This window comes from Parasphingorhabdus sp. (assembly GCF_036963705.1).
Lineage (GTDB): Bacteria > Pseudomonadota > Alphaproteobacteria > Sphingomonadales > Sphingomonadaceae > Parasphingorhabdus.
The window spans coordinates 1-57,671 of sequence record NZ_JBALUT010000002.1 but is presented as its reverse complement, the minus strand read 5'-3'; the positions used below and the strand labels follow the sequence as shown (position 1 = coordinate 57,671).

43 protein-coding genes and 1 tRNA gene (1 of these 44 running past the window's edge) are annotated in these 57,671 nt (G+C 55.6%); 25 read left to right on the top strand and 19 right to left on the bottom strand.

The window, feature by feature from the left end; genetic code table 11:
- Together trpE and V7680_RS00810 are read right to left on the bottom strand one after the other, a co-directional pair.
- Nucleotides 1–221, bottom strand: partial view of an anthranilate synthase component I gene (trpE, locus tag V7680_RS00815; RefSeq protein ID WP_335651384.1) — the 5' portion only. 1,330 nt of this gene lie to the left of the window's left edge; the window shows 221 of its 1,551 coding nt (coding positions 1–221); the start codon lies at nucleotides 219–221; its stop codon lies off the left edge, out of view.
- 7 nt (nucleotides 222–228) lie between these two features.
- Nucleotides 229–2,172, bottom strand: a complete 1,944-nt coding sequence (locus tag V7680_RS00810; RefSeq protein WP_335651383.1) for a peptidylprolyl isomerase — start codon at nucleotides 2,170–2,172, stop codon at nucleotides 229–231.
- A 152-nt stretch (nucleotides 2,173–2,324) separates the two neighbouring features.
- On the opposite strand from V7680_RS00810, the gene tpiA reads away from it, so the two are divergent.
- The 4 genes from tpiA (at nucleotide 2,325) to V7680_RS00790 (ending at nucleotide 6,366) form a co-directional block, all read left to right on the top strand.
- Nucleotides 2,325–3,071 (top strand): triose-phosphate isomerase, encoded by a 747-nt coding sequence (gene tpiA / locus V7680_RS00805; RefSeq protein ID WP_335651382.1) that lies wholly within the window; start codon nucleotides 2,325–2,327, stop codon nucleotides 3,069–3,071.
- Between the two features lie 259 nt (nucleotides 3,072–3,330).
- Nucleotides 3,331–3,729: a preprotein translocase subunit SecG gene (secG, locus tag V7680_RS00800; protein ID WP_335651381.1), complete on the top strand. Its 399-nt coding sequence runs from the start codon at nucleotides 3,331–3,333 to the stop codon at nucleotides 3,727–3,729.
- Nucleotides 3,730–3,906: 177 nt separating this feature from the next.
- Entirely contained in the window at nucleotides 3,907–5,538 is a 1,632-nt protein-coding gene (locus tag V7680_RS00795; protein WP_335651380.1) for a CTP synthase, read from the top strand.
- 141 nt (nucleotides 5,539–5,679) lie between these two features.
- A complete protein-coding gene (locus V7680_RS00790; RefSeq protein WP_335651379.1) occupies nucleotides 5,680–6,366 on the top strand; it encodes a Crp/Fnr family transcriptional regulator in 687 nt (228 codons plus the stop codon).
- 167 nt (nucleotides 6,367–6,533) lie between these two features.
- On the opposite strand, the gene V7680_RS00785 is transcribed toward V7680_RS00790, so the two are convergent.
- The gene (locus V7680_RS00785) at nucleotides 6,534–7,010 is read right to left on the bottom strand and encodes an Hsp20 family protein (RefSeq protein WP_335651378.1); all 477 of its coding nucleotides are present in this window, start codon (nucleotides 7,008–7,010) and stop codon (nucleotides 6,534–6,536) included.
- Nucleotides 7,011–7,519: 509 nt separating this feature from the next.
- Here V7680_RS00785 and V7680_RS00780 point away from each other — a divergent pair.
- The 5 genes from V7680_RS00780 (at nucleotide 7,520) to V7680_RS00760 (ending at nucleotide 15,296) form a co-directional block, all read left to right on the top strand.
- Entirely contained in the window at nucleotides 7,520–8,770 is a 1,251-nt protein-coding gene (locus V7680_RS00780; protein WP_335651377.1) for a lipoprotein-releasing ABC transporter permease subunit, read from the top strand.
- Nucleotides 8,771–8,774: 4 nt separating this feature from the next.
- Nucleotides 8,775–9,449, top strand: coding sequence for an ABC transporter ATP-binding protein (locus tag V7680_RS00775; RefSeq protein WP_335651376.1), 675 nt, complete (start codon nucleotides 8,775–8,777; stop codon nucleotides 9,447–9,449).
- Nucleotides 9,450–9,548: 99 nt separating this feature from the next.
- Entirely contained in the window at nucleotides 9,549–10,022 is a 474-nt protein-coding gene (locus V7680_RS00770; protein ID WP_335651375.1) for a glutathione peroxidase, read from the top strand.
- A 112-nt stretch (nucleotides 10,023–10,134) separates the two neighbouring features.
- Nucleotides 10,135–13,638 (top strand): DNA polymerase III subunit alpha, encoded by a 3,504-nt coding sequence (gene dnaE, locus V7680_RS00765; RefSeq protein WP_335651374.1) that lies wholly within the window; start codon nucleotides 10,135–10,137, stop codon nucleotides 13,636–13,638.
- 50 nt (nucleotides 13,639–13,688) lie between these two features.
- The gene (locus V7680_RS00760; RefSeq protein ID WP_335651373.1) at nucleotides 13,689–15,296 is read left to right on the top strand and encodes a long-chain fatty acid--CoA ligase; all 1,608 of its coding nucleotides are present in this window, start codon (nucleotides 13,689–13,691) and stop codon (nucleotides 15,294–15,296) included.
- Here V7680_RS00760 and V7680_RS00755 read toward each other — a convergent pair.
- Both V7680_RS00755 and moaB read right to left on the bottom strand, forming a co-directional pair.
- Nucleotides 15,293–16,390, bottom strand: a complete 1,098-nt coding sequence (locus V7680_RS00755) for a PA0069 family radical SAM protein (RefSeq protein ID WP_335651372.1) — start codon at nucleotides 16,388–16,390, stop codon at nucleotides 15,293–15,295. The two genes, V7680_RS00760 and V7680_RS00755, sit on opposite strands and share 4 nt — an antisense overlap.
- A gap of 47 nt (nucleotides 16,391–16,437) precedes the next feature.
- Nucleotides 16,438–16,965: a molybdenum cofactor biosynthesis protein B gene (gene moaB / locus V7680_RS00750; protein ID WP_335651428.1), complete on the bottom strand. Its 528-nt coding sequence runs from the start codon at nucleotides 16,963–16,965 to the stop codon at nucleotides 16,438–16,440.
- Between the two features lie 112 nt (nucleotides 16,966–17,077).
- On the opposite strand from moaB, the gene V7680_RS00745 reads away from it, so the two are divergent.
- The 7 genes from V7680_RS00745 to trxA all read left to right on the top strand — a co-directional run bounded on the left by V7680_RS00745 (nucleotide 17,078) and on the right by trxA (nucleotide 28,415).
- Nucleotides 17,078–19,429, top strand: coding sequence for a sensor histidine kinase (locus V7680_RS00745; RefSeq protein ID WP_335651371.1), 2,352 nt, complete (start codon nucleotides 17,078–17,080; stop codon nucleotides 19,427–19,429).
- 4 nt (nucleotides 19,430–19,433) lie between these two features.
- A complete protein-coding gene (gene tsaE, locus V7680_RS00740; RefSeq protein WP_335651370.1) occupies nucleotides 19,434–19,880 on the top strand; it encodes a tRNA (adenosine(37)-N6)-threonylcarbamoyltransferase complex ATPase subunit type 1 TsaE in 447 nt (148 codons plus the stop codon).
- The gene (locus tag V7680_RS00735; protein ID WP_442954951.1) at nucleotides 19,877–20,863 is read left to right on the top strand and encodes an aminoglycoside phosphotransferase family protein; all 987 of its coding nucleotides are present in this window, start codon (nucleotides 19,877–19,879) and stop codon (nucleotides 20,861–20,863) included. The genes tsaE and V7680_RS00735 overlap by 4 nt, the downstream gene beginning before the upstream one ends.
- Nucleotides 20,860–21,576: a nucleotidyltransferase family protein gene (locus V7680_RS00730; RefSeq protein WP_335651368.1), complete on the top strand. Its 717-nt coding sequence runs from the start codon at nucleotides 20,860–20,862 to the stop codon at nucleotides 21,574–21,576. Before V7680_RS00735 ends, V7680_RS00730 begins: the two co-directional genes overlap by 4 nt.
- The gene (gene addB / locus V7680_RS00725) at nucleotides 21,569–24,568 is read left to right on the top strand and encodes a double-strand break repair protein AddB (protein WP_335651367.1); all 3,000 of its coding nucleotides are present in this window, start codon (nucleotides 21,569–21,571) and stop codon (nucleotides 24,566–24,568) included. The genes V7680_RS00730 and addB overlap by 8 nt, the downstream gene beginning before the upstream one ends.
- Nucleotides 24,561–28,013, top strand: coding sequence for a double-strand break repair helicase AddA (gene addA, locus V7680_RS00720; protein WP_335651366.1), 3,453 nt, complete (start codon nucleotides 24,561–24,563; stop codon nucleotides 28,011–28,013). The genes addB and addA overlap by 8 nt, the downstream gene beginning before the upstream one ends.
- A 75-nt stretch (nucleotides 28,014–28,088) precedes the next feature.
- Nucleotides 28,089–28,415 carry a thioredoxin TrxA gene (gene trxA / locus V7680_RS00715; protein WP_335651365.1) on the top strand — a complete coding sequence of 109 codons (327 nt, stop codon included), beginning with the start codon at nucleotides 28,089–28,091 and terminating at the stop codon, nucleotides 28,413–28,415.
- On the opposite strand, the gene V7680_RS00710 is transcribed toward trxA, so the two are convergent.
- Both V7680_RS00710 and argJ read right to left on the bottom strand, forming a co-directional pair.
- Nucleotides 28,412–29,218, bottom strand: coding sequence for an inositol monophosphatase family protein (locus V7680_RS00710; RefSeq protein WP_335651364.1), 807 nt, complete (start codon nucleotides 29,216–29,218; stop codon nucleotides 28,412–28,414). The genes trxA and V7680_RS00710 overlap by 4 nt on opposite strands.
- Before the next feature lie 4 nt (nucleotides 29,219–29,222).
- On the bottom strand, nucleotides 29,223–30,452 hold the full coding sequence (gene argJ / locus V7680_RS00705; RefSeq protein WP_335651363.1) for a bifunctional glutamate N-acetyltransferase/amino-acid acetyltransferase ArgJ: 1,230 nt from the start codon (nucleotides 30,450–30,452) through the stop codon (nucleotides 29,223–29,225).
- A 59-nt stretch (nucleotides 30,453–30,511) separates the two neighbouring features.
- On the opposite strand from argJ, the gene V7680_RS00700 reads away from it, so the two are divergent.
- The 4 genes from V7680_RS00700 to V7680_RS00685 all read left to right on the top strand — a co-directional run bounded on the left by V7680_RS00700 (nucleotide 30,512) and on the right by V7680_RS00685 (nucleotide 36,519).
- Nucleotides 30,512–30,838, top strand: coding sequence for a hypothetical protein (locus V7680_RS00700; RefSeq protein WP_335651362.1), 327 nt, complete (start codon nucleotides 30,512–30,514; stop codon nucleotides 30,836–30,838).
- 104 nt (nucleotides 30,839–30,942) lie between these two features.
- The gene (gene secA / locus V7680_RS00695; protein WP_335651361.1) at nucleotides 30,943–33,684 is read left to right on the top strand and encodes a preprotein translocase subunit SecA; all 2,742 of its coding nucleotides are present in this window, start codon (nucleotides 30,943–30,945) and stop codon (nucleotides 33,682–33,684) included.
- Between the two features lie 32 nt (nucleotides 33,685–33,716).
- The gene (locus V7680_RS00690) at nucleotides 33,717–34,484 is read left to right on the top strand and encodes a sulfite exporter TauE/SafE family protein (RefSeq protein ID WP_335651360.1); all 768 of its coding nucleotides are present in this window, start codon (nucleotides 33,717–33,719) and stop codon (nucleotides 34,482–34,484) included.
- Between the two features lie 238 nt (nucleotides 34,485–34,722).
- The gene (locus V7680_RS00685; RefSeq protein ID WP_335651359.1) at nucleotides 34,723–36,519 is read left to right on the top strand and encodes a DUF885 domain-containing protein; all 1,797 of its coding nucleotides are present in this window, start codon (nucleotides 34,723–34,725) and stop codon (nucleotides 36,517–36,519) included.
- A 369-nt stretch (nucleotides 36,520–36,888) separates the two neighbouring features.
- Here the strand turns inward: V7680_RS00685 and V7680_RS00680 are convergent.
- The 3 genes from V7680_RS00680 to moaA all read right to left on the bottom strand — a co-directional run bounded on the left by V7680_RS00680 (nucleotide 36,889) and on the right by moaA (nucleotide 38,794).
- Nucleotides 36,889–36,963 (bottom strand) — tRNA-Asn (locus V7680_RS00680).
- A 74-nt stretch (nucleotides 36,964–37,037) separates the two neighbouring features.
- Nucleotides 37,038–37,811, bottom strand: a complete 774-nt coding sequence (locus V7680_RS00675; RefSeq protein ID WP_335651358.1) for an NAD kinase — start codon at nucleotides 37,809–37,811, stop codon at nucleotides 37,038–37,040.
- Nucleotides 37,808–38,794, bottom strand: coding sequence for a GTP 3',8-cyclase MoaA (gene moaA, locus V7680_RS00670; RefSeq protein WP_335651357.1), 987 nt, complete (start codon nucleotides 38,792–38,794; stop codon nucleotides 37,808–37,810). Before moaA ends, V7680_RS00675 begins: the two co-directional genes overlap by 4 nt.
- A 316-nt stretch (nucleotides 38,795–39,110) precedes the next feature.
- Here moaA and V7680_RS00665 point away from each other — a divergent pair, with 316 nt between their 5' ends.
- Nucleotides 39,111–40,976, top strand: a complete 1,866-nt coding sequence (locus tag V7680_RS00665) for a putative bifunctional diguanylate cyclase/phosphodiesterase (protein WP_335651356.1) — start codon at nucleotides 39,111–39,113, stop codon at nucleotides 40,974–40,976.
- Here the strand turns inward: V7680_RS00665 and mfd are convergent.
- Together mfd and V7680_RS00655 are read right to left on the bottom strand one after the other, a co-directional pair.
- Nucleotides 40,973–44,443 carry a transcription-repair coupling factor gene (gene mfd / locus V7680_RS00660; protein ID WP_335651355.1) on the bottom strand — a complete coding sequence of 1,157 codons (3,471 nt, stop codon included), beginning with the start codon at nucleotides 44,441–44,443 and terminating at the stop codon, nucleotides 40,973–40,975. The genes V7680_RS00665 and mfd overlap by 4 nt on opposite strands.
- A gap of 33 nt (nucleotides 44,444–44,476) precedes the next feature.
- Nucleotides 44,477–44,743 carry an FAD assembly factor SdhE gene (locus V7680_RS00655; protein WP_335651354.1) on the bottom strand — a complete coding sequence of 89 codons (267 nt, stop codon included), beginning with the start codon at nucleotides 44,741–44,743 and terminating at the stop codon, nucleotides 44,477–44,479.
- A gap of 59 nt (nucleotides 44,744–44,802) precedes the next feature.
- Here V7680_RS00655 and recG point away from each other — a divergent pair, with 59 nt between their 5' ends.
- A complete protein-coding gene (gene recG / locus V7680_RS00650; RefSeq protein ID WP_335651353.1) occupies nucleotides 44,803–46,860 on the top strand; it encodes an ATP-dependent DNA helicase RecG in 2,058 nt (685 codons plus the stop codon).
- Nucleotides 46,861–46,876: 16 nt separating this feature from the next.
- On the opposite strand, the gene V7680_RS00645 is transcribed toward recG, so the two are convergent.
- Nucleotides 46,877–47,194, bottom strand: a complete 318-nt coding sequence (locus V7680_RS00645) for a PilZ domain-containing protein (RefSeq protein ID WP_335651352.1) — start codon at nucleotides 47,192–47,194, stop codon at nucleotides 46,877–46,879.
- Nucleotides 47,195–47,289: 95 nt separating this feature from the next.
- Nucleotides 47,290–48,519: a tyrosine--tRNA ligase gene (gene tyrS, locus V7680_RS00640; protein ID WP_335651427.1), complete on the bottom strand. Its 1,230-nt coding sequence runs from the start codon at nucleotides 48,517–48,519 to the stop codon at nucleotides 47,290–47,292.
- A gap of 38 nt (nucleotides 48,520–48,557) precedes the next feature.
- On the opposite strand from tyrS, the gene V7680_RS00635 reads away from it, so the two are divergent.
- From V7680_RS00635 to V7680_RS00625, 3 genes are read left to right on the top strand one after another with little or no spacing between them, the layout of a single operon-like run.
- On the top strand, nucleotides 48,558–49,103 hold the full coding sequence (locus V7680_RS00635; RefSeq protein ID WP_335651351.1) for a DOMON-like domain-containing protein: 546 nt from the start codon (nucleotides 48,558–48,560) through the stop codon (nucleotides 49,101–49,103).
- Nucleotides 49,103–50,299, top strand: a complete 1,197-nt coding sequence (locus V7680_RS00630; RefSeq protein WP_335651350.1) for an exo-beta-N-acetylmuramidase NamZ family protein — start codon at nucleotides 49,103–49,105, stop codon at nucleotides 50,297–50,299. Before V7680_RS00635 ends, V7680_RS00630 begins: the two co-directional genes overlap by 1 nt.
- Before the next feature lie 58 nt (nucleotides 50,300–50,357).
- Complete coding sequence (locus tag V7680_RS00625; RefSeq protein WP_335651349.1) at nucleotides 50,358–50,660, top strand: hypothetical protein; 303 nt, start codon at nucleotides 50,358–50,360, stop codon at nucleotides 50,658–50,660.
- Nucleotides 50,661–50,663: 3 nt separating this feature from the next.
- Here V7680_RS00625 and V7680_RS00620 read toward each other — a convergent pair whose 3' ends face one another.
- The 5 genes from V7680_RS00620 to dnaG form a co-directional block, all read right to left on the bottom strand.
- Nucleotides 50,664–51,845 carry a vWA domain-containing protein gene (locus V7680_RS00620; protein WP_335651348.1) on the bottom strand — a complete coding sequence of 394 codons (1,182 nt, stop codon included), beginning with the start codon at nucleotides 51,843–51,845 and terminating at the stop codon, nucleotides 50,664–50,666.
- A 15-nt stretch (nucleotides 51,846–51,860) separates the two neighbouring features.
- A complete protein-coding gene (locus tag V7680_RS00615; RefSeq protein ID WP_335651347.1) occupies nucleotides 51,861–52,706 on the bottom strand; it encodes an AAA family ATPase in 846 nt (281 codons plus the stop codon).
- A 106-nt stretch (nucleotides 52,707–52,812) separates the two neighbouring features.
- The gene (locus V7680_RS00610; protein WP_335651346.1) at nucleotides 52,813–53,472 is read right to left on the bottom strand and encodes a DUF6975 family protein; all 660 of its coding nucleotides are present in this window, start codon (nucleotides 53,470–53,472) and stop codon (nucleotides 52,813–52,815) included.
- Between the two features lie 144 nt (nucleotides 53,473–53,616).
- A complete protein-coding gene (gene rpoD / locus V7680_RS00605) occupies nucleotides 53,617–55,626 on the bottom strand; it encodes an RNA polymerase sigma factor RpoD (protein ID WP_335651345.1) in 2,010 nt (669 codons plus the stop codon).
- A 23-nt stretch (nucleotides 55,627–55,649) separates the two neighbouring features.
- Complete coding sequence (gene dnaG, locus V7680_RS00600; RefSeq protein ID WP_335651344.1) at nucleotides 55,650–57,518, bottom strand: DNA primase; 1,869 nt, start codon at nucleotides 57,516–57,518, stop codon at nucleotides 55,650–55,652.
- Nucleotides 57,519–57,671: the final 153 nt, after the last annotated feature.

Sequence of the window (57,671 nt, the reverse complement as noted above, 5' to 3'; positions counted from 1 at the left end):
CTGAACACCAGATCAGGGGCAAGGCCGATCATGCTGTGGCGACCTCTGGTCTCGCCACCTTCAACCGATTCGAGCAAATAGTCGCCGCGACCTTCTTCCATCAACTTCAAGGCAGCAGACACCGGGGTTTCGGTATCCGCGACCTGCCGTCGCCAGATCAGGGCCGGCTTGCCGCCCTCAAGTGCCGCGCGCGCCGCTTCTGTACCGAAACTGCCCGCCATGGCTGCTTCAGTTACCGCCCAGCAGCTGCTTTTTCAGCGCGGAGAGCGTGTCTTCGTTACGCTTCACACCGATATCGGCCTTCATCGCGTTGATGAACTGTGCGGTATATTCATTGCCGATAACCTGCTTGAATTGGGCCTTTGTCGCTTGCAGCAAATCGTCGCGCTTGGATGCATCGCCGGGATTGAGCTTGTCTAGAACCACCACGAACCAACCTTGGTCGCGCGGGGCTTGCAAGGACTTGGCGGTGCCTTGCGCCATGCTGAACATCAGGCTGAGTGGTGCAGGCACTTGGCCTTGCTGACCTTGCCGGGCGAGATCCGCTCTGGTCGAGCTGATCTGTTGTGGGCGAGGCAGTTGCACACCGGCATCGGCGATCGCTTTGGATAATGAAGAGCCGCCACTGACTGCCTTGGCAATCTTGTCCGCAACGGCCTTGGCTTTTTTCGACCCTTCGCTCAGCATATAATCACGGGTGACCAGTTGCTCGATCTGCGCGAGTGGTGGCGGAGCCGCTAGAACTATTTCGCTCACATCGATCGCGGCATATTTCTCGCCGGGGATGATTTCCACGATCTGGGGATCGGAATCTTCTTCCACCGCAAAGGCGATCGGCAATAGCCGCTGCATCTCTGGGATCGGCTTGTAATTTTGATCGTTGGGATTCTGGCCATTGGCAAGCAGAGCAGGGGTCGCTTCGACCTTTAGCTGTTCCGCCTTGGCAATGTCGGCAAGCGTCGCTCCATCAGCAAATTCATCCTCAAGCCGGATGGTCAGGTCTGCTATTGCTTCGTCGGTTTTGGTGCGGGTCAGTTCGCTGACAATCTCGGCGCGGGCCTGTTCCAATGTGCGGCCGGGGATCTGCTTGATATCCTTGACCATCACTATGTGCCAGCCGAGCGCGCTCTGCGCAGGCCCGGCAACTGCACCCGAATTGGCGGTAAAGGCGGCATTGGCAACAGCCTGCGATGCGCTGTTGACGAAGTCTGCCTTGCTGGTCGGGCCGAGGTCGGCGGCGGACAGGCCAACCGACTGGGCCGCCTGCGCGATGGAAGTGCCGCTGCCGATTTTGTTAGCCAGGGCTTTGGCAGCAGCCTCGGTCGGAACGATGACTTGGCTGAGACTGCGGGTCTCGCTAGCCGAATATCTTTTCTTGTTGAGATTATAAAAGCCCGCGATTTCCTTTTCCGTCGGCTTGATCTTGCCTTCGAACCGTGATTTTTCGAAAATAGCGTAGCGGATCGTCCGGCGCTCGGGGATCGTGTAGCGCGATGCGTTTTTGGCATAAAAGGCCGCGACCGCTGCTTTGGCTGGCTGACTCTTGTCGATGAAGGCAACCGAAGGAATGGTTGCAATCTGGCCTTGGCGTGATTCCAGCAGCAGCGAAGCATAAGGGACTACAAGCTTCTGCGGTACAGCTACGCCGAAACCGGCAGGTGTCAGTAATTGGTCAGCCAGCAGGTTGCGGGTAAAATCGCTGCGCAATTGCGCTTCGTTTATGCCCTGTTGCTGCATGGCGCGCCGGAAATTTTCTTCGCTAAACTGCCCGTCTGCTCCCTGAAAGTTGGGAATACCGGCGATTTCGCCGTCAACCAGCCGCTTGCCGGCAGCCATGCCATATTTGGTGCCGAAATCGGAGATGGCAAAGCTGTTGATCAGCCGTTCTAGCACATCATCGAAACCGCCGCCGTTGATATAGGTTTTAAGGTCAAGCGCGGTATTCTCACGCTGCTCGCCGCGAAAAGCATTGTTTACCGACTGGCTGAGTTCGGAAGTGGAAAGCTTGCTATCACCTACTTTGGCCGCTGTGCCCGAACCGGTAACCCCGCCGAAAGTGCCGCTACTCGAAACGTCGGCCGTAGCAAAAGCTATGGCGATCAACGCGACGAAACTGAAGGTCAGAAAAAGGCCGAGTTTCGACGAAAAAATACGACGGAAAAAACTGATCATAAAAGAGATGTTCCATTGCGGGAGTTGGATTTGCGCTTGCTTTAGGCGGCTTGGCTTTGTGGTTCAAGCAAAAGACTGCGGAAGAAAATTGGCAAGGCGAAGGATATTTGATAGCGGACGGCGATCACAAAAACAAAAAGGCAGAGGGCATCATGGCAAATCGCAAATATATTGTCGGCAATTGGAAAATGAACGGGCTGCGCGCGCAGCTTGCGGATATTGCAGCGATTGCGGCAATCGCTGCCAATCATGAAGGTGCAGACGTAGGCATCTGTCCGCCGGCGACGCTGATCGCTGCCGCTGTCCAGGCCAACCCCGACTTTGCGATTGGCGCACAAGACTGTCATTTTGCCGAAAATGGTGCCCACACCGGCTGCCTGTCGACCGCGATGCTTCAGGAAGCTGGCGCTACTTACTCGATTCTCGGCCACAGCGAACGTCGCGCCGATCAGCAGGAAGGCGATTCCGAAGTGAAGGCCAAGGCGGAGGCGGTTCACGCGGCTGGCATGGGTGCGATTATCTGCGTCGGCGAGACCGAAGAGGAGCGCGATGCCGGTCAGGCGATTGAAATAGTCACGGTCCAACTGGCCCGGTCTTTCCCCGCAGGCGCAAGCCCAGACTGGCTGACTATCGCTTATGAACCGGTTTGGGCCATCGGTACCGGCCGGGTTCCCGAATCCAGCGACGTGGCGGAAATGCATGCAGCGATCCGGGAGAAGCTCGGGGAATTGATGGGGCAGGGCAGCGACGCAGTTCGCATTCTCTATGGCGGTTCGATGAATGGCGGCAACGCAGCGGAATTGCTGGCAATCGCCAATGTCGATGGTGGGCTGGTTGGCGGCGCGAGTCTAACGGCCGCAAAATTCGGACCGATTATCGAGGCCGCTGCCGCTGTGTGAATAACGCCGGAGATTGTCGCCGGACAGGCAGGACGGATCGCTGGATTGGGTCTGTCAAATGTTGGAGACATTGGGAAACAAGATTTCCAACTTTTGTTAGAATCTGTCCGACATTACGCGTTTCCAACCTTCCTGGGCCCTAACTTTGACTAACTTTGGCTATTGAGCGGTGATGGATCATCGCTTGAATGTCGCTCTATCAATCGCTATGTGCGCTGCACGTCGGAGCGCATGCTCGCCTTATTAGTTCGGAAAATCCATGTTTCTATTTCTTACCGTCCTTCAAGCCATTGTAGCCGCCATGCTGGTCGGCATTATTTTGATGCAAAAATCCGAAGGCGGCGGACTGGGTGTTGGCGGATCGCCTTCCGGCATGATGTCGGCGCGCGGCGCTGGCGACTTGCTGACGCGGACTACCGCAACACTGGCCGTGCTTTTTGTCTCCTTGTCGATCACGTTGGCGGTTCTGGCCGCTGCTGAAGGCAAGGTCGAATCAATCGACCAGAGTCTGCAACGCGACACCAGCGCGCCGGTTTCAGCGCCTGCTAATGAAGTGCCGCTGGTCGGAGACGATCCGTTGGCCGCTGCCGCTGCTGCTGCTGGCGAGAGCCCGGCACCTGCTGCCAACTCGGACGGCAATATCCCGCTCGACCAATAGGCTGTTTCCGACCCAATAATCGGTTTTGATGTTGAACGTTTCGACAAGCGTCCGGGCCTGCCCGGACGACAAACCCTTGATGCGCCTGCTCTGACCAAATCAAATTAATATTTATTTCGTTTTTCCGGATTCGCGGGATTGCCATAAGTGGGGTTAACCGCTTAAGCCTCTTCTCCCATGGCGCGATATATTTTCATTACCGGCGGTGTGGTTTCCTCTCTTGGCAAAGGTCTGATGGCTGCGAGCCTTGGTGCTCTTTTGCAAGCCCGCGGATTTTCCGTGCGGATCCGGAAACTCGACCCCTATCTCAACGTTGATCCGGGCACTATGTCGCCCTATCAGCACGGCGAAGTCTATGTCACCGACGATGGTGCGGAGACCGACCTTGATCTTGGCCATTATGAACGGTTCACCGGCGTTCCGTCGCTGCAATCCGACAATGTCACGTCGGGTCGAATCTACCAGTCTATCATCACCAAAGAGCGTCGCGGCGACTATCTCGGCGCCACCGTGCAGGTCATTCCGCATGTCACCGACGCGATCCAGGAATTTGCCGAAGACAAGCTCGACGGCATCGATTTTGTATTGTGCGAAATTGGCGGAACGGTTGGCGATATCGAGAGCCTGCCGTTTATCGAAGCGATTCGGCAGTTGCGCAACAAGGTCGGCCGGGACAATGCAATTTCGGTGCATGTCACTTTGGTGCCTTATATTGCCGCCGCTGGCGAACTGAAGACCAAGCCAACCCAGCATAGCGTCAGGGAATTAACCTCGCTGGGGATCCAGCCGGACATTTTGCTCTGCCGCTGTGAACATCCGCTGCCCGATACGGAGCGGGCCAAAATTGCCCAATTCTGTAATGTCCGCAAAGAATCGGTGATTCCGGCATTGGACGCCAGCAACATCTATAACGTGCCGCTGCAATATCATAATGAAGGTCTCGACACCGAAGTGCTCCGCGCTTTCGGCATCGAGGACGCGCCGGCGCCTGACTTGTCGCGCTGGTATGATGTCATGGAGCGGATCGAAAACCCGGAAGGCGAAGTCATCGTTGGCGTGGTTGGCAAATATGTCGGTCTGCAAGATGCCTATAAATCGCTTCAGGAAGCCCTGTTTCACGGCGGCCTGGCGAATCGGGTCAAGGTGCAGGTCCGTTGGCTGGATGCGGAACTGTTCGAGAATGAAGAAGATCTTGCCGCCAAACTGGAGCCGCTTCACGCTATTTTGGTGCCGGGCGGCTTTGGCGAACGCGGTAGCGAAGGCAAGATCGGCTCAGTCAAATTTGCCCGCGAAAATGATATCCCGTTTTTTGGTATCTGCCTGGGTATGCAAATGGCCTGCGTCGAAGCCGCGCGCAATCTGGCCGGCATTGACACCGCATCGACCACAGAATTTGGCGCAACCGAAGAGCCTGTCGTCGGTCTGATCACCGAATGGATGACCGAAGAAGGCCTGCAAAAGCGCGAAGCTGGCGGGGACATGGGCGGTACCATGCGGCTCGGTGCCTATGATGCCGTGTTGCAGCAGGGATCGAAGATCAGCGAAATCTATGGCAGTCAGGACATCAGCGAACGCCATCGTCACCGCTATGAGGTGAACAAGGGCTATGTAAAAAGACTGGAAGAAACCGGCCTCATATTCTCCGGCATGTCACCGGATGGCGAGCTTCCCGAAACAGTGGAAAGACCCGACCATAGCTGGTTTATCGGCGTGCAATATCACCCCGAACTCAAGAGCAAGCCATTTGACCCGCACCCGCTCTTTGCGTCATTCATTGCCGCAGCTTTGCAGCAAAGTCGTCTCGTCTGAGAGTAAAACTGTTGCAAATCCAATAGTTTTGACCGAATGTCGAATTTATCCAATTCAATTTACAGAATGTGACTATTGTCACACGAATGCCGCACAAGAAAGCTAGCAAAAGCTTCAGAACAGGGTCGAGGGAATAGAGCAGTGAAAGCCGAGGAACTGGCAAATATATTGGCTGAACACAGCCTGTTTGCTGACTGTGACGAAGCCGAGTTGGCTGATTTGATATTGCGCGGGCATTTTGTGCAATATAAAAAGGGGGACGAACTGATCATGCAAGGCGATCCAGGCAACTCGCTCCTGATATTGTTATCGGGCAACGCGCGGACCAGCATGATCGCCAGCAATGGCCATGAAGTCGTTCTCGACTATGCGGAAGCGGGACAAGTTCTCGGAGAAATTGCGCTTTTGGATGGTGGTGAACGGACCGCTAGCGTGACCGCCATCGAGCCAACATCCGCGCTTTCAATCACCCGCGCGGCGTTCGAAGAAATTCTTAGCAAGCACAAGAATATGGCGCTGCGGCTTTTGAAAGTCATGGCGAGCCGGATCCGGATGGCCAACAACATGATCGAAGGCGATCGTGCTTATACTTCAGGCCCTCGTCTGGCGCGCTATTTGCTGCGGCTATCTGTCGTAGGCGCGGAAGAAGGGCGACTGAAACTGGACTTGAGCCAGAGCGAACTCGGAAACTTTGCCGGAATGTCGCGCGAACATATTAATCGGCAACTGTCCTCCTGGTCTGAAAGCCAGATCGTGGCAGTGGAAAGCGGAAAGGTCCGGATATTGGACCATGCGATGCTTTCCCACATCGCCGAAGCAGATTCTTGACGAAAATTGGCCATTTGCGACCCGGGCTAATTATCGTCAAGAGTGACACCAAGCGGGTGTCAGGGGCAGTCGGATCCTCATCCGGCTGCCCCATTTCATTCTATCATTGATCAAAAAAGGCAGCCAGATCGCTCTGGCTGCCCGATTATTTGCGGAAGGGGGCCGGTTTAAGCCGCCTTATCTTCCTTTTTCTGTTTGTGCGCGATTTTGGTAACATTATCGGCCTGATTGATGGTGATCTTCTGTGGCCGCATCGCGTCAGGGATCTCCCGAACCAAATCGATCTCCAGAAGGCCATCCGCAAGCGCTGCATTGTCGACCCTGACAAAGTCAGCGAGCTCGAACCGTCGTTCGAAGCTGCGGTTCGCGATGCCCATATGCAGGAATTGCTTGCCTTCATTCTCTTCGTTATTTTTGTTGCCAGTGACGAGCAGTAGATTCTGCTGGGCGGTGATTTCGATTTCTTCATCCTTGAAACCGGCGACGGCCAGCGTGATCCGGTAATGATCTTCACCGCTGCGTTCGATGTTGAACGGCGGGTAATTCTCGGACTGCTGCGCGCGGGCATTATTTTCAAGAAGGTCGAATAGCCGGTCAAAACCTACGGTTGAACGGCGATAGGGGGTAAAGTCAAAACGGTTCATATCTAAATCCTCTTAAATTGAGCAATGTAAATTTGGACCCGCAAATACGGCATCCGATTCGTTGATGTGAAACCCTATTGGCGTCTCACATAAACAAAGATATGCTCAAGTCAGTAGATTTCAAGAGGTATAAAAAGCGCCAATTACCGATGATCTGGCAATTTTATCGGGACAAAAAAACGCCCGGATGCCAATGAGCACCCGGGCGAAAATGGTGACGAATTAAATCGCCCCCTGTTTTCCCGTCCTATTCAACGCCGCATGTCCCCCAACATTTGACGGAACCGGAAGGGATCCCTGAACCATGACCCGTTAATCGAGATGTTTGATTCTGTTACCATCTCTGATCGACTGACATAAATTTGTCATGATAAATTTGGACTTTTCGACAGATTGACGATCTCTTGTGTCATATAGGCAACAGCAGATAGTAAACCATGCCACTTGCTTGCCCCGACCGGCAACCGTAAAGGCAAAGGAAATCTGATCTAAGGAAGTCGTCGAAAACTATGCTCCTATCCCGTTACGAATGGGTTATCGCAAAGCGCTATTTGTTACCCGGCAAAGGCGAAGGATTTATCTTTCTGGTTGCCAGTATCTCTCTGGTCGCGGTCATGCTGGGCGTGGCCGCTTTGATCGTGGTGATGAGTGTCATGAACGGCTTCCGGGCTGAATTGTTCGACAAGATCGTCGGACTCAATGGCCACGCCGTGATCCAGGGCTATGGCGGCCGTCTGCCTGACTGGAGAGAGCTGCTGGAGGAAACCCGCAAGACCGAAGGCGTTGTCTCTGCTTCGCCATTGATCGAACAGCCATTGCTGACCACGTTCAACGGACGGGTCGAAGCTGTGCTGGTGCGCGGGATGCTGGTTTCGGACATATTGAACAATGAAACGCTGGACGGGAAAACCGTGTCCGGCGATCTGGCGCGTCTCGAGCCGGGGGCAGGGCGTGTCGGTATCGGCAGTCGTCTGGCGATGACGTTAGGCGCGCAGGTGGGGAGCCGGATCACCGTGATCAATCCGCAAGGGCGCTCCACGCCTTTCGGAACCGTACCCCGGGAAATTGCCTATGAAGTGGCCGCGATTTTTGAGGTCGGTGTCTATGATTATGACAAGGCCTTTGTCATCATGCCGATGGAAGATGCCCAGACTCTATTATTGCTTGGCGACCAGATCGGGATGATCGAGATCAAGACCAACGATGCCGATAATGTGAGTAATATTATAGCGCCCCTGATACCAAAGGTTGCCGACCGCGGCGTCATTACCGACTGGCAAACAATGAACGCATCCCTGTTCGAAACGCTGCAAGTCGAACGGGTCGTAATGTTCGTGATCCTGTCGATCATCATCCTGGTCGCCGTGTTCAACATCCTGTCATCGCTGATCATGCTGGTCCGGGCCAAAACCCGGGACATAGCCATATTGCGGACAATGGGAGCTTCGCGCGCGTCGCTGTTGCGGATATTTGTCACTGTCGGCACTTCGATCGGGATGCTCGGCATAGCTGCAGGTATTGGTCTTGGCTTGATTGCAATTTACTTCCGCCAGAATGTGATCAATTTCGTCCAGATGATCACCGGACAGAATCTGTGGGACCCCTCGATCCGCTTTCTGACCGAGCTTCCGGCACGAACCGATCCGATGGAGGTCGTCGGCATCGCCGGACTGGCCCTGTTATTCAGTTTTCTGGCCACGCTCTATCCTGCCTATAAGGCGGCCAGTACCGATCCGGTACAGGTGCTTCGTTATGAATGATTCGATGAACCAGAAAACAGTAGAATTGCGGAATGTCCGGCGTAGCTTTGTGCAGGCGGACGTCAAGATAGAGGTGCTTCGTGGCGTCGATCTCGATATCAACGCTAATGAGATTGTCGCGCTTGTTGGTCCTTCCGGTTCGGGAAAATCCACACTGTTGCAAGCGGTCGGATTGCTCGAAGGCGGATTTGAGGGGTCGATCAAGCTGAACGGCGAAGAAACCGCACAATTGCCGGCCAGCGGCCATACACGGATCCGGCGCGATTTGCTGGGTTTCGTATATCAGTTTCACCATTTATTGCCTGATTTCACCGCCCTGGAAAATGTCGTGATGCCGCAATTGATTGCAGGCGTGGGCCAGAAAGCGGCCGAAGAAAGAGCCGAAACGCTCTTGCGCAGCCTTGGCCTCGGCGACCGGCTCAATCACACGCCGAGCAAATTGTCCGGCGGTGAACAGCAGCGTGTCGCAGTTGCCCGCGCGCTGGCCAACGCACCGAAGTTGGTGCTGGCCGATGAACCGACCGGGAACCTGGACGAAGCCACGGCGGAACTGGTTCTTGCGGAATTTATCAGTCTGGTACGGCAAGAAGGCAGTGCCGCGTTGATAGCGACCCATAACGAGCGACTGGCCGCGAAAATGGACAGGGTTGTCCGGCTCCATGAAGGAGTATTAACCTAGTCTTTTCAATTTGAAACGAGAATGGCTTTGACTTTTCCGGTTCGAGTATCAAACTGAAGGTCAAGCCGAACCAAGAAAATCAAACAATGCGGGGCGCATATGACGGTTACTGAATTTCAGGTAAAACAAGCCGATGGATCTATCCAGGACTTGTCCGCTCACAAGGGCAAAGTGCTCTTGATCGTGAACACTGCCTCGAAATGCGGATTTACGCCGCAATATGAAGGGCTGGAAAAGCTGCATCAGGAATTCAACGATCAGGGCCTCGAAATATTGGCCTTTCCCTGCAATCAATTCGGTAATCAGGAACCTGGTGATGCCGACGAAATCAAGAATTTCTGCTCGCTCAACTATGATGTGAGTTTCCCGTTGATGAACAAGGTCGACGTCAATGGCGAGGACGCCGACCCACTATGGAAATATTTGAAGTCGGAAAAATCAGGCCTGTTGGGTTCCCGGATCAAGTGGAACTTCACCAAATTTCTGGTTGATCGCGAGGGCAATGTCGTCGCCCGATACGGTCCTGCGGTAAAGCCGGAGCAGCTGAAAAGCGAGATTGAAGCGCTTCTGTAAAAGCCGCATTTCGATGTGATCTGCCTAAATAGCTGTGGACAAACGGTCGATAGTTCAGCGTCTCGTCGTCCTCCCCATATGCAAGATCAAATTGCTGCGTTAGTCTGAAGCCATGGCCCTTATCCCTTTCGTCCATCTACGCGCCTTTTCGGCCTATACGATTCTGGACGGCGCTATGGAGCCGACAGCGATCGGTGCGGCGGCCAGAGAGCGCGGATTTCCGGCGGTTGCCTTGTGCGACCGGATTGGTCTGTTCGCCTCAATGGCTTTCGATGACGGTTGCCGTTCCAAAGGCGTCCAGCCGATCACCGGCTGCTTTTTGCGAGTAGCGCGTCCCGGTGGTTCGGAAAAAGACAAGCCGGTGCTCGACTGGCTCGCGCTCTACGCACAGGATGCCGAGGGATATGAAAATCTCTGCAAACTGGTGTCTGCTTCCCACCTCGATCGACCGAGCGAGTTCGACGCCCATGTCGGGATGGATATGCTCGCCAAGCATAGCGCCGGCTTGCTTGCCCTGACCGGCGGTGGCGAAGGCGCGCTCGCCCGCCTGATCGCCGAAGAACAGCAATCCGAAGCCGAAGCCTATCTGACATCGCTACAGACCCATTTTCCGGAGCGGCTCTATATCGAGCTTTCGCGGCGCGAAGATCCAATAGAAATAGCGGCCGAAGCCGGTCTGATCACCATGGCCGTTGATCGCGATATTCCGCTGATTGCTACAAACCCGAGCTGTTATTCCGAACCCGGTTTTCACGAGGCCCACGACGCGATGAAATGCATCGCTCAATCCGCCTATGTCGAAAATGATGATCGCGAGAAACCATCCAAACATCTGTGGATGAAAAGCGCGCTGGTGATGGAGGAAACATTCTCCGATATCCCGGAAGCATTGGAAAACACGTTGGTCGTTGCGCAGCGATGCGCATTTTCTCCGCCCAAAAGAGACCCGATCCTGCCAAGTCTCGCAGGTGATCTCGCTGGCGAAATTGAGCAATTGCGCCGCGATTCCACCGCTGGTCTCGAGCGACGGCTGGCGGTTCTTGACCTCGCCGACGAAGCCGAACGGCAAGGCTATTTCGACCGACTGGATTTCGAGCTGGATGTTATCGTCAAGATGGGATTCCCCGGCTATTTCCTGATCGTTGCCGACTTTATCAAATGGGCGAAGGATCATGATATTCCGGTCGGTCCGGGGCGTGGTTCGGGTGCTGGTTCGGTTGTTGCGTGGGCGCTTACCATTACTGATCTCGATCCGATCAAACTTGGCTTGCTGTTCGAACGTTTCCTTAACCCGGAGCGTGTCTCGATGCCGGATTTCGACATCGATTTCTGCGAAACCCGTCGCGGCGAAGTCATTCGCTATGTTCAGGAAAAATACGGCGACCGGCAGGTCGCCCAGATCATCACTTTCGGGAAGTTGAAAGCCCGCGCTGTGCTGCGTGACGTCGGCAGGGTGCTGCAAATGCCCTATGGGCAAGTCGACCGATTGACCAAATTGGTGCCAAACCATCCTACCGATCCATGGGACTTGAAGCGCTCGCTCAACGGCATCTCGGAACTGGCGCAGGAATATAAACAGGCGGATGTGAAGCGGCTGTTCGATCTGGCAATGCAGCTCGAAGGCCTGCCGCGGCATAGTTCGACCCATGCTGCCGGTGTTGTGATCGGCGATCGTCCGCTCGATCAACTGGTGCCGCTATACCGTGATCCGCGTTCGGACTTGCCAGTGACCCAGTTCGACATGAAATTTGTCGAAAAAGCCGGACTGGTGAAGTTCGACTTTTTGGGACTCAAGACGCTGTCGGTGTTGAAGAAAGCGGTCCAACTGCTCGCCGAGCGGGGCATAGAGGTCGATCTCGATGGCCTCAGCTGGGAAGACAAGAAGGTCTTCGAACTGCTCCAGCGCGGCGATACTGTCGGCGTGTTTCAGCTGGAATCAGAAGGTATGCGGCGCACGCTGGCCGCGGTGAAACCAACGAACTTCGGTGACATTATTGCGCTGGTCTCGCTCTATCGGCCTGGCCCGATGGACAATATCCCGCTCTTCGGCGATCGCAAAAACGGGCGCGCCGAAATCGCATATCCGCATCCTTTGCTGGAGGGGATCCTGAAGGAGACTTACGGGATTTTTGTCTATCAGGAACAGGTGATGCAGGCAGCGCAGATCATCGGTGGCTACTCGCTTGGCGAAGCAGATTTGCTGCGCCGGGCCATGGGTAAGAAGATACAGGCCGAAATGGATGTCCAGCGCAGTAGGTTTGTGTCGGGAGCAGCGGAAAAGGGATTGAACAGCGAACAGGCCAATGAACTGTTCGACTTGATCGATAAATTCGCAGGCTATGGTTTCAACAAAAGTCACGCGGCTGCCTATGCGCTGCTCGCCTATCAAACCGCCTGGCTGAAAGCCCACTATCCGCATGAATTTTATGCGGCTTCCATGTGTTTCGATATGCATCAGTCTGACAAGCTCAGCATTTTTGTCGACGATATGAAGCGGCTGGACGTGGCGGTGTTGCAGCCTGCGATCAACAAAAGCCGACCCAATTTTTCTGTTGAGGAGCAATCGGAAGGCCGGCTCGCCGTCCGATATGCGCTCGCGGGATTGAAGAATGTCGGTGAGAAAGCGATGCAGTCTTTGGTCGCCGAACGCGCCGCAGAAGGTCCGTTTTCGTCGATCGAGGATTTCGCCAATAGGATCGATCCGCACGGACTCAACAAGCGGCAGCTGGAAAGTCTGGCCTCGGCAGGGGGATTTGACGAACTGGAACCCAATCGCGCGGCGGTTTATGACGGCGCGGATATGATCTTGTCGGTCGCCAACAGCGCAGCCGACGCGCGCGAAAGCGGGCAGGGCGGTCTCTTCGGCGAGGGCAGCGCTGGCGGCGATATGCAGGCCATTAGACTGCCGGAGGCTAGCAACTGGTCGCTCAATGAAATCATGGTCCACGAACGGGATGCTTTCGGTTTCTATTTCTCTGCTCACCCGGTCTCCCAATTCCAGGCTGTGACCTCGTCGCTGGGCGCGCTGACCTACGCAGCTTTGTGCAGCGAGGGCCCGATCGGGGAAGGCATACGCAAGCCGGCGGTCATGGCCGCCCTGGTCGAGAAAGTGCGCTGGCGTGACAGCCGCAGAGGAAAACGGTTCGCACTCGCCGACCTGTCCGACAGCAGCGGGCAGTTTTCGGGTAGCTGTTTTGACGAGGACCAGTGCAAGATACTAGCGGAGCTGGCGGATCAAGGTGGTTGTGCTTTGCTCAACGTCGAGCTCGACCAGCAGTCCGAAGATGAGAATCCCCGCGTCGCGATCAGGCGGGCTCAGCCGCTCGAAGGATTGGAAAGAACCACAAGAACGTGCATGGAACTGCAAGTGCATGACATTACGGGATTGCACGAGCTGACAAATCTGGTGGCTCCATTGGTTGGTGGTCATAGCGAATTGGTGGCAACCATGGCCGGTCCTGACGGCGATCCGGTGACGGTCTGTCTCGGCCGATCTTTTCGGTTCGATGCAGAAACCGTGGATATGCTGGAACGGGTCAACGGAATCTCGGGCGTCCGTCTGGGCGCGGCCCGCCCCATGCGGGTGGCGAAACCCAAATTAAGGCTTGTCAGCTAGCGCTAAACATTTCAGGACCCGGCCAAAGATAACTTGTTTGGAGAGACAATATGGCCGGTGCAATGCAAGCTAGCGCACTCAAGATTACCAATCTGATCGATCATGCGGCGAGAGAACATGGCGCTCGCGAGATCGTCAGCTATTGGGCGGATGGAAATATTACGCGCAGCAACTGGGCCGAGGTCGGACTGGATTCGCGCAAATTCTCGCAAGCATTGCAGCGTCTCGGCATGAAAAAAGGCGACCGGATCGCCACCATCGCCATGAACCATGCCCATCATCTGGTCAGCTGGTATGGCTCTGCCGGCATCGGCGGTATCCTCCATACGGTCAATCCGCGGCTGTTCGAGGAACAACTGGTCTATGTCATCAACCATGCCGAAGACCGCGTGTTACTTTTCGACAAAATGTTCGCGCCGATCGTCGAGTTGATCAAGCCACAGCTCAAAACGGTGGAACATTATATCCAGTTTGACGGCGAGAAAGGCGACTATCCGACCTTTCGTGAGCTTGTAGATGCCGAAGACGGTGACTTCGAATGGGTTGATGTCGATGAAAATGACCCTTGCGGCCTTTGCTATACCAGCGGCACCACCGGTAACCCGAAAGGTGTCTTGTACGAGCATCGTTCGAACGTCATTCATGCTATCACCGAGGTGCAGCCGGATGTGATGGATCTAGCCACCCGCTCGGTGATGTTGCCAGTCGTGCCGATGTTCCACGCCAATGCTTGGGGACTGCCCTTCGCTTGTGCGGCGGTCGGTGCAAAAATGGTCTTTTCCGCCAGCAATGAAGCGTCGGTCTTGTGGAAACTGATCCGCGAAGAGGGCGTGACCCACAGCGCTGGTGTCCCGACAGTCTGGCTGTCGATGTTCGCCGATCTGGACGAGAATGGCGGTGACTATGGCAAATTGGGCGTTGTCGTGATTGGCGGCTCTGCTTGTCCGCGGTCGATGATCGAACGCCTGATGAAAAACGGCATTCGCGTCGCCCATGCCTGGGGCATGACAGAGACCTCTCCGATCGGCACCGCCGGTTCGCTTCCGGCCAATTGGGATGAACTGAGCTTTGACGAGCAGGTTGACGTGATCTGCAAGCAGGGCAGGCCGCCATTCGGCGTCGAATTGCGCGTGATCGACGAAGAAGGCAATGTCGCTCCTCGCGATGGCAAAACCAGCGGTACGCTGGAAATCCGGGGGCCGTGGATCGTCAAACGCTATTATCGTGCTGATGAGGATGCCGTCGAGGATGATGGCTGGTTCGACACCGGCGATGTGTCGGTACTCCATCCCGACGGGACGATGCAGATCACCGACCGGGCCAAGGATGTGATCAAGTCGGGCGGCGAGTGGATCAGCTCGATAGAATTGGAAAACGCGGCTGTCGGTTGTCCGGGAGTTGCTGAAGCGGCAGCGGTCGGCGTCTATCATCCCAAGTGGGACGAGCGGCCGTTGCTGCTGGTGGTCCGCAAACCGGGCAGCGATGTTTCGGAAGCGGATGTGATTGAGTATCTCGGCGATAAAGTCGCCAAGTGGTGGCTGCCCGACGAAGTGAAGTTCGTCGCTGAAGTTCCGCACACGGCAACCGGGAAAATCCTGAAACGGTCACTCCGCGAGGAATATAAGGACTATAAGTTGAAGAGCCTGGCGGACGGCTAAAACAGCTCCATCTGGCTGCCCTTGATGATAGGGCGTTGGAACAAATCTGTTCGAAGCTTGATTTTGCTCTTGTTCAACCCGGCTTTGCGTGACGCAATCGCGAGCCGGGTGCGGATGAGGTCCGCCCATGGTCCCTGACCGCGCATCCGGCTGTGGAATTCCGCATCGTTGCGCTTGCCGCCGCGCATTTGCCTGACGATACTCATCACCTTCGATCTGCGGTCCGGATAATATGTTTCGAGCCACTCTTCAAACAACGGGGCCACTTCGTGCGGTAGGCGCATGGCGATGAAAGATACGCTCGTGGCACCGCATTCCGCTGCCGCAGCAACTATTGCCTCTATTTCATGATCGGTGATCCCTGGCACGACCGGTGCGATATTGACATGCACATAGATGCCCGCTTCGCTGAGCTTTCGCACCGCTTCCAGCCGCCGCGGAGGAGAGGGGGCTCTGGGTTCGAGCAAGCGGGCGGTTTTCGGATCAAGAGTGGTTACCGAAATCGTCACGGCAGTAAGCTGTTGAACAGCCAGATTTACGAGCAGGTCAATATCATCAATCACCCGATTGGATTTGGTTGTAATCACCACCGGATGGAGCGTTTCCAGCATAACCTCCAATATCTGCCGTGTGATCCGGTAGCGCTTTTCGATCGGCTGATATGGATCGGTGTTGGTACCGATGGCGAGGCTTGCCGGTTGATAATTGGGCTTTGCCAATGTCTGGCGGAGCAGATCGGCGGCATTGGGTTTGGCGAACAGCTTGCTTTCGAAATCAAGCCCGGGGGACAGATCATGATAAGCGTGGGTCGGCCGGGCATAGCAATAAACGCAGCCATGTTCACAGCCGCGATAGGCGTTGATCGAACGGTCGAACGGCAGATCGGGAGACTTGTTGTAATTGATGATCGATTTGGGGAATTCAGTTGTGACCGTCGTTCTCAGCTTCGAAGCATCGTCTCCGATCTGGTGCTTTTCATCGAGCCAATCGCCGTCAACCTCCCGATGTTGCAGATTGAATCGCCGCGGTACCGCGTTCGATGGCGCCCCTCGGCCCTTCTGGGGCGGCAGAGAGATTCGGTTTTTGTCGTCCATCCCCCCTCATAAGGCGAGAACATATAAAGAACAAATAGTTTGAATGACTATTTTTCAAGCAGCCTCGGGATCAACTCGACAAAATTGCAGGGGCGATGACGATTGTCGAGCTGGCTATCCAAAATGCCATCCCAGCCGTCTTTCACCGCACCATTTGAACCCGGCAGCGCGAATATATAAGTGCCGCGGGCAACCACAGCGCATGCGCGCGATTGCACCGTTGAGGTGCCGATTTTTTCGATACTCAGATATCGGAACAGTTCGCCGAAACCGGGGATATCCTTGTCCTTGACCGAATTCAGCGCCTCTGGTGTGATATCGCGTCCGGTCAGGCCGGTGCCGCCGGTGGTGATGATGACATCTACCTCTTCGTCGTCAATCCATTGGTGGAGTTGAGCCACGAGCACGGATTTGTCATCTTTTCGCACTGTGCGATAGATAAGAATATGGCCTTTTTCCTCAATCCGTTTGGCAAGGATATCGCCCGAGCTGTCGTCTTTCGCCGTTCGCGTGTCCGAAACCGTCAATAAGGCGATGTTGATCGGTTTGAATGTCCTGCTTTCGTCAATCGGCATTGCTGCTCTCCGCATTATTACGGCCCCGACAATAGCTTAGTTTGGGGAGCATTTGTAAGACATAAAGAATAGGGGTTTGCGCAGGTTAACTATCCGTCTAATCGATGGTTCAATGTCTAATGTCCCGGATCTTACTGCTGTAATCTTAGGCCTCATCCTTGCTGCCTGGCTGGGTGCTGCCGCGTGGGCAATCTGGACCGGCCTGGCGATGAAGAACAAGGCCGACGCTACCTTGCGGCAATCTGGCAGACTGGGCCGCTTGCTCGAGACTTCACCGGCTTTGCCATTGCTTGTGCGATCCGACGGAAAATTGGAAGCATCGCAGCGGTTGATGCACTGGCTCGGTTTCGATCATCTGCCCGCACATATTTCGGAATTGCACGAGAGCGACCGCGGAATGAGCCGGCAGGATCTGGAAGATCTGATGCAGGACGTCAATCTTGCCCAGAAAACCGGCAGCAGTTTTGTTCGCGCGATAAGGGTTGCCGGCTCCCAGAAGGCATTGCTGGTCCGCGGCGGATTGGCCGACCAGAAAATATCACCCAATGGCAGCGCCCTTCTGTGGGTTTTCGATGCCACCGACAGCGAAGGGCAGATCGAAAAGCTGCGCGACGAAAACGAGGCGGCACGCGCCGCATTTGATGCTTTATCTGCTCTGATCGAAGCGGCGCCGGTACCGATGTGGCACCGGTCCCCCGACTTGAGCCTGACGCTGGTCAACAGCGCCTATGTCGCGGCGGTCGATGCCGAAGATGGCGCGCGGGTCATTGCCGAGGGCATTGAACTGGTGGAAACTATCGACGGTTTTAGTCCGGTCGATGCTGCCAGGCGGGCAAAAGACCGGGGCGAGCCGCTGGAGCGGATTGTCGCGACGACGATCGGCGGCGAACGGCGCATGACCCAGGTGGTCGACGTGCCACTTGGGAAATCCGGTATCGCTGGCTATGCGATAGATATTCAGGAACTGGAAGACGCGCGGCGGGAACAGCGGCGCTTCGGGGAATCGCAGCGCGACATGCTCGACAAGATTTCCGCCGGCGTGGTCCAGTTCGATGCCGATAAATCGCTGAAATTCTGTAATCTGCCGTTCCAGCGCATTTTCTCCATGCGTCAGCAATGGATAGCGGAGCGTCCGGAGTTTCCCCGCGTATTGGACCGGATGCGTGAAATGAACCGGATTCCGGAAGTCCGTGATTTTCCGGAATGGCGCGAGGAACGGACGGGCTGGTTCCAGTCTACCAACGGGACTGAGGAGAATTGGCTTCTGGCCGATGGCACGCATCTGAGGGTGCTCGCAAACCCGACGCCGGACGGCGGATTGCTGGTGATTTTCGAGGATCGCACCGAACAGGTGCAACTGGCGAGCGCTCGCGACACATTGCTGCGGGTCCGAACCGCGACATTCGACAACCTGTTTGAATCGCTTGCCGTGTTTGCCGCCGATGGAAAGCTCAATATCTGGAACCATCAATTTGCCAATAATTGGGGCCTTGAAGAAGAGGATCTCGGCAAACATCCGCGCGTGGATTCGTTGATGCAAAAAATGGCGCTTCAGTTGAAGCAGCCCGCCCGCATCTCGGAAGTCCGGGAAATGGTCCGCAGTGCGACGACCGATCGCGAACAAAGGGGTGGGCGGATCAACTTTGCGGACGGACGGCGATACGAATTTGCCGCGATCCCGCTACCCGACGGGAATGCACTGTTCACGATGCTGGATATTTCGGACAGCTACCGGATCGAACAGGCACTGCGCGAGCGTAATGAGGCGCTGGTCGAAGCAGACTCGATCAAAGGCAGCTTCCTGTCCAACATGAGCTATGAATTCCGAACGCCGCTCACATCGATCGGCGGATTCGCGGAGCTCCTCGATCAGGGGATTGCCGGGCCGCTGACCGATCAGGGGCATGAATATGTGCGGGCGATCCTTCAGTCCGTCAAACGGCTGGGTACCCAGATCGACAATGTCCTCGACTTGAGTCAAAGCGAAGCCGGCGCGCTGCCGATCGCCAAGGACAAGGTCAATCTCAACAAGTTGATCGAAGATATTGCCGGCCATTTCTCCGATGATGCGAAAGCCAAGAATATAGGCGTGGAACTGCAGCTGGATGCGACACTGGGATCGGCGATGGCCGACAAGAAGCGGCTCAGCCAGGCAATCTCCCAGATCGTCGACAATGCGATCAAATATACCAATGAGGACGGCCGTGTGCTGATCCATGGTTCCGGAAATGTAAAACATGCCGTGATCCATATTTCCGATGATGGTCCGGGGATGACCGCAGGCCAGCAATCAAAGGCGTTTGACAGTTTCGCCCGCTCGCGCGATCAAAAAGCAAATGACAAAGTGGGTGGTCTTGGCTTGCCATTGGCGCGCCAACTGATCCTGGCGCACGGCGGCGATCTGAACCTGACGTCGGAACCGGGGCAGGGGACATTGGTAACCTTGCGCCTGCCGAGGCAGTAAAAAAATGTTGGTTCTAAAAGACGAGAACGCGACTCTGGATGTCGGACGAAAAATCGGCGCTTTGCTGCGTCAGGGGGATAAGCTCGCCTTGAGCGGGACACTCGGCGCCGGCAAGACCACATTGGCGAGAGGGATATTGGAAGGACTGGGCTATGGCGAAGAAGTGCCGAGCCCGACATTCGCCATAGTCCAGCAATATGAGCCCCCGGAGACCAGAATTCCCGTCGCCCATGTCGACCTGTACCGGATCGAGGATCCGGAAGAAATTCCCGAACTTGGGCTCGATGACATATTGGATGTGGGCGCGATGATCGTCGAATGGCCCGACCGGATGCCCGACAGCTTTTGGAGTGATGCGCTTAGAATCGAACTGGAAATTACCGGGGATGACAATCGCCGGTTGACTTGGACTGCAGGGAACGCTTGGAAAGATCGATGGCCACTGACATGAAACCGCCGGTAGCAGCGGCAGAATTTTTGACCCAAAATGGGTGGGACAATGCCCTGATTTCCCCGGTCGCAGGGGATGCGTCGTTCCGTCGCTATTTCCGTGTCGAGGCAGGAGGCCGCAAAGCGATTCTGATGGACGCACCTCCACCGCATGAAGACCCGAAACCGTTTATCGCGATTGCCGAATATCTGACCGGTTCAGGATTTGCGGCGCCCGAAATTTTTGCGCGCGACCTGACGCAGGGCCTCGTTCTTCTGGAGGACTTCGGTGATCAGCGGATGCGCGAACATCTCGACCACAAGCCGGAAGACGAAGAGCCGATCTATCGTCAGGTCATCGATCTGCTGCAGGGATTGCATCGGGTACCGGCTGCGGAACTACCCGCCTATGACGAGCAGCAATATTTGCGGGAAGTGAATTTGCTGACCGAATGGTATTGTCCCGCTCAGCAACTGGACGTCGATACAGAGGGTTTCGAAGCAATCTGGCGAGAAATTCTTGCACCTGTCATCGCGGCGCAAAACTCGCCGGTCACGGTGATGCGCGATTATCATGCCGAGAATATCATGCTGCTTGACGACGGTCGTCTCGGTCTGCTGGATTTTCAGGACGCGCTGGTCGGTCATCGCGCTTATGATCTTGTCTCGATGCTGCAGGATGCTCGCCGCGATGTGTCGGACGAGCTGGAAGCAACCATGCTCACATATTATCTGACTGATTACCAAGACGAAGCGGCCGCCGAATTCCGCAGTCACTATGCCATTTTGGGCGCGCAGCGGAACACCAAGATCATCGGTATTTTTACCCGTCTTTGCATGCGGGACGGCAAACAGCGCTATCTCGATTTCCTGCCCAGAATGTGGCGGCTGCTGGAGAAAGACCTGCAGCATCCCGCGCTTGAACCGATGAAGAAGTGGTTTGACCAGAATATTCCTGCGGAAGTCCGGCGCAAGCCGATGCCGATGGCGGAAGCAAACAAATGACCAGGGTCGACACCGCGATGATCATGGCGGCAGGACTGGGCAAACGCATGCGTCCGCTGACCGAAAGCCGTCCGAAACCGCTGGTTGAAGTCGCCGGCAAGGCGATGATCGACCATTGTTTTGAGAAGCTGGTCGAAGCGGGAATAGGCAAGGCTGTGGTCAACGTGCATTATCTTGCCGATATGATGGAAGCGCATCTTGCGGCTTTGCCGTATCCGATTGAAATCCGGGTCTCCGACGAACGGTCTGAGTTGCTGGAGACCGGAGGCGGACTGGTGCAAGCAGAGCCGTTGATCGACGAGGACAATTTTTTCTGCATCAACAGCGATAACCTGTGGACCGACGGATCGACAAACAGCCTTCATCAGCTTGCGCAAACCTGGAACGAAGACAAGATGGATGCGCTGCTCCTTCTGGTTCCGCGAAGCTCGGCACATAATTATCAGGGTACGGGGGATTTTCATCTTGAGGAACAGAACCGGATTTCCCGCAAGCTTCCGGATCAACAGGCACCTTTGATCTTCTCCGGTATCCAGCTGATTTCCAAACGGCTGTTGCGCGATGCGCCTACCGGTCCTTTCTCGACCAATATCTTCTGGGAGCGGGCGATTGGCGAAGGCCGCCTGTTCGGTGCCGTTCATGCGGGCAAATGGTTCGAGGTCGGATCACCGCAAGCAATAGCGCCGACAGAAGCCGCGCTGGCGAATGCCTAAACGCCGCCGGCCATCCATTTATAATATTGCCGCGCATGGCGGCTTTGCAGATGCGCTCGCTCAGGGACTGATCGACCGTTTTGCCAAGGATGCGTTTGGACTGGCCCGCGGTCTAGTCATATTGCCCAATAACCGCGCTCGCAGCGCTCTACAGGAAGCCTTTGTCCGCTTGAGCGAAGACGGATTGTTGCTGCCGCAAATGGCAGTAATCGGAGACCTTGAGCTGGACGAGTCGATCGGCGTGGCGCTTGATTCCGGCGAATTGGCGCTCGACATCCCGGCAGCGGTCGATTCTATGGATCGCCTGCTCACGCTCGCCCAGATGATCCAGAAGGAAATCGGGCTGCGCGAAGATGCCATTCTGGCGAAAGACGCGCTGCGGCTGGCCCGCGAATTTGCCAGAACCCTAGACCAGTTGAACATCGAAGAAATTTCGCTGGCCGATCTCAAGAAAACCGAACCGGAAAGTCTCGACCTGTCGAGCCACTGGCAGGATTCTTATCGTTTCTTCCTGATCATCGCAGAGAAGTGGCAAGAGCAGCTGGCGCAATGGGAGCGGGTTGATCAGGCGGTTCGCCGCAATCTGCTGTTCGACCATATCGCGAAAAGCTGGAAAGAGACGCATCCCGCCCATTTCGTCGTCGCAGCAGGTGTAACCACATCCGCGCCCGCCATAGCGCGCTTTCTGGAGACCATAGCTTTCCTGCCGGTAGGTCTTGTTGTTCTCCCCGATCTCGACCTGATCATGCCGGACGAGGAATGGGATTTGCTCGGGCCGTTCGAGCCCGACCCGGACAGCGGCTATGCGACACGTGCCCAGGAAACCCATCCGCAATATCATATGAAATTGCTGCTCGACCGGATGTCGATCGCGCGCGGGGAGGTCTTGCGCTGGCCGCGAACCGGCGAAAGCGGCGCGGTAGCGCAACGGAGTCGGGCGTTGAGCCATGCTTTTGCGATTCCCAAACTGACCGTGCGCTGGCAAAATCTGGAAAGCAGTGAGCGCAGTCTGGCAGGCGTGCAAACCATCGAGGCGCGCAACAGCGCCGAAGAAGCGCAAGCCATCGCTCTTCTGGCTCGAGAGGCTCTGGAAGACCCAAAGCAACGGGTAGCGATTGTCACGCCAGACCGGTCATTGGCGACCCGTATCTCATCCCATTTGAAACGCTGGGACATTCAGGTCGACGACACCGCCGGTCAGGCTCTGGCGAAACTGCCCGAAGGCATTTTCTTTTTGAACCTGCTCGCCGCGGTAGCCAACGGATTCCCTCCGGCCGAATTTCTTGCCTTGCTCAAACATCCTCTGGTGCAGCGAGGCGAAGGGCGGCTTGCCTGGCTCGACCAGGTGCGCAAGCTCGACCTGCTGTTGCGCGGGCCTCGGCCTGCACCGGGACTGGCCGGTATCGACGCGCTGCTAAAGGGCGACAATCGCCGGACTAAAAAACTCCGCGAATCAATCACTCCGTGGTGGCAATCGGTTCGCGTGATGTTCGAGCCGATGGAGAAGCTGTTCGCACCTCCTTTGGATTGGGCGCGCCTGTTGGACCAGCTGCGGCTATTGGCCGAACAATTGACAGATGGTGCGATCTGGGCCGGACCAGCTGGCCGGGAACTGGCCGAACTATTGGCGAAACTGCAGGTGCGCGCCGAGATGGGGCCGATCCGGATTTCGGTGAATGAGCTGGCCGGCTATTTCGAGATCATGATGTCCGATATTTCGGTGCGGCCGGCCTATGGCGGCCATCCCCGGATCGCGCTTTACGGGTTGCTGGAGGCGCGCTTGCAGCAGTCCGACCTCGTGATCTGCTGCGGCCTCAACGAGGGCAGTTGGCCGCAAGCGATCACGCCCGATCCTTGGCTCGCGCCGATGATCCGCAAATCGCTCGGCCTGCCGGCGCAGGAACGGCAAATCGGTCTGTCTGCGCACGATCTGGTCGGCGCGATGGGCGCCAAGAAGGTCATTCTCGCCCGGGCGGTTCGGGATGATTCCGGACCAGCGATTGCGTCGCGCTTCCTGCTGCGTTTGAAGGGCATGTGCGGAGACAATTTGAAAGAACACCCCGAGGTCCGCGCATGGATGGCTTCCATCGACGAACCCGAGGCGATCTCGGAATCCTATGCCCGTCCCGCTCCATTGCCAAGCGCAGAGCAGCGCCATATTTCGATTTCAGTGACGCAGGTCGACCGTCTGATTGCCGATCCTTACGCCTTTTATGCGAACAAGATCATGGGCTTTGCATCGCTAGACATGATTGACGCAGACCCGAGCGCCGCCTGGCGCGGGACGATCATTCACGACATTCTCGATCAATGGGCCAAGCAGGACAATTATGCGCCCGGAGCGTTGAGAGAAAGAGCCAATGCATTTCTCAATGATCCGACGCTGCACCCGTTGATGCGCAGTCTCTGGGCGCCCCGTCTGATCGAGGGGCTGGAATGGATTGCGGAAACGGTGACCCAGAACCGCAAGGCGGGACGGGAACCCGTCGCATCGGAAATATACGGCAAAGCCGAGATTGCCGGTGTCGAGCTGTCCGGTATCGCCGATCGTATCGACCGGATGCCGGATGGAGGACTAGCGGTTGTCGATTACAAGACCGGCGGCGCACCGACCAACAAGGCGGTGGTCGAAGGCTATAATCTTCAGCTCGGCCTGCTCGCTGCAATCGCCGAACTCGGCGGGTTCCCAGATATCGCCGGAGAGGCCACCGGCTTTGAATATTGGTCGCTCGCGAAAACCGCCGGATCGGATAATTTCGGCTATGTCCGCTCTCCTACAAAGGGGCGTGGTGACAATGTCGTTCCGGCCGATGCAATGGTCGACCATGCTGTCGCCCGGTTCAACAAGGCGGTGGACCAATATTTATTGGGCTCGGAACCGATGACTGCCAAGCTGCATCCGGAATATGCTCCCTATGCCGATTTTGACCAGTTGATGCGGCTCGAAGAATGGTACGGGCGCTCGCCTGTGGAAACGGTGGACGATGAGTAGCGGCAAGCCAAAAATCTTTCCGTTGATGGATCGCCAAATTGATGCGGTCGAGCCCGAGACCAATATCTGGCTCAGCGCCTCTGCGGGTACCGGAAAGACGCAAGTTCTCACGGCGCGGGTTTTCCGCTTGCTACTGACGGAGAAGGTCGATCCCGAACATATTCTCTGCCTGACCTTTACCAAGGCCGGTGCCGCAGAAATGGCGGAAAGGATCAACCGCCAACTGGCCGCATGGGTGCGGATGGACGATACCAAGCTGGCGAGCGATCTGGCCGCTATTGGCGCGTCGACGGGGCCGGAAACAAGGAACCGCGCACGAACCCTGTTTGCCCGCGTCCTCGATGCGCAGGGCGGTGGTTTGCGCATCATGACGATCCACGGCTTCTGCCAGTCCTTGCTCGCTTCCTTTCCGGAAGAAGCGGGCATTGCCTCGATGTTCAAGCCGATCGAGGCGCGCGACCAGAAGATATTGGCACGTGACGCACTGGGTGATCTGCTGCTTGATGAAGAGCGGTCCGGGCGTCCGGGGATCATTCAATCGATCCAGCGGCTCAGCGTGCGGATGGGCGAAGAGGCGACCGAGCAGTTTCTGATGGCCTGCGCGGCCAAGGCCGATGCGATGGAAGAGCTGCCGCCCGGCGTGTTGCCGTTTGCCCGGGGATTGTTGGGACTTCCGATCGAAGGCGATGCTAACTCCTGGCTAGCCGAACGCTGCACCGATGAAGCGATCGATATTCGCTCAATGACATTGCTGCGCGACGCGATGGCGGAATCTGGCGGCAAGAAGGAGCAGGAACGTCAATTGGCGATCCGTCTATGGCTAACGCTCAATCCAGAAGAGCGCGCAGCTGCTTTGCCGGATGTTCACCTGGGATGGGCCACCAAGACAACCGGAGCATCGCCGAAACCCACCAAGGGGCTGTTGAAAGCCTTGCCGGATTACGATTTTATCGCCGGATCTCTGCTGGAATGGAGCAGCGGCCTGCTCGAAAAAGCAGTCCTGTTCGAATATGCCGACCTGTTCGCAGGCGCGCTGGATGCGGGCCGCGCCTTCTATCACCGCTATGCAGCGGCAAAGAAACTGCACGGTGTGGTCGACTTTGACGACATGATCCGGATGACTGCCCGGCTTTTGCAGAAAAGCGATATGGCCGCATGGATTCGCTACAAGCTCGATCAGCGCACCGATCACATATTGATCGACGAAGCGCAGGACACCAATCTCGCGCAATGGGATATCGTAGGCGCGCTGGCAGGCGAGTTTTTTGCCGGCATGGGCGTTGATCCGGAGCGGCACCGGACCCTGTTCACGGTTGGCGATTTCAAGCAGGCGATCTTCGGTTTTCAGGGCACCAGTCCGCATAATTATGCCAACGCGAGAACCGAGTTTTTCGGCCTTGCGGAGGCATCGGAACAGCCATTCGGAGATCTGTCGCTCGACCGTAGTTTCCGTTCGACACCGCCGGTTCTGCACGTAGTCGATGCGACGCTGGAACAGCTTAGCCACGAGCAACTGGGGCTCGATCACAGGGTTCCCGAACATCGCAGTAACTATCAGGACGCCAGCGGAAGCGTGACACTGTGGAAACCGATTGCCAATAATAGCGATGCCGATGACGAAGATGAGGAATCATGGGCCAGTGAAGAGAAACGGGTCTTTGCCCAGCAACTGGCGGTACAGATCAAACAATGGCTGTCCCCGGATAATCCGCTTTGGCTGGACAGGGAAAAGCGGCCGCTGCAACCCAAAGACATATTGATATTGGTGAGCAAGCGTGACGAGCTCAGCGCGCTGATCGTCGCCCGCTTGTTCGCCGAAAAAGTGCCGGTAGCCGGCATCGACCGTATCCGCCTGAACCAGCCATTGGTGGTGCAGGATCTGCTGGCGGCCATACGCTTTGTCTTGCAACCGAATGACGATCTTAACCTTGCCAGCTTGCTGGTTTCGCCGCTGCTCGGCTGGACCCAAGAGGATCTGCTGGCGCGCGGCTATCGCGGGCCGAAACAGGCGGAGAAAAGCCTGTGGGAATTTTTGCGAAGACAGGATGGGCTGGGAGAGCTGATCAAACCGCTGATGCAGTTGCTGGCGATGGCAGATTTCAACACGCCCTACCAGTTTCTGGAAACCATATTATCTGGTCCGATGCAGGGCAGGCGCAAATTGCTCACGCGTCTCAGCCACGCAGCGGTGGATCCGCTCGACGAATTGCTGGCGACTGCGCTTTCCTTTGAACGGGATCATATCCCGACCTTGCAGGGGTTTCTCGACTGGTTCGACCGCGGCGATGTTGAAATCAAGCGCGAGCAGGTCGAAGGCGGTAACGAAGTCCGCCTGATGACCGTGCACGGCGCGAAGGGCCTTCAAGCGCCGTTGGTGATTCTCGCCAATGCGACCTTTGATCCAGCGAGCAAGAAAAGCGGCGGCTTTGCGATAAAGCTGGGCGAGGGGTCTCGCAAAGAGCTCGAATATCCGGTTGTGCCGGTCCGCAAGGCCGAGCGAGTCGGCATATTGGCTGAACATGCCGCCCATGCCGATAAGATCGCGATGGAAGAACATTGGCGACTTTTATATGTCGCAATGACGCGGGCGGAAGAGCATCTTGTGGTCGCTGGTGTTCTCGGGCCGAGGGCCAAAGGCGAGATACCGGAACTAAGTTGGTTTGGCGCGATTGAACGCGGCCTGATTGCGTTGGATTGTGACTGGCGGGATGATCCTGACTGGTCTTCTGTCCGGGAATATCGGATTGAAAACCCGAACCAGCCCTCGGCATCGTCTGCCACAGGCAGTGGAATGGATCAGACTGATGAGCAACCATCGCCGCCGGACTGGCTTTTTCAGGCAGCGCCGGAAGAAGCACGGCCGCCGCGACCATTGACGCCTTCGCATCTCGGTACCGATGATGCCAGCAACCCACCGCCAGACCTGACGATGCGCGATGCCGCGGAGCGCGGAATCCTGCTGCACAGCCTGTTTCAGCGATTACCAAATATTGCCCGGGAACGGCGCGTGGACGTCGCCGATCAGTGGCTCGCAAAACAAAAGCGGATCGTCGATCCGGCTAGACGTGCGGACATTGTCGAGACGGTATTGGCGGTGATGGACAATCCGGCATGGTCGGCCTTGTTCGGCGCGGAGAGTCTGGCGGAAGCGCCGATCGCGGCAGTGGTCGGTGAGCATGTTATATCCGGTACGGTCGACCGGTTGCTGATCACCGATGATCAGATCTATGTCGTCGATTTCAAAACCGGTCGCCGGGTTCCGGATGATGCCGAGCAAGCGCCCGTCGCCTATCTGAGGCAGATGGCTGCTTATGTAGCAGCGCTGGAGAAAATATTCCCCGGACGCCCGATCAGGGCAGGGCTTCTCTACTCGCATGGCCCGGAAATGCTGGAAATTTCCGCCAGTCTCATTAACCGGCACAAGCCCGGCTTTGAGCCGATATGAAAATCCTTTCCGCCACAGCGCTTGAGCGGGGCACCGACCATACCTAAATAGAGTTTGAACAATTGGAGATTCGTTATGGCTACCAAAGCAATTACCGACGCAAGTTTTGAAAGCGATGTCCTGAACGCTGACGGTCCCGTGCTTGTCGATTTCTGGGCAGAATGGTGTGGCCCCTGCAAGATGATCGGCCCCGCGCTGGAAGAAATCAGCGATGAACTGCTAGGAAAGGTGACCATCGCCAAGCTCAACATCGATGACAGCCCCGATGCGCCTGCAAAATACGGGGTGCGCGGCATCCCAACCATGATCCTGTTTAACAACGGTGCTCCGGTTGAAACCAAGGTTGGCGCGGCTCCGAAAAGCCAGCTTAAATCCTGGCTCGAATCCAGCCTGCCGGCTTAAGTTCTGAAAATATCCCCAAGCCGCTCGGCTGCTTCGTCCCAGAGTTTCGGTGACGAAGCGCCGAGTAGTCCCTTCCTGCGGTCCGCGGGACGATAGTCCGAACCATCCCAGCGCGCGCATTTCCCACCGGCTTCGTTGAGAAACAATACCCCCGACGCATGGTCCCAGGGCAGGGTGCGCTGAAACACCGAAATATGGTTGGTTCCCTGCACCAGTCGCGGATATTGCTCGGCGGCGCAGCGCGGGATATCGACAATCTCGTAATGAGGTTCGGCGGCCGCCAGCAAATTGTCTCGCTCCTCCGGCTCCATGAATCCGGTCGCCAATGCGGCCACCGGCTTCTCCGGATGCTCCGGCGGCACCGTGACCCGATTCCCGTTGATAAAAGCTCCGCCATTTTTATCGGCATGGCAGATTCGCGCGGTTAGCGGGTCATAAAGCCATCCTGCCACGGTTTCATTCTGCTCGACCAGCGCAATCATTATCCCGAAAGGGGGACGCCCGGCGGCATAATTTCCGGTGCCGTCGATCGGGTCGATGATCCAGACCATACCATCGGCCAGTTGATCTACAACGGATTCATCGATGGCATAGGCTTCTTCGCCTACGATTTTCGCTTCCGGCAGCAGCGCGGCCAGCGCCCCGGCAATATATTCCTCGCTCAGTTTGTCGGCGACGGTAACCAGATCACCGGGCGTCTTCTCGTCGATCTGGTGCGATTTCAGGTTCTGGTAATATGGCATCACAATATCGCGCGACGCGTTTCCGATTAAGTCGAGAACGGGCTGATAAAGTGGGTGCACAGGTTTAGCTCCTATAGTCGGCGTTGATATCAATATAACCGTGGGTCAGATCACAGGTCCAGACAGTTGCGTTGCCCTTTCCAAGGCCGATGTCGACAGCGATGTCGATTTCTTTACCTTTGAGATGCTCCGCCACCGGTGCTTCGTCATAATCCGGCACGACCAGACCGTCGCGGGCCACGGTGACGCCGCCAAAGCTGATCGCCAGCCTGTCGCGATCCGCAGGTTCGCCAGCCTTGCCGACAGCCATTACCACCCGGCCCCAATTGGCGTCTTCACCGGCGATGGCGGTTTTGACGAGAGGAGAATTGGCGATCGAAAGCGCGATGCGTTTTGCGCTGTCGTCGCTGTCAGCTCCGGTCACCGCGATCTCGATAAATTTGCTCGCGCCTTCGCCGTCGCGTACCACGAGATGCGCCATCTGCAGGCAAAGGTCGCTGAGTGCGGCCTGAAACGCGTCTGCGCCGTCATCATCAAAGGACGTAAGGGCGGGAGCCTTGTTCTGGCCCGTCGCGAAGGCAAGTACGGTATCGCTGGTCGATGTATCGCTATCCACGGTGATGCAGTTGAAACTTTTGCTGGTAGCTGCGCTCAGCATTTCCTGCAGAAAACCAGCTTCTACGGTCGCGTCGGTAAAAATATAGCCGAGCATCGTCGCCATGTCCGGCGCGATCATCCCCGATCCTTTGATAATCCCGTTGAGATGGACCGTCTGACCGCCAATAATCGCGCTCGTGGTCGCCATTTTGGGGAACGTGTCGGTGGTCATGATCGTCGCAGCGGCCGCTTCCCAGTCGCAAGGTTGTGCTTCGAACACCGCTCTCAGTCCAGATTCCGCTTTGTCCTGAGGCAAAGGCACACCGATTACGCCGGTCGAAGAAACGAATATCTCGTCTTCCGGACAGCCAAGATGAGCCGATGCGAGCGACAATATTTTTTGCACCGCCGCCATGCCGCGCGCGCCGGTAAAGGCGTTGGCATTGCCGGCATTGACCACCAGGCCGCGCGCCTTGCCTTGCTTGAGGGCTTGGCGGCAATATTCGACTTCGGGGGAGGGGCATTTGCTTCGCGTCAGGACGCCGGCAACCGATGTTCCTGCTGCCAATTCGACAAAGGTCAGGTCGCAGCGGTCCCAGTCCTTATACCGCGCGCGGGCTATACGGCAGGTAACGCCCGCAATATCGGGCAACGCGGGAGATTGTGCTGGGGCCAGAGGCGAAAGATTGTCCGACACTTAACTTGCCTTTATACATTGTTTTGATAGAACGCGCTGATATTGACGGGGCCTTGTCCATGAACGCATATATTGCAAGTTTTATGTTGCTGCTATTCAACGCTGTCGGCTTGGCCGTGCCTGCGTCTGTAGCAGCCGAAGCGCGCATGATACCGGAATTGGGAAGCGCCGCCAACTTGTCGGAAAGCTCAGCCGCCGATCAATGTTCTGTTGTCGAATCGACACGGGTGCTGTCATCGAGTCATCTATCCTGTGAACTGTTGGAAATCTGGGCGTCCGCTCCACTTTCCGTGGACGAGATCGCCAGCAGAAAAGAAATCTGGGCCGTCGTTGCGATGCGCTCTGAACCCGGCGACAAGCTGGAACATGAAGAAGGTGCGCCCTAGCGCCATTCTCTGACCGGCCACCATCAAATGGCTGGAAATTCTCTCTAAATTCATCCTGTTCCCGGCTTTTATCGGCTGGAAAAATCTACAAATTGGAAAACATCATGCTCGGCGGTATTGCCAAATCCATTTTCGGTTCAGCGAATGACCGATACGTAAAATCGATGCAAAAAGTGGTCGACGCGGTAAACGCGTTCGAGCCATCAATCGAGCCACTTTCTGACGAAGAACTCGCAGCGAAGACTGTATCTTTCAAAGAACGGGCCGCTGGCGGTGAATCGCTTGACGATATCATGCCGGAAGCCTTCGCGGTGGTTCGGGAAGCGGCAAAGCGGACGCTGGGACAGCGCCATTATGATGTGCAGCTGATCGGCGGTATCGTTCTGCATCGCGGTGAAATCGCCGAAATGCGCACCGGTGAGGGTAAGACCCTGGTCGCGACGCTTGCCTGCTATCTTAATGCCATTGGCGGCAAGGGCGTTCACGTTGTTACCGTCAACGACTATCTCGCCCGCCGCGATGCGGAATGGATGAGCCAGGTCTATAATTTCCTGGGGCTGGAAGTCGGCATAATCGTGCCAAATCTGGGCGAAGAAAAGCGCCGTGCCGCTTACGCAGCCGATATCACCTATGGTACCAATAACGAATTCGGCTTCGACTATTTGCGCGACAATATGAAGCATGAGCGGGCCCAGATGGTCCAGCGGCCCTTCAACTTCGCGATTGTCGACGAGGTTGACTCGATCCTGATCGACGAAGCCCGGACACCGCTGATCATTTCCGGACCGACCGATGACAAGTCCGATCTTTATTTGTCGGTCAACGCGGTGGTTCAGGGTCTCACCGAAGAGGATTATGAAAAAGACGAGAAATCGCGCAATCTTTCGCTGACCGAAGAAGGCACCGAAAAGGCTGAACGTCTGCTTGAAGACGCTGGCCTTCTGACCGGTAGCAACCTCTATGACTATGAGAATACCCAGGTCGTCCACCATTTGAACCAGGCGTTGATGGCCAATGTCATGCGCAAGCGCGACACCGATTATATCGTCAAGGATGGCAAGATCATCATCATCGATGAATTTACGGGCCGAATGATGGACGGACGGCGCTGGTCCAATGGCCTTCACCAGGCTGTAGAAGCCAAGGAAGGCGTCCAGATCGAGCCTGAAAACCAGACCATGGCTTCAATTACATTCCAGAATTTTTTCCGCATGTATCCAAAGCTGTCGGGCATGACTGGCACCGCGGAAACGGAAGCGGCAGAATTCTACGAAATCTACAAGATGAATGTCGTCACCATTCCGACCAACAAACCGGTTTTGCGGATTGACGAGAATGACGAGTTCTACAAGAATACCCTCGATAAATTTGCGGCGATTGCAAAGACTGTCAAGGAGCATAGCGAAAAGGGCCAACCGGTTCTGGTCGGAACGGTTTCGATCGAAAAATCCGAGCTTCTATCCGATTTCCTGAACAAGGAAAATGTTGAGCATAGTGTCCTGAATGCCCGCTTCCACGAGCAGGAAGCGCTCATCGTGGCGCAGGCCGGCTCTCCCGGTGCCGTCACTATCGCCACCAATATGGCTGGTCGGGGTACCGATATCCAGCTGGGCGGCAATATCGATTTCCGAATCGAAGCAGAACTTGGCGACATGGAAGACGGTCCTGAAAAGGACAAGGCTATCGCCAAGATCGAGGAAGAAGTCCGGGCGTTGCGCGCGACCGTGAGAGAAGCGGGTGGTCTGTTTGTACTCGGTACCGAACGTCACGAAAGCCGCCGGATCGATAACCAGCTGCGCGGCCGCTCCGGCCGTCAGGGTGATCCGGGACTGAGCCGCTTCTATCTCTGTCTTGAAGACGATTTGCTGCGGATTTTTGGCACCGAAACCATGTTCGCCAAGATGATGAATAAAAATCTTGAAGATGGTGAGGCGATTGGCGGCAAATGGCTGTCCAAGGCAATTGAAACGGCTCAGAAAAAGGTCGAGGCGCGAAACTATGAAGCGCGTAAACAGGTTGTCGAATATGATGACGTGATGAACGATCAACGCAAGGTGATCTATGAGCAACGCTCTGAAATCATGGATGCGGATACGGTTGGCGATGTCGTCGAGGATATGCGGCACGAGACGGTCAACGCGATGGTTGCCGATGCCTGCCCGCCGGGTACCTATCCCGAACAATGGGATATTGAAGGCTTGAAGACCCGCGTCCAGGAAGTGCTCAACCTCACGCCCGATTTTGACAGTTGGATGCAGGAAGACGCCCTTGAGCCGGAAATCATCGAAACTCGTATCTCCGATATGGCCGATGCCGATTTCGAAGCGAAAATGGCCCAGGTCGAAAGTGAAAAGCCTGGCGTATGGGCGCAAATCGAGAAATCGATCCTGCTCGAATTGCTCGACCATCACTGGAAGGAGCATCTGGCCACTCTCGATGCCTTGCGTCAGGTCGTTTTCCTGCGCGCTTATGCCCAGAAAAAGCCGCTCGACGAATATAAGCAGGAAGCCTTCGGCCTGTTCGAACGGATGCTGGAAATCATTCGCGAAGGTGTGACCAAGACGATCGCGATCAGCCAGTTCCAACAGGAGGACGAGCTTGTGGTGCCGGACCTGCCGGAATTGCCAGACTTCCTGACCACGCATATCGATCCACTGACCGGTGAAGACAACAGCAATGACATCGACGGCGGTACGCTCGGCACTGTGTCATCATCCTTGCCTCCGCGCCAATCAGGCCAGTTGAACAATCCGCAGGATGGTCTGGAGGGCAGCACAGTAAGCCGCAATGCTCCATGTCCGTGTGGTTCGGGACGCAAATATAAACATTGTCACGGGAAGTTTTGATCTGATTTCCCGGCGGCAGTACGGAGGCTGAGGTGGCGGTCGGGATATTCGGACTGGCCATCCTGTTTGCGCTGACCGCCGCGCTATATGCCAGCGTCGGATTTGGCGGCGGGTCTACTTATATAGCCCTGCTGGCGCTAGCTGAGCTTGATTATCGGGCGCTGCCGGTCGTTGCGCTGCTGTGCAATATCATCGTCGTGACGGGTGGAACGATCAGGTTTCAGTCACGGGGCCTTATCGACTGGCCCAGGATCTGGCCGATCCTGCTGCTGTCCGTGCCAGCGGCATGGCTCGGCGGGCGTATGGTCCTCGCGCAGGACAGCTTCATGTTGCTGCTCGGCCTGTCGCTGGCCGCAGCGGGCATCTTGCTGATCATCGAGCCGTTTATCAAGCGGGCACGCAAGCACTCCGGAAACGGACAATGGAGCGGCCACCGGCTGTTCGCCCCTATTATCGGCACCGGTATCGGCTTTCTGTCCGGCATGGTCGGCATCGGCGGCGGCATCTTCCTCGCCCCGATCCTGCTGCTCACCCGCTGGTCCGACAGCCGCCGCATCGCCGCAACCGCCAGCGTGTTCATTCTGGTCAACTCAATCGCCGGTCTGGCCGGGCAGCTGATGAAATCGGGCTTGAGTCTCGGGGGTGAGACGATCCTTGCCTATTGGCCCCTTTTCCTCGGCGTCCTGCTCGGCGGCCAGATAGGCAGCATATTGGCCAGCAAGGCCCTGCCGGAGATATGGATCAGGCGGCTGACGGCGCTGCTGATACTCTATGTGGCGGTCAGGATATTGTGGGTTTGAGGCCGTGAACCTCAAGAATATCGAGTTGTTATTTGCACAAACATTGGAATTCCCCAGCCAGGAATAATATTTCGTAATCGAGATATATTGTCCGATTGCCTCACCCTGAGCGCCTGCCAAGGCCGAGCTTCATAATTGGCAACGAAACTTGTCTCGAAATGACGGCGAAGGCTTGACCTGAGAGGGCTGTCCTGCCTCTATGCCGATCAGATATCTAACTTGGGTCAGGGGTCTCGTCATGACATTATCACGCATTGGTTTTTCTTTGTGTCTCGGGGCCGTAAGTCTGAGTCTGATACCTCCGGCCCTTGCCCAGGAAGCCGCAGCTGAAACGACATTTGCGGCTGAAGCGGGGCCATTGGATGCAAGGTTGCGCGCGCTCTACGAAGCCGAGACCAAATGGCGGCACCAGGAATTTCATCTGGTCCAGGATGATCAGCGCTGGGTACAGGGAGATCACTTCCCCAGTGAAACTGCCGAAACACAGGCTAAACGACTGGCCTATTGGCAGAATGTGCTGCGCCAGCTGGATGACATTCCAGTCGATCAGCTTTCGCAAGAGGAACAGGTGAACGCCGCCGTTTTCCGCCAGTCGATCTGGGAACAGGTCAACAGCCTGGGGTATAAAACCTATGAGGCGCCGTTTAACAGCGACACGTTTTTCTGGGGCGGTTTGAACCCGCGAACAGGTTTTTCCAAGGCCGCTGCCTATAGGGATTATTTGGGGCGGATGCAGGATATCTCCCGCTATTTTGACGAGAATATTGCCAACATGCGGGCCGGACTGGCGCGCGGCTATACGGTGCCGCGGGTCGGTATAGAGGGTCGCGACGCGACCATCGAAGCTTACACCGTGACCGGCGATGCAAATCCGTTTTACGATGCGTTTCGCGATATGCCCGATTCCATTCCGGAAAAGGAACAGGTGGCAATGCGCAGCGAGGCGTTAAAGCTCATCGAGACTGTGGTCGCTCCGGCTTATGGTTCGCTGCTCCGGTTCATGCGTGAGGACTATATGCCGCGCGCGCGGACGTCCATTGATGCCTATGCGTTGCCGGACGGCAAACGCTTCTATCAGGACCAGATACGTCTCTACACCACGCTTGATCTGACCGCTGACGAGATTCACCGGATCGGTCTGGAGGAAGTGGCCCGGATCGATGCCGACATGAAGGCGACGATGAAAGAGACCGGCTTTTCCGGCACATTTCCGGAATTTCTGACGTTCATGCGGACCGACCCGCAATTTTACGCGAAGACCCCGCGCGAACTCTTGTCCTATGCAGCCTATGTTACCAAGAAGATGGACGGAAAACTGAAGGAAAGTTTCAACCTCCTGCCTCGTTACCGCTTCACCATCCGGCCAGTGCCCGACGCTATCGCGCCGGTTTACACATCGGGGCGGGGCGGTCTGGAGAGTTGCCTGTTCAATACCTATGATCTGCCGTCGCGGCCGCTGTATAATCTCACGGCACTGGCCCTCCATGAATGTATCCCGGGTCACAGTTTCCAGGCTGCGGTGGCGCTGGAAGCACCTGACCGGCCGGAATTTCGCAAGGATATCTACTTCTCCGGCTATGGCGAAGGCTGGGGGCTGTACACCGAATGGCTAGGCACCAAGCTTGGCATGTATGAAACCCATTACGAGGAATTTGGACGCCAAACCTTTGAAATGTGGCGGGCAGTGAGACTGGTGATCGATACTGGCATTCATACCAAAGGCTGGACTCGGCAGAGGGCGATTGACTATCTCGCGAGCCATACCGCGCTGGCGCAGCGCGATGTTGAAACCGAAGTGGACCGCTATATCTCCTGGCCCGCGCAGGCTCTTGCCTACAAGCTTGGCGAGATGAGCATTCGCAAGCTTCGCGCCAGGGCCGAGGCGGAACTGGGCACCGCTTTTGATCAGAGATTATTTCACGATACGTATCTTGCGCTTGGCGCAGTGCCGTTACCGGTGATGGTATCACAGATGGAAGAATTTATCGCAGCCGAAAAGGCAAAATTGGCAACTAGCGGGAAAGTTCCGAAATAGGCGGAACCTGTCCACTACCGGCTTTCCTACAGATGCCTGCTTCTGATAAACCGGTGCCATGATCATGTCGCACCATGTTTCTGCACTCCTGCGCAGTTTTTCCGTACGGCCGTTTTTCTTATATAGTCCGGTCTGTTCGACGGCTTGCCTATTGATTCCGGCGAGCCTTTCAGTCTGTAAATCGCTCTGTCGCTACCCGCTGGCTGGGCCAACGAAAATTTCTCTTTAACCGTGTAAAGTGTGTAAAGTTTATCAGGAAAAAGGAGAATTATCTGAACAAATATTTTTCGCATGGCAGAGCACGCAGTCGCGCACTCTTAATGTGAGATGCTGCAAAGCCGATGGCATGGGATAATGGTCAGTGAAAAATGGCTCCCCGAGTAGGATTCGAACCTACGACATTTCGATTAACAGTCGAACGCTCTACCGCTGAGCTATCGGGGAACAAGCTCGATTCTGTACCGAGATCGTCGTTGTGAAGCGCGCCTATAACAATGTCATTTGGGTCCCGCAAGCCATCAAACGACAAATTGTTCCATAGCGATGCGATCATCCAGTGCATGTTCGGGATCAAACAGCATCGTCAGCGACTGAGCCCGGTCAATCGCGACCTTCACGCGGCTGACATCGCGGACTTCCTGCTGGTCCCCAACGGCGCTAACTGGCCGTTTTTCCGGATTGAGCACGCGGATGCTGATTTCCATCTTGTCCGGAAGGATTGCCCCTTTCCAGCGTCTGGGCCGAAAGGGACTGATCGGTGTCAGGGCCAAAAGATTACAGGTCAATGGCAAGATCGGACCATTGGCGGAAAGATTATAGGCGGTGGAGCCGGCTGGCGTAGCGATAAGCACGCCGTCGCAGACTAGTTCCTCCATCATGATCCGACCGTTGATTTCGATCTCGAGCTTGGCGGTCTGCCGGGTTTCGCGCAGCAGCGACACTTCGTTAATCGCAGGCAGGGTGAATTTGGCACCGGAAATGGTTTCTACTTCCATTTTGAGCGGTTTGACCTTGAAAGCCCGGGCTTTGCGCAATCGCTCGCTTAGGTCTTCCATGTGCCAGTTGTTCATCAGGAAGCCCACAGTGCCCAAATTCATGCCATATACCGGCATGATATTGCGGCGATTGAGCATCTGGTGCAGCGTTTGCAGCATGAAACCGTCGCCGCCCAGCACAACAGCCTTGTCGGCCTCTTCGACCGGAACCCAGTCGATTAGTGATTTCAGTTTTTCAGCGGCTTCCTGTGCCGGCTGGGTAGGCGACACGATCAGTGCCCATTTTTTTTCGCTCATCCGCCCGTGACGTTCATATGACGCTCCAATATCTCTGCGGACCCCTCCAGCTGAGCATTGAAATCATGCCGCAGCGGTTTGAGCCTTAGAGCCTGTTGGAGCAATTGGTCAACGCTAGCGATACCGTCTTTGCGAACGGCTGCCCGCAGGTCGACATTGGCATTGTGACCAAGGCACATATAAATCTTGCCGTCGGTGGTGAGGCGTAGCCGGTTGCAATCATCGCAGAAATTATTGCTGAGCGGTGTGATCAAGCCCAGCCGCAAGCCGATCGGTTCGACCGAAACATAGCGGGCCGGCCCGGCGCTGCGATGAGTAATTGGAGTGATTCTATAGTGATTGGCCAAAGGAGCCAGGAATTCATCGGCGGAGATATGCGCAAGTTTTCTGTCCGCACCGACGTCACCCAGAGGCATGCTCTCGATGATCGTCAGGTCGTGGCCATTCTCCGCGCAATATTCAGCCATCGGCAGAAGGTCCGCTTCGTTAAAGTCGCGAACCGCAACCATATTGATTTTGACGTGGATACCGGCGGATTTGGAGGCCTTAATGCCATCGAGAACGACATTTACGTCGGCACCACGGGTGATCTCCGAAAAGCGGTCAGGATCGAGCGTGTCCATGCTGACATTGATCCTCCGCATTCCGTGGGCCGCGAGATGATCTGCATATTCGGTCAGCAGCGACCCGTTGGTGGTGAGGGTCAATTCTTCCAGTTCACCGGACGCCACTTTTCTACCGAGCCGCTGGATAACATCTTTCATATCCCGTCTGACCAGAGGCTCGCCGCCGGTCAGCCGGATCTTGCGAATGCCGTGACCGATGAACCGTTCGGCGATAAGGGTGATTTCTTCCAACGTCAGAAGCTCTGACTTTGGCATGAAAGTCATTTTTTCGGACATGCAATATTGGCAGCGGAAATTGCATCGGTCAGTGACCGATATTCGCAGATAGTCAATTTTGCGTCCGAAACCGTCTTGCATAGGGCGCCTCAAGTTGATTGAATGGTGTAGGGCTAGCGTTTTACGAATGCGCAGGCAACGCCCTATAAAGGTTTTGCTGTTACGGAAAAAGAAAGTCGCTCGCCTGAAATCCGGCGTTTCGGCATCCAGTTGAAGGAGTTTCGAGGTCCACGATTTATCCATCTTGCCAACGCATCCGGTAGAATTCAGAAATCTGTTTCTGCTTTCCTTCCAAGAGCGCGACCCTCTGGCCTCCCAAATCACGTCATTGGGGTGGCGGGTTCATTCTGCCCGGAGATCGGACAATCTGAGCGGTCGGTTTTTCTCAGCGGGAGCGATGATCGCGGTGATCGATGTTCGCGGAGCCGAAAATGATGGTTTGAGGGCGATTGCAGAATTGGCCTCGACCGCCACTGAAGGCGGGATCGCCATATTGGCGTTGGTCAACAGCAGCCAGAGTCCCCAGATCGTCGAGCAATGCTTTGACTCGGGGGCAACCCATTATCTGGATTATACCGACACCGGGGCGGACCTCGCACAGTCAATTAAATATGCCTATCGCTACGCCGAGAATTTTCGTGGAGGAGCGGAACGCACGAGCCACGAACAGTCGATGCTGACATCTGCGGATCTGCAATGGTCCATGTCCTTCAGTCCCGTCAGTGAATATTGGATCAGCGACAGTTTGCGCGCAGCGGCCAGCGAGATTGATTTTGGCAGATATCCCGCAACGGGCATTTACCGCAATCTATCGAGCGAAGAACGGAAACGCGTGCGGGGAGCTATGGGACGTCTGCGTGATGGGGCAAGACAGGCTGCGGTTCCGCACCGATTTAAAGGTCGTTCGGTGATCCATCATTTGCACGAAGCAGATGGCAGAATTTTTGGTAGAATCGAGTATCTCGCGAATAACGAAGAAGTTGATGACTGGACCGGACGGGATCTGCTTTCCGGGTTACGGAATACAGCCGCTGCCCGCACGTGGGTAAGGCAGAAGCTGGAAGCCGGGAACCAGTTAACGCTGATCACGATCGGCCTCAAAAACTTCCGCATGATCAATGCCGCTTTTGGACGAAATGTCGGCGATCAACTGCTGCGGATTGTCGGACATAGGTTGATGGATCAGACGCAGCGACTATATGCCGGCTCGCAGATTGTTGCGCGTCTGGATGGTCAGAATTTCCTGATCGCCTTGGCAGATATGCAGAGCAGCGAGATTTCGGCTTTTTCGGTTGATTTGTTCGATAGCGTTTTTTCCGATCTGCAATGGGAGGGGCGACCAATCCACCTCGTCGCTCGGGCCGGAGTCGCGATTGGGAATCAAGATTCGAGCGAAAAAACACTGATCAGAAAAGCAATTTTGGCGCTTGCCGAAGCGACAGCGGCGGATGCTCTGCCGATAAAATTCAGCTCCGTTTCCGAAGCGGATGTGCATCTTGAAGAGCTGCTGGAAGATCAATTGGCCGGAGCTATGGGGCGCGGAGAAATCGTGATCGCGTTTCAGCCGCAATTGAGAGTGGCCACCGGGCAACTCACCGGCGCGGAGGCTCTGGCGCGCTGGGAGCATCCTGAATATGGACTGCTGGGCGCTTCGACCCTTTTCTCGGTCGCCGAGCGGGCCGGGGTGATGGAATCCCTGTCCACGCAAATCCACAAACAAGCTTTGACGCTGGCTGCCAACTGGCCCGAGAGCCTCGGTTTCTTAAGTCTTTCGCTAAACGTGACGGCCGGCGATTTGGCTGCAGCGACCTTTGATAGCGATATTCTACAACAGGTCGACAAGGCGGGGTTTGAAGCGACGCGCCTGACTCTTGAAATAACAGAATCCGAACTGATCGGAAACCTGTCGGCTTCGGCCGACACTTTGCAGCGACTTAGGACGGCCGGTGTTCGAATCGCGATTGATGATTTCGGTACTGGATACAGCAGCCTGTCGTATCTTAAGCAATTGCCGGTCGACTATCTGAAGATCGACAGCGGGCTGACCAGTGATATCAGTGGCTCGCCCAAAGGCCAGGTGGTGGTGCGATCGATAATCGACATGGCCCATAGTCTGCATCTCAGTGTGATCGCTGAGGGCGTGGAAACCGAATCCCAGCTCGGGATTCTGGCCGAACAGGGTTGTGAATATTTCCAAGGTTTCTTGCGCTCTGGCCCACTATCACCGGACGAATTTGAAGCGTTCGCCTTGCGTAGCAACTAAGCGGAAACGCGTTGCGCCAGTTTCGACAGTCCCGTTGTCAGTTGCGTCAATCCATGGAGGCGGGACTTGGGATCGCGCCATTTCCGCTCAATGAACAGTTTGTGGTCTGGACGGATTCTGGCCGTCCCCTTGAGCCTTTCGACATAGTCGAGCAGACCCGGAACATTAGGGAATCTGTCTTTGTGAAAACTGACCAACGCGCCGCGCGGTCCCATTTCGATTTTTGTGATCTGCGCGTTCACGCAATTCATCTTGATGTGCATTAGCTTCAACAAATTGTCAGTTTGTATCGGTAGATCACCGAATCGGTCGATCATCTCTGCGGCAAAAGATTCTATTTCCGGAAGCGTTTTGAGGCCGTTCATTCGGCGATAAAGCCCCATGCGAAGTGACAGGTCTGGAACGTAGGCCTCGGGTATCAGGATGGGAGCATCCACCGTGATCTGCGGAGAGAAGCTGTCGGTTTGGACCTGGAGGCCAGAGCCCTTTGCTTTCGCTTCCAGAATCGCATCTTCAAGCATCGATTGATAAAGCTCGAAGCCAACTTCCTTGATATGCCCTGATTGTTCGTCACCCAGCAGATTGCCGGCACCACGAATATCAAGATCATGGCTGGCGAGTTCAAAACCGGCACCCAAGCTATCGAGATCGCCAAGAATCTTCAGGCGTTTCTCTGCCTTCTCGGTGATGACTCGGTCTTTAGGCGTAACCATATAAGCATAAGCGCGGGTTTTTGAACGCCCGACGCGGCCTCTGAGTTGATACAGCTGGGCAAGGCCGAAACGATCCGCGCGGTGAATGATCAGCGTGTTGGCACTAGGGATATCCAGGCCGCTTTCGACAATTGTCGTTGCCAGCAGCACATCATAATTGCGGTCGTAAAAGGCCGACATCCGTTCTTCGACCGTCGCCGGAGCCATTTGGCCGTGCGCGACAACATAGGTCAACTCCTGCGCATGCTTCTTGAAGAAATCTTCGATATCGGGAAGGTCAGCGATCCGTGGGACGACAACAAATGACTGGCCTCCGCGATAATGTTCTCGCAGCAACGCCTCGCGTAGCGGAACCGGATCCCACGGCATTACATAGGTGCGAACGGCAAGTCGGTCTACCGGTGGCGTCTGAATGACGGACAGTTCGCGCATGCCGGTCATTGCCATTTGCAATGTACGGGGAATAGGCGTGGCGGTGAGCGTTAGCACATGCACATCCGACTTCATCGCCTTGAGTCGTTCCTTGTGGGTTACGCCGAACCGCTGTTCCTCATCGATGATGATCAGGCCGAGTCGCTGGAATTCGATAGATTTGGCAAGCAGTGCGTGGGTGCCGATAACGATGTCGACCTCGCCGCTGGTTAGGCCTTCCTTGGTTTTCTTGGTCTCCGCCGGTGGAACCAGCCGTGATAGCCTGCCGATTTTAATCGGGAAGGGCCGGAAGCGCTCTTCGAAATTGTTGAAATGCTGGCGGGCGAGCAGGGTCGTCGGCGCGATGATCGCTACCTGCATCCCGGCCATCGCAGCGGCAAAGGCCGCGCGCATCGCGACCTCGGTTTTGCCAAAGCCGACATCACCGCAGACCAGACGGTCCATCGCCTTGCCGGACGCCATGTCGGCCAGTACTTCTTCGATCGCTTGCTGCTGGTCGTCTGTTTCCTGATAGGGGAAGCGATCCACAAACCCGGCCATTTCGCTGGCGTCTACCCGGGCTGGAGTTGCTGGTTGCAGAGCGCGTGCTGCCGCGGTTCTGAGCAATTCATGGGCAATTGCCCGGATACGTTCCTTCAGTTTGGATTTGCGCCGCTGCCAGGCCTCTCCGCCGAGCCGGTCGAGCACAACACTGTCACCGCCTTCGCCATAGCGACTGAGGACATCGATATTCTCGACCGGAACGTAAAGCTTGTCACCACCGGCATATTTTAAATGGACGCAATCGTGGGGGCTCTCGCCAACCGGAATCGAGACTATGCCCTCGTACAAGCCAATCCCGTGTTCGAGATGGACAACCAGATCGCCCTGACTGAGCGCGGAGAGCTCTTCGATGAAGGCATCGCTGCTTTTGCGCCGCTTGGATTTGCGGACCAGCCGGTCTCCGAAAATATCCTGCTCGGTAAGCAATGTCAGGCCTTCTTTGCGGAAGCCGGAAGACAGTGGCAATATCGTCAGGGCCACCGAAGCGCCGATGGTAAGGCAGGATTCCCAGTCGTCGCAAATTACCGGCGTCTTGACGTCATGACCTTTGAGTAGGTCCAATATGCGTGCGCGCGATCCCTTGCTATAGCTCGCGATAATCGCGGTGGTTCCGGATTTGGTCAGATTGTTGAGATGGGTGCTCAAGGCCTGATAAATATTCTCGTTGCGCGCCCGCTCTGGCGCAAAATCGCGGGGCGAGGATGCCGACATCGAAATCACGGTTTCAGATTCGGGTTCGTCAAATTCGCTGAGAACATGGACTGGCGCATCTTGCTCGCGTGACCGCCATTCTTCAGGCGTGAGATAAAGCGATGATGGCTCTAGTGGGCGGTAGCTCGACAGATTTGCCTTGTCGGCTTCAACACGGTTTTTGTGATAATCTGCAATCGCGGCAAATTGCGATTCTGCTGCCGCTGAGCCGGCGGCATCCTGAAGGATGATGCAATCATCTCCAAGATAATCGAAAATAGTAGTCAACCGTTCTTCGAGAAGAGGCAGCCAATGTTCCATCCCGGCTAAGCGCCGACCTTCCGAAATCGATTGATAGAGAGCATCACTAGTTGAGACGGCACCGAAAAGATCACGATAGCGGGTACGGAAGCGCGTGATGCTGTCCGGGTCCAGCAGAAACTCTGATACCGGAAGTAGATCCAACGCATCGATATTACCGACCGTACGCTGGTCGGCCGGATCGAATTGCCGCAAGGTTTCGATCTCGTCGCCAAAAAGGTCGATGCGGATCGGCATTTCGGCGCCCGGCGGGAACAGATCGATCAGACCGCCACGGGCGGCAAATTCGCCGCTATCGGCCACGGTGTCGACCCGGACAAAACCGTTGGCATAGAGAAATGCGATCAGCTTTTCCTGTTCGACAATCGTGCCAGGCGCAAGATGGGTTACAAATTCCCTGATCCGTGAAGGAGTCAGGACACGCTGGGTTATGGCATTTACCGTGGTGACAACCAGTTGCCCTCCCGTGCTGGGAAGGGCCAACTTCGCCAAAGCAGCAAGCCTGTCTGACGTCGTATGGAGTGCAGGAGAGGCGCGGTCGTAGGGCAGGCAGTCCCAGGCCGGAAATTCGATGACTTCCAAAGTGGGCTCAAAAAAGCGGGCCGCTTCGGCTACCGCGCTCATTGCTGCGTCATCGGTCGCGACGAACATTGTCCGTTGTCCCGAATTGGTCGCAATTTCTGACAGAAACAGCGGGCGATAACCAGCGGGGATGCCGGCCAATGTCATGCCTTTTTCCGCGGATGATAATCTATCTAGATAAGACATGTTCAATGGGCTTTTGGAAAAGGAGGACGGGAATTATTTTGTTGCGTCAATATAGTCGAGTCGCTGCATAGCGTCCATTTGCGGGCCGCTAAAAGTTTCCGGAACGGGTAATGTTCCGATCGCCCAGGCCATGACATCTACATCATCTTCGACGAGCAGGTTTTCAAACCAGTCGATTTCATTTTCCGACCAGTCTTGACTATAGCGATCAAAAAAACCACCGATCAAAAAATCGGCTTCCCGGGTTCCGCGATGCCATGCGCGAAATTGAAGCCGTTTCAGCTTTGTTTCGCGGTCCATAATTGCTGCTCCAACTTGGCTGGTATAATGTACCAGCGACGGTATAAAGGCGGATAGACATGCGGCCCGAGATACTCAATCCATTATTTGGTGAAACCCAGTCGCTCAAGGGCGTCGGCAAGGCATTGGCCAAGCCGCTCGAGAAGTTGCGGCTGACGCGGATCAAGGATTTGCTCTATCATCAGCCGAGCTACTGGATGCAGCGGAAACGGGTCGATGAACTGGATGAAATCGATGTCGGCGAGACCATCATTGTTCAGGTAACTCCGGTCGACTATCGCAGCGGCGGTCCGCGCAGCCCGCTGCGGGTGCACGCAACGGATCAGGCTGGAAATTATATCAGCCTGACCTTTTTCGGTCGGAACCCGGGCTGGCCAAAAAAATTATTGCCGCTTGGCGAACCAAAAGTCATTTCGGGCAAGCTCGAGCGCTATGGTGACGAACTGCAAATCGTCCACCCCGATCAGATTCTCGAACCGGAACAGGCCAACAGCATTGCGCTGTTGGAGCCGATTTATCCCCTGTCAGACGGACTCGGGAATGTCCGGATGCGGCAACTGACTGCACAGGCGCTCGCGCTCGCGCCGGAATTGCCTGAATGGGTGGAACCAAGCCAGCTTGCGGCCAGGGGCTGGAAGAGTTGGAAGGATAGTATCACTGCCCTTCATAGCGCTAAAGGCGAGAGCGCCAATGATCGTCTGGCCTATGACGAGGTCTTCGCCAACCAACTGGCGTTCATGCTGGTCCGTGCCAGCAACCGCAGCAAAAAGGGTATCCCCATCCAGGGTGACGGACGCCTGCGTGACACGCTGACGCTGCCTTTTGAACTGACCAATGCCCAGAAACGCTGCATCGCCGAGATAGAAGGCGATCTAGCGCAAACCGCTCCGATGCTAAGACTGCTTCAGGGCGATGTTGGCTCGGGCAAGACCCTGGTCGCCCTGATGGCTCTGCTATCTGCGGTTGAAGCGGGATATCAGGGGGCCTTGCTGGCCCCGACAGAAATTCTGGCGCGTCAGCATTATGAAGGATTGCAGAAATTATTGACCGGCTTGCCGGTCAATCTCGCGATCCTGACCAGGCGTGACAAGGGTAAGGTTCGCGAAGCGACTCTGATGGGGTTGATGGATGGTTCGATCGATATATTGATCGGAACCCACGCGATTTTTCAGGAGCATGTCCGGTATAAAAACCTCGCCGTCGCGGTTATCGACGAGCAGCATAAATTCGGGGTTTCCCAAAGGCTGATGCTGACGCAAAAAGCCGAACGGACGCCGCATCTTCTGGCGATGACCGCGACGCCCATACCGCGGACACTCACGCTCAGCCAGTATGGGGAAATGGATGTTTCCCGTATCGATGAACTACCTCCGGGGCGGCAATCCATTGATACTAGCGTCGTTTCCGGCGCGCGTATGCCGGACATCGTCGACGGTCTTGCCCGCCACATCGCCGCAGGCGGTCAGGCTTATTGGGTCTGTCCTTTGGTGGAAGAAAGCGAGAAGAGCGATCTGGCGGCAGCGGAGGAACGGGCAGCTAGTCTACAAGCGCGTTTTGGCGATCAGGTTGGCTTGGTCCACGGCCGGATGAAGGGGCCCGAGAAAGACCTCGTGATGGGGCGGTTTCAGCGAGATGAAATTAAGGTTCTTGTCGCCACCACGGTCATCGAAGTCGGAGTCGATGTCCCCAACGCCAGCCTGATGATCATCGAAGCGGCGGATCGCTTCGGTCTCGCCCAATTACACCAGCTGCGCGGCCGGGTTGGTCGCGGGAGCGTAAAATCGAACTGCCTGTTGATTCGGGGCGATACGCTGAGCGAAACGGCCCGTGCCCGTCTTTCGCTGATGCGTGAAACGAATGACGGCTTTCGTATTGCGGAGGAGGATCTCCGATTGCGCGGGGCAGGGGAATTGCTGGGAACCCGGCAATCTGGCGATGCTGGCTTTCGGGTTGCGACGCCCACCCAGGTCAATGAACTGATCGGACCGGCGACTGACGATGCCCGTTTACTCCTAGACCGCGATGGTGGACTGGATAGCGAAAGAGGGCAGGCGGCGCGGATAGCGCTTTATCTGTTTGAACGGGATTGGGGTGTCAGCTTGTTGCGCAGCGGATGAAAGCTAGCGCTAGATTTTAGAGATTGTTGATCTTGTCGATCATCGCCACGAAATCGGGCTCGCGGATCACTCTTTCAAATTCGAAGCCGCAGCGCCCCTGATGGGACCAGACCAGATAGGCCTCGATCCGTCCGGCTACTGGCAAGCGGACAATCACTCTGTCGCCTTTTTCCATTTCCAGAATTTCGCCGACCATCAGGCCATGCGCGGAAATATTGGTAATCCTGATCAGCTTCTCCTGATCAGGGTGAAATTCGCAAATGGTTTCAAAATCGACCGGAAAGCGAGTGGCGCGGCGCGGATCTGGCGATGTGTGATTCTGTACGCTAGTCATGTCGTGCGAGCTCCCAAAAAGGCTTGAACGCGACAATAACCAATGATTAAGAATAAAAGGTAAATGCTGGTAAATTGTGGCGGGAAGGCTTCAAATCAGGGCTTTCGCAACAGGCCATGTTTTTTCTTGCCCGCCGAGAGTTTTACATCTTGATCAGAGATAGAAATCATATGTCCTGCATCTTTGATGGGCTCATCGTTTACCCGGGCACCACCGCCTGCGATGAGCCTTTTTGCTTCACCTTTGGATGCGCAAAAACCGATTTCAACGAGAGCATCGAGTAAGGATATTTCACTCGATTCCACGATGTGTACAGGTAGGTCGCCACCGGCACCGCCTTGCTCGAATGTCTTTTGAGCAGTTTCTGCGGCTTCACTCGCCGCTTTTTCTCCATGCGCCATAGCGGTGGCGGCATCTGCGAGGACCTTCTTTGCTTCGTTGATTTCGGATCCTTGCAGCGACTCCAGGCGAGCAATTTCGTCCAAATCCAGGTCGGTAAACAGGCGCATGAACTTGCCGACGTCCCGGTCATCGGTATTGCGCCAGAATTGCCAGTAGTCATATGGCGATAGTCGAGCAGCATTCAACCAGATGGCGCCATCCACAGATTTGCCCATTTTGGAGCCATCGGCCTTGGTTATTAACGGGGTGGTGACACCAAATAGCTCAGCACCGTCGATCCGGCGACCGAGTTCAATTCCGTTGACGATATTGCCCCATTGGTCAGAGCCGCCGAGTTGCAACTTGCATTTATACTGGCGCGATAATTCTACAAAGTCATAGGCCTGCAGAATCATATAGTTGAATTCGAGGAAGGTCAGCGGTTGTTCGCGTTCCAGCCTGAGTTTGACAGAATCAAATGTCAGCATGCGATTAATTGTGAAGTGGCGACCGACATCGCGCAAAAACGGAATATATTCGAGTTTACTGAGCCAGTCGTCATTATTGACCATGATCGCATCGGTGGGACCATCGCCAAAGGTCAGAAAATTCTCGAAACTGTCGCGGATTTTGGCAAAGTTTGACGCAATTCCTTCGTCGTCGAGCAATTTGCGCATCTCGTCTTTACCGGAAGGATCGCCGACTTTGGTGGTGCCGCCGCCCATCACAACAATCGGCTTGTGTCCTGCCTGCTGAAGGCGACGAAGCAGCATGATCTGAACCAAATTTCCGACGTGAAGGGAATCTGCCGTGACATCAAATCCGATATAGCCGGGAATGATGCTCTTGCTGGCAAGCGAATCCAATGCCTTGGCATCGGTTAACTGGTGGATATAGCCGCGATCATTTAGTAGACGCAGGAGATCAGATTGATAATTGGTCATGGATTGGTGCGTTACATGGGGACAACGAAAGTCGCAATATGCGTTTGAACTTGCAATGCCATCCGACAACCCCGGTATCCGCCATCGACGACATTACGCTCGAATGGTCGATGTCCGACAGCGGAACAATATGGCTAAGATATCATGCCTCCGGGAATGTCGGCGAAGTCAAACTGCCAGATCATCAGGATACGCCCCTACGGATGGATAATTTGTGGGAAAATACCTGTTTTGAACTATTCCTCAGCGAGCCGGAGACAGAGCGCTACTGCGAATTTAATTTCTCTCCATCGGGAAACTGGGCTGCCTATAGCTTTCCGCGTTATCGCGACGCAATGGAGCCGCTTTCCCTGGTCCAGACACCCGAGATATTCATGGATTTCAGTGACTCGCATATTGCTCTCGAGGTAACCTTGGAATTACCCGTTATATGGGTACAGAACGAACTCAATGCGGGTCTGTCGGCGGTGATTGAAACGCAAAATGGCGAGAAATCATTCTGGGCATTGGCTCATCCCGCCGCTAAGCCGGATTTCCACCACCGAGAAGGTTTTACGCTCAAAATGGAGGCCGCGGAACGTTGATGAAATTTGGAATAGACAGGCTGATTGAAGACGCGGATCTGCGGCGGCCATTGGCTGGAAAGCGGGTTGCGTTGCTGGCCCACCCCGCTTCGGTGACACGCGATCTAGTGCACAGTCTCGACGCATTGTCGGCGATCGACGGAATTAACGTAACAGCGGCGTTTGGCCCGCAACACGGTCTGCGCGGTGACAAGCAGGACAATATGATCGAATCACCAGATTATAATGATCCGGTTCACGATATTCCGGTGTTCAGTCTTTACGGGGAAGTGCGCCGCCCTACAGGCCAGTCGATGGGAACATTTGATGTTGTCCTGATCGATCTTCAGGATCTGGGTTGCCGCATTTATACGTTCATTACTACCCTGCGCTATATGCTGGAGGCAGCTGCGGAGCACGGCAAGACGGTCTGGGTGCTGGACAGGCCAAATCCGGCGGGCAGACCCATTGAGGGCACGCTCCTCGAAGAAGGATGGGAAAGTTTTGTCGGGGCAGGGCCGATGCCGATGCGGCACGGTCTCACGATGGGCGAAATGGGACGTTGGATGGTGAGCCATTTTGACCTCGATGTCGATTACAAGGTCATCGAAATGCAAGGGTGGCAGCCGGAAGGCCCGGGATTTGGCTGGCCGACAGATCGTATCTGGATTAATCCAAGCCCCAATGCTCCGAACGTCAATATGGCGCGGGCTTATGCCGGCACTGTGATGCTTGAAGGTACTATGCTGTCTGAAGGGCGGGGGACGACACGCCCGTTGGAGCTATTTGGTGCTCCGGATATCGATGCGCGAGCGGTGATTGCTGAAATGCAGCGGAAGGCGCCGCAATGGCTAAAGGGTTGTGCGCTTCGGGAAATATGGTTCGAGCCTACCTTCCACAAGCATCAGGCACAGCTCTGCAACGGCATCCAGATTCACGCTGAGGGTCCTGTGTATGATCACCATGCATTCCGACCGTGGCGACTGCAAGCGCTGGCGTTGAAGGCCATCAGCAAGCTGTATTTCGGTTACGAATTGTGGCGGGATTTCCCTTATGAATATGAGGAAGGCCGATTGGCATTTGACGTGATCAACGGCGGGCCGTCGTTGCGAGAGTGGATCGAGAACCCGTCCGCAATCGCCAATGACCTGGAGGCTATCGCCGCACCGGACGAACGGTTGTGGGGGCAGATGCTGAGGGATTTCTTGCTTTATTGATTATGCTGCACTGCAACATAATTATTGCAATGGTCCGAAAATCTGCTAATCTGCAGCCATGTTACCGAGCAAAGAATTTTTCGAAGGCGTTGCACTGAAAAAATGTGTGGCCGCGACCTATAATAATACGTCGTTCAAGCTGGCGCCGCATATTCTCTATACGCGGCACGATGAAATGTATGTCGATGCCGTGCCGCTTGAAAAAGACGGCCAGCCGCCGAAAGAAATCAAGCTCGGAACGTTCAAGCTTTCCGGCTTGAAAGATGTTCGCGTCGAAGATCTGCATTTTGAAAAATCCGAAATTTTCGAACCGGCAGCCGAAAAATATGACGGAACAACATTATTGGCTGTTGAAGCCTGACATTTAGCCCTGCTTGCGGGTCAGTTCTTTCATCGCATCGCTCAGGCCGTCTACGGTCAGCGGGTACATCCGGTCACTCATCAGTTCGCGGATGATCTTGACGCTCTGCGAATAGCCCCATTGCTTTTCCGGTACCGGATTTAGCCAGGCCGCTGCGGGATAAGTATTGGTCAGCCGTTGCATCCAGGTTACCCCGGCTTCCTCATTGAAATGTTCGACTGAACCACCCGGATGGGTGATCTCGTAAGGACTCATCGACGCGTCGCCAACAAAGATCAGCTTATAGTCATGGCCATATTTGTGCAGGATATCCCACGTATTGCTCCGCTCTGAAAAGCGTCGCCGGTTGTCTTTCCATAGACCTTCATAGGGACAGTTGTGGAAATAGAAAAATTCGAGATTTTTAAACTCGCCGGTGGCCGCGCTGAACAATTCTTCACAGATTTTGATGAATGGATCCATCGACCCGCCGACATCAAGGAACAGCAGCAGTTTTACCGCATTATGACGCTCGGCCCGCATATGAATGTCGAGCCAGCCCTGCTTGGCGGTGCCGTCAATTGTCCGGTTGATATCGAGCTCGTCTTGCGCGCCTTCACGGGCAAATTTACGCAGCCGGCGTAACGCGACCTTGATATTGCGTGTTCCCAGCAGCTTGGTGTTGTCGAGATTTTGAAACTCGCGCTTGTCCCAGACCTTGATCGCTTTTTTCTGGCCGCCTTCGCCGCCAATCCGGACGCCTTCCGGGTTGTAGCCCGAATTGCCGTAAGGTGAGGTGCCGCCGGTGCCGACCCACTTGCTGCCGCCTTCATGACGCTTTTCCTGCTCGGCAAGACGCTCTTTCAGCGTCTCCATGATCTCGTCCCAGCTGCCGAGCGACTTGATCTTTTCCATTTCCTCTTCGGAGAGATATTTCTCTGCGACCGCTTTCAGCCAGTCGAGCGGTATCTCTTCTTCTTCAGTGCCGTAGGAGGTTTCTATGCCTTTGAAGACCTTCGAAAAAACCTGATCGAAGCGGTCCAGCAAGCCTTCATCTTTCACAAACGTCGCCCGCGAAAGATAATAAAATTCCTCCGGACTGCGCTGGATTACATCCTTGTCGAGCGCCTCGAGCAGAACCAGATGCTCTTTGAGTGAAGCCGAAATTCCGGCTGCTCTAAGTTCGTCCATGAAGTTAAAGAACATTGCTTATGCCTCTGCTTAGCGCGCTTCGCGTTTCGCCATGAACGCCAGACGTTCAAACAGCATCACGTCCTGCTCGTTCTTGAGCAGCGCACCGTGCAATGGCGGGATAGCTTTACTTGCATCCTTCGACTGTAAAACTTCCAGCGGCATGTCTTCGTTGAGGATCAGTTTCAGCCAATCAAGCAATTCGCTCGTGCTCGGTTTTTTCTTGAGGCCAGGAACGTCTCTGACTTCGTAGAAAATATCCATCGCCTTTTTGACCAAAATGCCTTGAATGTCAGGAAAGTGGACGTTGATAATTTCCTGCATCGTCTGGCGATCCGGGAATTTGATATAGTGGAAGAAGCAGCGGCGCAGGAATGCGTCGGGCAGTTCCTTCTCGTTGTTGGAGGTGATGATCACGATCGGCCGTTCGGCGGCCTTGATAGTTTCCTTGGTCTCGTAAACATGGAATTCCATGCGGTCGAGCTCCTGCAGAAGATCATTTGGAAATTCGATATCCGCTTTGTCGATTTCGTCGATCAGAAGGACAGGGAGTTCGGGAGCGGTGAACGCTTCCCAGAGTTTCCCCTTGCGGATGTAGTTGGAAATATCATGAACCCGTTCATCGCCCAACTGGCCGTCACGCAAACGCGCAACCGCATCATATTCATAGAGGCCCTGATGCGCTTTTGTGGTGGATTTGACGTTCCATTCGATCAGCGGCGTGCCCATCGCTTTGGCGATTTCATAGGCCAGAACCGTTTTGCCGGTGCCGGGCTCGCCCTTGACGAGGAGAGGGCGCCGGAGAGTCATGGCAGCGTTGACAGCAACCTTCAGATCATCGGTTGCAACATAGTCTTTGGTACCGTCAAAACGCATGATTTTCTATTCCTTGCCGTGATAGTCAAAGCAAAGGCGATAGGGAAAATCCCCGGTGCAGGCAAGTTAATCATTTAGTTAAATAAGACGGGAATCGATGCAGAATTTATTGGGACTGGCGGGTATTGCGACGTGCTTCGAGAAGTTGCCAAAGCCCGCGATGCTGGTTGAGCAACTGTTCTGCTCCAAAGTTCAAAGCTCGCTCGAGGGCGGCTGTCTGCGACAATTCATCCTTGAGCGCAGCCGTTGCCGCATCATTTGGTAGGATAGAGGAGCGGGCTTCTACGCCAACCCGGAGGGCGATCGGCTCGAGGATTTTTCTGACCGCGTGCCAGTCGGAAACCAATGCGATAGCGGCACCGATGGCGCAGCCGTTGCGATCCGATTGAGACAGCATTTCCAGCGCCTTGCGCTGGCCATGGACCGCCGCATTGCTCTGGTCAGCCGCGCTGACGCCGGAAACCGGTCCGGCGGCCACTGTCAACTTGGTCAGAAAGGCGCGTTCGGCAGCAAAGCCATCGGTCGCCTGGACCAGCCATTCGCGGGCTGCGTCATCGGTGGTTCGGGTTGCGGCATTGTCGGTTACGCCGGGATGACGACCGTGTAAAATGCACAGAAAATGCGCAATATCAGCGATGTCCGCACCTGACAGAACTGAAAAATCTGCGGCGATGAGCTGGACATAGGGCGCCATGTCGCTGCCATGGGTGCCGACGTGTTCAGCAAAGCCATGCTGTGTCGTCGATTGTGCATTTTGTCCAAGCATCGCGTTTCCGATATCCCGAGAATTGTCGCGAAAATGCAAAACGGCATCTTCGTCCAATCCAAGGTATACAGGTGATTCCTAAAGAGCCGGTTTACCGGCCGTTAGCTATTTGCAAACCATGATGCTCGGCGGAAGAAGCGTGGGCTATTGATCCAGGAAACTGCGCATTTTACGGCTGCGGCTCGGATGTTTCAGTTTTCTCAGCGCCTTGGCCTCGATCTGCCGGATCCGTTCGCGGGTAACGCTGAACTGTTGTCCGACTTCTTCCAGCGTGTGATCGGTGTTCATGCCGATGCCGAAGCGCATGCGAAGCACCCGTTCTTCGCGCGGAGTGAGGCTGGCTAGGACGCGAGTCACGGTTTCTTTCAGGTTAGCCTGAATTGCCGCATCGACTGGGATGATCGCATTTTTATCTTCGATGAAATCACCGAGATGCGAATCTTCTTCATCACCAATCGGCGTTTCTAGCGAAATCGGTTCCTTGGCGATTTTCATCACCTTGCGGACTTTTTCCAACGGCATGGAGAGACGTTCGGCCATTTCTTCCGGAGTCGGCTCGCGGCCTTGCTCGTGGAGGAACTGACGGGACGTTCTGACCAGTTTGTTGATCGTTTCGATCATGTGAACCGGAATACGAATGGTCCGCGCCTGATCGGCAATCGATCGGGTAATCGCCTGACGAATCCACCAGGTTGCATAGGTGCTGAACTTGTAGCCGCGACGATATTCGAATTTATCGACCGCTTTCATCAGGCCGATATTACCTTCCTGGATAAGGTCGAGGAACTGCAGGCCGCGGTTGGTATATTTTTTGGCGATCGAAATCACGAGGCGGAGATTGGCCTCGACCATTTCCTTCTTGGCGATCCGCGCTTCGCGCTCGCCCTTCTGCACCATGTTCACAATGCGGCGGAATTCCACCAGAGAGGTGCCGGTTGCATTGGCGATATCGGAAATTTCTGCGCGGATGCGGTCAACCGCTTCTGCCTCGTTTTCGACAAAGGCCGCCCATTTCTTGTCGGCTTTGGCCATGCTGGGAAGCCAGCCATCGTCTAGTTCGTTGCCGACATAGCTTTCCAGGAACGCACGGCGCGGAACCTTGTGCCGCTCGGCCAGACGAAGCATTTGTCCGCCGAGCGTCGTGAGCCGGCGATTGAACGAGTAAAGCTGGTCGACCAGAAATTCGATCTTGTTGGCGTGAAATTGTACGCTTTCGACCAATGCGGTCAATTCTTCGCGCAAATCATGATATTTTTTCTCGGAAGCTGCCGGGAAATCCTTGCCTGCGGCCAGCGATTCCAGTCTGGTCGTCTGCAATTTCGAGAATTTCTTGAACACCGATGTGATTGTCGCGAATTTTTCCAAAGCGTCGGGTTTCAGAGCTTCTTCCATCTGCGCGAGCGAGAGGGTGTTGTCTTCTTCTTCCTCTTCGACCACGCGCTTGGTGCGGCGTTCGGTCAGTTCCGCTTCTTCGTCATCTTCGCCGTCGGCCGATTCCTCGTCCTCGACTTCGTCATCATCCTTGAACGACGGGCCAGCGGTTTTTTCGCTGATTTCGCCGTCATCATCATCTTCTTCGTCGAGATTTTCCGGGACAGGGTCCTTGGAAAGCATGGCGTCGAGATCGAGGATTTCGCGCAACTGCATTTCGCCGTCGTTGAGCGCCGTCGACCATTCGATGATCGCGTTAAAAGTGGTCGGGCTCTCGCAAAGGCCCCAGATCATGGTGTCGCGGCCAGCTTCGATGCGCTTGGCGATCGCGATCTCGCCTTCGCGGCTGAGCAATTCGACCGCGCCCATTTCGCGGAGATACATGCGGACCGGATCGTCGGTGCGATCGGCTGCGGCCTTTTTGGGAACGGCAGCGGTGGTCTTTTTCTCTTTGTCCTTGCCGTCGATCGATTCGACTTCGTCGCCGCCCAGTTCCTCGGCAACCTCTTCGTCATTCTCGACAATCCGGACACCCATTTCGGAGATTGCGGACATAACGTCCTCGATCTGCTCGTTCTGGTCCTGGGGCAGGGCCTCGTTCAGCTCGTCAATCGTCAGATAGCCGCGCTTTTTCCCTTTGGCGATCAACTTCTTGATCGCGCTATCGTTGAGATCAATCAACGGTTCGTCTTCGGCTTTGGAATTTTTCGCTTTACTTGCCAATGGCTGAGGCCCCTAATTTGAAACTATATAGTGTCGTCGATCTGGGTCAGGTCGACCAACCGCTCGTGAAATAACTGCTTCGCTTCTCTGAGGCGCTGCTGCTCGGCTTGGCTCTCTTCCGTGAGTTCATCCATATACCGCCGCGTTGCCTCTGCCAGAGCCGCTTCCAGTCCGGGGCGCGCTGTCACCACTTTTATCGCTTCTGCCAAATCCTTATGCGCCCGTTCGATCGAAAGCGAAGGGGCATCGTCTGGCATTTTGCGGTTGAAAGTGAAATTCAGCGCGTCGGCCCGTAACAGCCCTTTTGCGACATTATAACAATCTGTCTTCTCCAATATGGTAAGAAGGCCCTGCATATCAAGCGTTTCTTTGCTCATCGCGACATTGATCAATTCACCCAGCAATATCTGCAACTGCGAATCGGCCAGTTTGATCGCGTTGAGTTCCTCGAAATGGCTGGAAATCCGGCTCGGATGGCGGATCAGGCCGCCCAATATGGCCTTGGCGATTTGCAGGTCATAGCCCTCGATCAAAAAGCTCTTGGTTTCATCCAGCGGTTTGTATGAGACAAATTTGGACGGGAATTTGCGTCCTTTGTTCGGCGTAAACCGCCCGTCGGGCCGATTGTCCTTCTGGGCAAAAAAGGCGGCTTGATAGCGGTCATTAAATTCCTGGCGATAATGTTGAGCGATATCCTGATCGGCAATGTCGCGAACATGGTCGGACAGGCGCTTTTTTAGGCCCGCCTTGGTTTCCGGGGTATTGAGCGGTTCCGCATCAAACTCCACCTGCCAGATTTTATCGTCCAATGTCTGAGGCTTGGCGATCAAGGCGGCGAAGGCATGGGAGCCGTCGGAGCGGATCAGGTCATCAGGGTCTTGCCCGGCGGGTAGGGAAATGAAGTGCAGGCTGTGCGAAGGCCGTAATATCGGCAAAGCGCGTAAGGCCGCGCGCATCGACGCCTTTTGACCGGCATTGTCGCCGTCGAAGCAGAGGATCGGTGCCTCGACCATCTTCCAGATTCGTTCGATCTGATGCTCGGTCAGCGCGGTGCCGAGCGGGGCGACAACATCGGCAAAACCGGCCTGAGCCAGCGCAATGGCGTCCATATAGCCCTCGACCACCAATATCCGTCCGGTCTGGCGGGAAGCAGGCGAAGCCTTGTCGAGATTATAGAGCGTGCGACCCTTGTCGAACAGGGGCGTGTCGGGACTGTTGAGATATTTCGGCTCGCCATCGCCCAATATCCGGCCGCCAAAAGCTATTACCCGGCCGCGTGGGTCGCGGATCGGGATCATCAGCCGGCCACGGAACCGGTCATAAGGATCCTTGTCATCGACCTTGATCAGCAGGCCTGCCTCGATCAGCTGGTCCATGCCATGGGTCGCTAGCGCTTGTTTGAGCCGACCGCGCGAATCGGGTGCAAAACCAAAGCCGAACTCGCGGATGGTGCTTTCGGATATGCCGCGGTTCTTCAGATATTCGCGCGCCTCAGCGCCCTCGGGCCCGTTGAATTGCGCGACAAACCAGTCCTGCGCTGCCGCCATGACGTCATGCAGGGAAGCGCGGGTTTCCTGTCGTTGCGCCGCACGCGGGTCGGGGGCTGGGACGTCCATCTGCGCTTCCGCCGCGAGGTCCTTGACCGCGTCCATGAAGCCAAGGCCGCGCTGGTCGGTCATCCAACTGATCGCGTCACCATGCGCCCCGCAACCAAAACAGTGGTAGAAGCCTTTTTCGTCGTTGATCGTGAAGCTCGGCGTATTCTCGTTATGAAACGGGCAGCAGGCCTTATATTCGCGTCCCGCCTTCTGGACCTTCACCGTCCGACCGATGAGGGTCGATAGGGTGACCCGCGATCGCAGTTGTTCCAGCCATTGCGGGGAGAGGGTCATTCTGTAGCCCCGGTGTCTCGACTTCGCTCGACACGAACGGACTGAGGTGGTTCGACACAAACGGTTTCTGGAGCGCTGTTCTCACCGTTCGTCTCGAGCGAAGTCGAGAGACGTTCTTGCGGAGGCTTTGCAAAATAGGACAATTTTTTCCAG

Excerpts from the sequence above, each read along its gene's own strand:
- tpiA (WP_335651382.1), top strand. The coding sequence starts at position 2,325 with ATGGCAAATCGCAAATATATTGTCGGCAATTGGAAAATGAACGGGCTG.
- V7680_RS00735 (WP_442954951.1), top strand. The coding sequence starts at position 19,877 with ATGAAACCGCCGGTAGCAGCGGCAGAATTTTTGACCCAAAATGGGTGG.
- V7680_RS00610 (WP_335651346.1), bottom strand. The coding sequence starts at position 53,472 with ATGCTTGGACAAAATGCACAATCGACGACACAGCATGGCTTTGCTGAA.
- V7680_RS00635 (WP_335651351.1), top strand. The coding sequence starts at position 48,558 with ATGCGTTTGAACTTGCAATGCCATCCGACAACCCCGGTATCCGCCATC.
- V7680_RS00675 (WP_335651358.1), bottom strand. The coding sequence starts at position 37,811 with ATGAGCGAAAAAAAATGGGCACTGATCGTGTCGCCTACCCAGCCGGCA.
- V7680_RS00685 (WP_335651359.1), top strand. The coding sequence starts at position 34,723 with ATGACATTATCACGCATTGGTTTTTCTTTGTGTCTCGGGGCCGTAAGT.
- tsaE (WP_335651370.1), top strand. The coding sequence starts at position 19,434 with ATGTTGGTTCTAAAAGACGAGAACGCGACTCTGGATGTCGGACGAAAA.
- V7680_RS00665 (WP_335651356.1), top strand. The coding sequence starts at position 39,111 with ATGATCGCGGTGATCGATGTTCGCGGAGCCGAAAATGATGGTTTGAGG.
- V7680_RS00785 (WP_335651378.1), bottom strand. The coding sequence starts at position 7,010 with ATGAACCGTTTTGACTTTACCCCCTATCGCCGTTCAACCGTAGGTTTT.
- moaA (WP_335651357.1), bottom strand. The coding sequence starts at position 38,794 with ATGCAAGACGGTTTCGGACGCAAAATTGACTATCTGCGAATATCGGTC.
- secA (WP_335651361.1), top strand. The coding sequence starts at position 30,943 with ATGCTCGGCGGTATTGCCAAATCCATTTTCGGTTCAGCGAATGACCGA.
- V7680_RS00770 (WP_335651375.1), top strand. The coding sequence starts at position 9,549 with ATGACGGTTACTGAATTTCAGGTAAAACAAGCCGATGGATCTATCCAG.
- V7680_RS00780 (WP_335651377.1), top strand. The coding sequence starts at position 7,520 with ATGCTCCTATCCCGTTACGAATGGGTTATCGCAAAGCGCTATTTGTTA.
- trxA (WP_335651365.1), top strand. The coding sequence starts at position 28,089 with ATGGCTACCAAAGCAATTACCGACGCAAGTTTTGAAAGCGATGTCCTG.
- mfd (WP_335651355.1), bottom strand. The coding sequence starts at position 44,443 with ATGTCTTATCTAGATAGATTATCATCCGCGGAAAAAGGCATGACATTG.
- moaB (WP_335651428.1), bottom strand. The coding sequence starts at position 16,965 with ATGCCGATTGACGAAAGCAGGACATTCAAACCGATCAACATCGCCTTA.
- V7680_RS00810 (WP_335651383.1), bottom strand. The coding sequence starts at position 2,172 with ATGATCAGTTTTTTCCGTCGTATTTTTTCGTCGAAACTCGGCCTTTTT.
- V7680_RS00655 (WP_335651354.1), bottom strand. The coding sequence starts at position 44,743 with ATGGACCGCGAAACAAAGCTGAAACGGCTTCAATTTCGCGCATGGCAT.
- V7680_RS00775 (WP_335651376.1), top strand. The coding sequence starts at position 8,775 with ATGAACCAGAAAACAGTAGAATTGCGGAATGTCCGGCGTAGCTTTGTG.
- V7680_RS00795 (WP_335651380.1), top strand. The coding sequence starts at position 3,907 with ATGGCGCGATATATTTTCATTACCGGCGGTGTGGTTTCCTCTCTTGGC.
- V7680_RS00620 (WP_335651348.1), bottom strand. The coding sequence starts at position 51,845 with ATGTTCTTTAACTTCATGGACGAACTTAGAGCAGCCGGAATTTCGGCT.
- V7680_RS00615 (WP_335651347.1), bottom strand. The coding sequence starts at position 52,706 with ATGCGTTTTGACGGTACCAAAGACTATGTTGCAACCGATGATCTGAAG.
- V7680_RS00760 (WP_335651373.1), top strand. The coding sequence starts at position 13,689 with ATGGCCGGTGCAATGCAAGCTAGCGCACTCAAGATTACCAATCTGATC.
- dnaE (WP_335651374.1), top strand. The coding sequence starts at position 10,135 with ATGGCCCTTATCCCTTTCGTCCATCTACGCGCCTTTTCGGCCTATACG.
- V7680_RS00755 (WP_335651372.1), bottom strand. The coding sequence starts at position 16,390 with ATGGACGACAAAAACCGAATCTCTCTGCCGCCCCAGAAGGGCCGAGGG.
- V7680_RS00745 (WP_335651371.1), top strand. The coding sequence starts at position 17,078 with ATGTCTAATGTCCCGGATCTTACTGCTGTAATCTTAGGCCTCATCCTT.
- addB (WP_335651367.1), top strand. The coding sequence starts at position 21,569 with ATGCCTAAACGCCGCCGGCCATCCATTTATAATATTGCCGCGCATGGC.
- V7680_RS00630 (WP_335651350.1), top strand. The coding sequence starts at position 49,103 with ATGAAATTTGGAATAGACAGGCTGATTGAAGACGCGGATCTGCGGCGG.
- secG (WP_335651381.1), top strand. The coding sequence starts at position 3,331 with ATGTTTCTATTTCTTACCGTCCTTCAAGCCATTGTAGCCGCCATGCTG.
- V7680_RS00730 (WP_335651368.1), top strand. The coding sequence starts at position 20,860 with ATGACCAGGGTCGACACCGCGATGATCATGGCGGCAGGACTGGGCAAA.
- tyrS (WP_335651427.1), bottom strand. The coding sequence starts at position 48,519 with ATGACCAATTATCAATCTGATCTCCTGCGTCTACTAAATGATCGCGGC.
- recG (WP_335651353.1), top strand. The coding sequence starts at position 44,803 with ATGCGGCCCGAGATACTCAATCCATTATTTGGTGAAACCCAGTCGCTC.
- V7680_RS00700 (WP_335651362.1), top strand. The coding sequence starts at position 30,512 with ATGAACGCATATATTGCAAGTTTTATGTTGCTGCTATTCAACGCTGTC.
- dnaG (WP_335651344.1), bottom strand. The coding sequence starts at position 57,518 with ATGACCCTCTCCCCGCAATGGCTGGAACAACTGCGATCGCGGGTCACC.
- V7680_RS00625 (WP_335651349.1), top strand. The coding sequence starts at position 50,358 with ATGTTACCGAGCAAAGAATTTTTCGAAGGCGTTGCACTGAAAAAATGT.
- V7680_RS00645 (WP_335651352.1), bottom strand. The coding sequence starts at position 47,194 with ATGACTAGCGTACAGAATCACACATCGCCAGATCCGCGCCGCGCCACT.
- addA (WP_335651366.1), top strand. The coding sequence starts at position 24,561 with ATGAGTAGCGGCAAGCCAAAAATCTTTCCGTTGATGGATCGCCAAATT.